41 protein-coding genes and 2 pseudogenes (1 of these 43 running past the window's edge) are annotated in these 57,671 nt (G+C 62.7%); 21 read left to right on the forward strand and 22 right to left on the reverse strand.

Features of this window, described 5'->3' with window-relative positions; all coding sequences use genetic code 11:
• Positions 1 to 637: 637 nt before the first annotated feature.
• Together AWB78_RS24810 and AWB78_RS24815 are read right to left on the reverse strand one after the other, a co-directional pair.
• Positions 638 to 2,050 (reverse strand): MFS transporter, encoded by a 1,413-nt coding sequence (locus AWB78_RS24810; RefSeq protein WP_062608643.1) that lies wholly within the window; start codon positions 2,048 to 2,050, stop codon positions 638 to 640.
• A 241-nt stretch (positions 2,051 to 2,291) separates the two neighbouring features.
• Positions 2,292 to 2,546 (reverse strand): DUF6723 family protein, encoded by a 255-nt coding sequence (locus AWB78_RS24815; protein ID WP_062608644.1) that lies wholly within the window; start codon positions 2,544 to 2,546, stop codon positions 2,292 to 2,294.
• A gap of 387 nt (positions 2,547 to 2,933) precedes the next feature.
• Between AWB78_RS24815 and AWB78_RS24820 the strand changes: the two genes are divergently transcribed.
• Entirely contained in the window at positions 2,934 to 7,775 is a 4,842-nt protein-coding gene (locus AWB78_RS24820; RefSeq protein ID WP_062608645.1) for a response regulator, read from the forward strand.
• A gap of 2 nt (positions 7,776 to 7,777) precedes the next feature.
• On the opposite strand, the gene AWB78_RS24825 is transcribed toward AWB78_RS24820, so the two are convergent.
• Together AWB78_RS24825 and AWB78_RS24830 are read right to left on the reverse strand one after the other, a co-directional pair.
• Positions 7,778 to 9,586 carry a GGDEF domain-containing protein gene (locus AWB78_RS24825; protein ID WP_062608646.1) on the reverse strand — a complete coding sequence of 603 codons (1,809 nt, stop codon included), beginning with the start codon at positions 9,584 to 9,586 and terminating at the stop codon, positions 7,778 to 7,780.
• 139 nt (positions 9,587 to 9,725) lie between these two features.
• Positions 9,726 to 10,844 carry a 3-deoxy-7-phosphoheptulonate synthase gene (locus AWB78_RS24830; RefSeq protein WP_062608703.1) on the reverse strand — a complete coding sequence of 373 codons (1,119 nt, stop codon included), beginning with the start codon at positions 10,842 to 10,844 and terminating at the stop codon, positions 9,726 to 9,728.
• A 176-nt stretch (positions 10,845 to 11,020) separates the two neighbouring features.
• Here AWB78_RS24830 and AWB78_RS24835 point away from each other — a divergent pair, with 176 nt between their 5' ends.
• Together AWB78_RS24835 and AWB78_RS24840 are read left to right on the forward strand one after the other, a co-directional pair.
• On the forward strand, positions 11,021 to 11,695 hold the full coding sequence (locus AWB78_RS24835) for an HAD family hydrolase (RefSeq protein WP_062608647.1): 675 nt from the start codon (positions 11,021 to 11,023) through the stop codon (positions 11,693 to 11,695).
• Position 11,696: 1 nt separating this feature from the next.
• Positions 11,697 to 12,716: an aldose epimerase family protein gene (locus AWB78_RS24840; protein ID WP_232477860.1), complete on the forward strand. Its 1,020-nt coding sequence runs from the start codon at positions 11,697 to 11,699 to the stop codon at positions 12,714 to 12,716.
• Positions 12,717 to 12,723: 7 nt separating this feature from the next.
• On the opposite strand, the gene AWB78_RS24845 is transcribed toward AWB78_RS24840, so the two are convergent.
• From AWB78_RS24845 to AWB78_RS24870, 6 genes are all read right to left on the reverse strand, one after another.
• A complete protein-coding gene (locus AWB78_RS24845; RefSeq protein ID WP_062608648.1) occupies positions 12,724 to 13,860 on the reverse strand; it encodes a porin in 1,137 nt (378 codons plus the stop codon).
• 245 nt (positions 13,861 to 14,105) lie between these two features.
• Positions 14,106 to 15,620, reverse strand: a complete 1,515-nt coding sequence (locus AWB78_RS24850) for an ATP-binding cassette domain-containing protein (protein ID WP_062608649.1) — start codon at positions 15,618 to 15,620, stop codon at positions 14,106 to 14,108.
• Positions 15,617 to 16,543, reverse strand: coding sequence for a branched-chain amino acid ABC transporter permease (locus tag AWB78_RS24855; RefSeq protein ID WP_062608650.1), 927 nt, complete (start codon positions 16,541 to 16,543; stop codon positions 15,617 to 15,619). Before AWB78_RS24855 ends, AWB78_RS24850 begins: the two co-directional genes overlap by 4 nt.
• A 2-nt stretch (positions 16,544 to 16,545) precedes the next feature.
• The gene (locus AWB78_RS24860; protein ID WP_062608651.1) at positions 16,546 to 17,421 is read right to left on the reverse strand and encodes a branched-chain amino acid ABC transporter permease; all 876 of its coding nucleotides are present in this window, start codon (positions 17,419 to 17,421) and stop codon (positions 16,546 to 16,548) included.
• Between the two features lie 103 nt (positions 17,422 to 17,524).
• A complete protein-coding gene (locus AWB78_RS24865) occupies positions 17,525 to 18,790 on the reverse strand; it encodes an ABC transporter substrate-binding protein (protein ID WP_062608652.1) in 1,266 nt (421 codons plus the stop codon).
• 312 nt (positions 18,791 to 19,102) lie between these two features.
• A complete protein-coding gene (locus AWB78_RS24870) occupies positions 19,103 to 19,489 on the reverse strand; it encodes a TadE family protein (RefSeq protein ID WP_062608705.1) in 387 nt (128 codons plus the stop codon).
• 369 nt (positions 19,490 to 19,858) lie between these two features.
• Between AWB78_RS24870 and AWB78_RS48485 the strand changes: the two are divergent.
• Positions 19,859 to 20,126, forward strand: a pseudogene (locus AWB78_RS48485) (DUF4382 domain-containing protein); the annotation flags it as partial.
• Positions 20,127 to 20,411: 285 nt separating this feature from the next.
• On the opposite strand, the gene AWB78_RS24880 reads toward AWB78_RS48485, so the two are convergent.
• Positions 20,412 to 21,386, reverse strand: coding sequence for a TadG family pilus assembly protein (locus tag AWB78_RS24880; protein ID WP_062608654.1), 975 nt, complete (start codon positions 21,384 to 21,386; stop codon positions 20,412 to 20,414).
• 371 nt (positions 21,387 to 21,757) lie between these two features.
• Positions 21,758 to 21,994: a hypothetical protein gene (locus AWB78_RS24885; protein ID WP_062608655.1), complete on the reverse strand. Its 237-nt coding sequence runs from the start codon at positions 21,992 to 21,994 to the stop codon at positions 21,758 to 21,760.
• A gap of 712 nt (positions 21,995 to 22,706) precedes the next feature.
• Here AWB78_RS24885 and AWB78_RS24890 point away from each other — a divergent pair.
• Positions 22,707 to 23,147 carry a PRC-barrel domain-containing protein gene (locus tag AWB78_RS24890; protein WP_062608656.1) on the forward strand — a complete coding sequence of 147 codons (441 nt, stop codon included), beginning with the start codon at positions 22,707 to 22,709 and terminating at the stop codon, positions 23,145 to 23,147.
• Between the two features lie 91 nt (positions 23,148 to 23,238).
• On the opposite strand, the gene AWB78_RS24895 is transcribed toward AWB78_RS24890, so the two are convergent.
• The 4 genes from AWB78_RS24895 to AWB78_RS24910 all read right to left on the reverse strand — a co-directional run bounded on the left by AWB78_RS24895 (position 23,239) and on the right by AWB78_RS24910 (position 34,013).
• Positions 23,239 to 25,401, reverse strand: coding sequence for a response regulator (locus AWB78_RS24895; RefSeq protein ID WP_074173532.1), 2,163 nt, complete (start codon positions 25,399 to 25,401; stop codon positions 23,239 to 23,241).
• A gap of 9 nt (positions 25,402 to 25,410) precedes the next feature.
• Positions 25,411 to 31,443, reverse strand: coding sequence for a hybrid sensor histidine kinase/response regulator (locus AWB78_RS24900; protein ID WP_082883418.1), 6,033 nt, complete (start codon positions 31,441 to 31,443; stop codon positions 25,411 to 25,413).
• Positions 31,444 to 31,758: 315 nt separating this feature from the next.
• The gene (locus AWB78_RS24905; protein WP_062608658.1) at positions 31,759 to 32,916 is read right to left on the reverse strand and encodes a YncE family protein; all 1,158 of its coding nucleotides are present in this window, start codon (positions 32,914 to 32,916) and stop codon (positions 31,759 to 31,761) included.
• 620 nt (positions 32,917 to 33,536) lie between these two features.
• Positions 33,537 to 34,013, reverse strand: coding sequence for a hypothetical protein (locus AWB78_RS24910; protein WP_062608659.1), 477 nt, complete (start codon positions 34,011 to 34,013; stop codon positions 33,537 to 33,539).
• Between the two features lie 269 nt (positions 34,014 to 34,282).
• On the opposite strand from AWB78_RS24910, the gene AWB78_RS24915 reads away from it, so the two are divergent.
• The 4 genes from AWB78_RS24915 (at position 34,283) to AWB78_RS24930 (ending at position 38,138) form a co-directional block, all read left to right on the forward strand.
• The gene (locus AWB78_RS24915) at positions 34,283 to 34,909 is read left to right on the forward strand and encodes a glutathione S-transferase family protein (protein ID WP_062608660.1); all 627 of its coding nucleotides are present in this window, start codon (positions 34,283 to 34,285) and stop codon (positions 34,907 to 34,909) included.
• A gap of 15 nt (positions 34,910 to 34,924) precedes the next feature.
• Positions 34,925 to 35,560, forward strand: coding sequence for a glutathione S-transferase family protein (locus tag AWB78_RS24920; protein ID WP_062608661.1), 636 nt, complete (start codon positions 34,925 to 34,927; stop codon positions 35,558 to 35,560).
• A 140-nt stretch (positions 35,561 to 35,700) separates the two neighbouring features.
• Positions 35,701 to 37,344 carry an acyl-CoA synthetase gene (locus AWB78_RS24925; RefSeq protein ID WP_062608662.1) on the forward strand — a complete coding sequence of 548 codons (1,644 nt, stop codon included), beginning with the start codon at positions 35,701 to 35,703 and terminating at the stop codon, positions 37,342 to 37,344.
• Positions 37,345 to 37,358: 14 nt separating this feature from the next.
• On the forward strand, positions 37,359 to 38,138 hold the full coding sequence (locus AWB78_RS24930) for an enoyl-CoA hydratase (protein ID WP_062608663.1): 780 nt from the start codon (positions 37,359 to 37,361) through the stop codon (positions 38,136 to 38,138).
• A gap of 4 nt (positions 38,139 to 38,142) precedes the next feature.
• Here the strand turns inward: AWB78_RS24930 and AWB78_RS24935 are convergent, their stop codons facing one another.
• Entirely contained in the window at positions 38,143 to 38,532 is a 390-nt protein-coding gene (locus AWB78_RS24935; RefSeq protein ID WP_062608664.1) for a DUF779 domain-containing protein, read from the reverse strand.
• Positions 38,533 to 38,588: 56 nt separating this feature from the next.
• The gene (gene adh / locus AWB78_RS24940; protein WP_062608707.1) at positions 38,589 to 40,109 is read right to left on the reverse strand and encodes an aldehyde dehydrogenase; all 1,521 of its coding nucleotides are present in this window, start codon (positions 40,107 to 40,109) and stop codon (positions 38,589 to 38,591) included.
• A gap of 551 nt (positions 40,110 to 40,660) precedes the next feature.
• Here adh and AWB78_RS24945 point away from each other — a divergent pair.
• The 3 genes from AWB78_RS24945 to AWB78_RS24955 all read left to right on the forward strand — a co-directional run bounded on the left by AWB78_RS24945 (position 40,661) and on the right by AWB78_RS24955 (position 43,010).
• Positions 40,661 to 42,058 carry an L-lactate MFS transporter gene (locus AWB78_RS24945; protein ID WP_062608665.1) on the forward strand — a complete coding sequence of 466 codons (1,398 nt, stop codon included), beginning with the start codon at positions 40,661 to 40,663 and terminating at the stop codon, positions 42,056 to 42,058.
• A gap of 21 nt (positions 42,059 to 42,079) precedes the next feature.
• Positions 42,080 to 42,217 carry an MFS transporter small subunit gene (locus tag AWB78_RS24950; protein ID WP_062608666.1) on the forward strand — a complete coding sequence of 46 codons (138 nt, stop codon included), beginning with the start codon at positions 42,080 to 42,082 and terminating at the stop codon, positions 42,215 to 42,217.
• A gap of 487 nt (positions 42,218 to 42,704) precedes the next feature.
• Positions 42,705 to 43,010 (forward strand): high-potential iron-sulfur protein, encoded by a 306-nt coding sequence (locus AWB78_RS24955; protein WP_062608667.1) that lies wholly within the window; start codon positions 42,705 to 42,707, stop codon positions 43,008 to 43,010.
• Positions 43,011 to 43,017: 7 nt separating this feature from the next.
• Here AWB78_RS24955 and AWB78_RS24960 read toward each other — a convergent pair whose 3' ends face one another.
• Positions 43,018 to 43,524, reverse strand: coding sequence for a DUF4019 domain-containing protein (locus AWB78_RS24960; RefSeq protein WP_062608668.1), 507 nt, complete (start codon positions 43,522 to 43,524; stop codon positions 43,018 to 43,020).
• Positions 43,525 to 43,795: 271 nt separating this feature from the next.
• Here AWB78_RS24960 and AWB78_RS24965 point away from each other — a divergent pair, with 271 nt between their 5' ends.
• Entirely contained in the window at positions 43,796 to 44,668 is an 873-nt protein-coding gene (locus tag AWB78_RS24965; protein WP_062608669.1) for an endonuclease/exonuclease/phosphatase family protein, read from the forward strand.
• On the opposite strand, the gene AWB78_RS24970 is transcribed toward AWB78_RS24965, so the two are convergent.
• From AWB78_RS24970 to AWB78_RS24980, 3 genes are all read right to left on the reverse strand, one after another.
• Positions 44,641 to 45,732, reverse strand: a complete 1,092-nt coding sequence (locus tag AWB78_RS24970; RefSeq protein ID WP_062608670.1) for a M14 family metallopeptidase — start codon at positions 45,730 to 45,732, stop codon at positions 44,641 to 44,643. The two genes, AWB78_RS24965 and AWB78_RS24970, sit on opposite strands and share 28 nt — an antisense overlap.
• A 10-nt stretch (positions 45,733 to 45,742) precedes the next feature.
• The gene (locus AWB78_RS24975) at positions 45,743 to 46,936 is read right to left on the reverse strand and encodes a M20 aminoacylase family protein (RefSeq protein WP_062608671.1); all 1,194 of its coding nucleotides are present in this window, start codon (positions 46,934 to 46,936) and stop codon (positions 45,743 to 45,745) included.
• Between the two features lie 112 nt (positions 46,937 to 47,048).
• Positions 47,049 to 47,945 carry a LysR substrate-binding domain-containing protein gene (locus AWB78_RS24980; RefSeq protein WP_062608672.1) on the reverse strand — a complete coding sequence of 299 codons (897 nt, stop codon included), beginning with the start codon at positions 47,943 to 47,945 and terminating at the stop codon, positions 47,049 to 47,051.
• Positions 47,946 to 48,135: 190 nt separating this feature from the next.
• Between AWB78_RS24980 and AWB78_RS24985 the strand changes: the two genes are divergently transcribed.
• The 8 genes and pseudogenes from AWB78_RS24985 to AWB78_RS25020 all read left to right on the forward strand — a co-directional run.
• The gene (locus AWB78_RS24985; RefSeq protein WP_062608673.1) at positions 48,136 to 49,452 is read left to right on the forward strand and encodes an MFS transporter; all 1,317 of its coding nucleotides are present in this window, start codon (positions 48,136 to 48,138) and stop codon (positions 49,450 to 49,452) included.
• A gap of 568 nt (positions 49,453 to 50,020) precedes the next feature.
• The gene (locus AWB78_RS24990) at positions 50,021 to 50,587 is read left to right on the forward strand and encodes a (2Fe-2S)-binding protein (protein WP_062608674.1); all 567 of its coding nucleotides are present in this window, start codon (positions 50,021 to 50,023) and stop codon (positions 50,585 to 50,587) included.
• Between the two features lie 11 nt (positions 50,588 to 50,598).
• A complete protein-coding gene (locus AWB78_RS24995; RefSeq protein ID WP_062608675.1) occupies positions 50,599 to 51,603 on the forward strand; it encodes an FAD binding domain-containing protein in 1,005 nt (334 codons plus the stop codon).
• 20 nt (positions 51,604 to 51,623) lie between these two features.
• Positions 51,624 to 53,846 (forward strand): xanthine dehydrogenase family protein molybdopterin-binding subunit, encoded by a 2,223-nt coding sequence (locus AWB78_RS25000; protein ID WP_062608676.1) that lies wholly within the window; start codon positions 51,624 to 51,626, stop codon positions 53,844 to 53,846.
• Positions 53,847 to 53,980: 134 nt separating this feature from the next.
• Entirely contained in the window at positions 53,981 to 54,694 is a 714-nt protein-coding gene (locus tag AWB78_RS25005; RefSeq protein ID WP_062608677.1) for a UPF0149 family protein, read from the forward strand.
• 151 nt (positions 54,695 to 54,845) lie between these two features.
• Entirely contained in the window at positions 54,846 to 55,088 is a 243-nt protein-coding gene (locus AWB78_RS25010; protein WP_332460114.1) for a nucleotidyltransferase family protein, read from the forward strand.
• A 140-nt stretch (positions 55,089 to 55,228) separates the two neighbouring features.
• Positions 55,229 to 55,390, forward strand: a pseudogene (locus AWB78_RS48490) (HepT-like ribonuclease domain-containing protein); the annotation flags it as partial.
• 199 nt (positions 55,391 to 55,589) lie between these two features.
• Positions 55,590 to 57,671, forward strand: partial view of a malate synthase G gene (locus tag AWB78_RS25020; RefSeq protein WP_062608678.1) — the 5' portion only. Its footprint extends 96 nt past the window's final position; only the first 2,082 of its 2,178 coding nucleotides appear in the window; it begins with the start codon at positions 55,590 to 55,592; its stop codon lies beyond the right edge, outside the window.

The raw sequence follows: 57,671 nt of genomic DNA on the forward strand, positions 1-57,671 counted from the left end.
CAGCTATCCCCAGCCTAAGCACTTCAGGCCGGCCGCGGCACAGAAGATAGCAAGTGGTCCGGCAGTAGCGAGTGCCCTCACAAAACTCACCGGGCTTGGACCGCGCACGGTCTGACAAGCTAGACCATTAAGGGCACTGGTTCAGCACCAAATAGCTCCGACACAGCGCTACGCGCTGCCGTTGGGTTTGCAAGGGAAACCGACGACCCACAAATGCAGTGAGATGGATGCGTTAGTAAAGAAGCACACGCATCCCCGATTGACCCGTCGGCCGCGGAGCGGGACGGAGCTATTTCGCGCCTTACCAGTCAGTTACGCGGCGCGAGGTGACAGACCGTGCGCGATCCAAGCCCGGTGAGACCTACGAGGGCACTCGCTACTGCCGAACCACGAGAGTTCTTCTGTGCCGGGGCCGGCATGAAGTACTTTGGATGGGGATAGCTGTTTCTTTGGTTACTTTCTTTGCAGCAGCAAAGAAAGTGACTGCCGCCCCGCACAGGGGCAACGCTAATAGACCGACACGAACACGGGATCCGGCGAAAAATCAAAAAAACCAAAATCAAAAACGGCCCGAACACAAAAAAACCAGTCCAGGCCGCAGGCCACTATTCAAAACCCAAAAGAACCAAAAGCAGAATCAAGCGTGCCGATGCTCCGGCATCCCCTCCCCCAGGGACTCCTCCCGCCGCGCATCAGCGGCTTCCTTCCCAGGAATCTCACGCCCGCGCAACGAGCACCCCACCGTCTCCGTGACGAACAACAACGCAACCGCCCCCACCGCGCACGCGGCCATCATGTAATAAGCCGGCACCAGCGTACTGCCCGTGCGCCCGATCAGCCAGTCGGTGACCATCGGCGCGGTGCCGCCAAAGATCGACGTCGACAGGTTATAGGCAATCGCCATCCCGGCATAACGCGCCTGCGTCGGGAACATCGCGGGGAACATCGCTGAAATGCTCGCGAGTTGCGGCACATAGAGCAAGCCCAGCACGGCAAGTCCGATCAGCGCACCCGCGATACCATGCGACATCAGCGAGAACATCGGCACAGCGGCGACGAAGATCCCGACGAGCGACAGCCACCACACCTTCTTGCGGCCGATGCGATCCGACAACGCGCCCGCGAACGGCAGCAGCACCATCATCGACAACATGCCGATCAAAGGCAGCAGCAGCGAAAGGTTGTCGCTCATGCCGAGCTCCTTCTTCATGAAGGTCGGCATATAGGCGAGCAGCACGTAGTTCACGACGTTCAGCGCGACAACCAGCCCGCCGAGCTGCAGCAACGGCTTCCAGTAGTTCGCGAACAGCTGGCGCAGCGGCACGCCCGTATGATGCTCGCGCTCCGCCGCTTCGGCGCATTCGCGGAACACCGGCGTGTCCTCCATCTTCGAGCGCAGATACAGACCGATGAGACCGAGCGGCGCCGCGACGAGGAACGGCAGACGCCAGCCCCATGCATGCATCGCGTCGTTGCCGAGCAGGACCGAGCAGCCGAGCATCAGGAACGCGCCGAGCGAGAAGCCCGCGAGCGTGCCGAATTCGAGGAAGCTGCCGCAAAAGCCGCGCTTGTGATCGGGCGCGTACTCCGCCATGAAGGTCGCCGCGCCGCCGTACTCGCCGCCCGTCGAGAAGCCCTGAATCATGCGCAGCACGACGAGCGCCACGGGCGCCCATATGCCGATGCTCGCATACGAAGGCAGCAGCCCGACGAGCAGCGTCGCCACCGACATGATGATGATGGTCAGCGCGAGCACATGCTTGCGGCCCAGGCGGTCGCCGAGCGGTCCCCAGAAGAGCCCGCCGAGCGGCCGCACCAGAAACGAGATGGCGAAGGTCGCGAGCGCGAAGAGCGTCGCCTGTGCGGTGCTGCCGGGAAAGAGCGCGGCTGAAATGTAGGTGAGGCCGTAGCTGTAGATGCCGTAGTCGAACCACTCGGTCGCATTGCCGATGGCCGAGGCGGCCATCGCGCGTTTGAGCGGCCCGCCCGACGGCTCCTGATGAGACGCCGACTGGCTGGCTTGCTTCGTGGATGGTTGCACGTAACTCATAGTCGTCTTCCGGATGCGTCATTGACCCGGTGCTGCGCTCGAGTTCGCGCGCCACGCACCGCCTTGAGTTCAAGATACAGACGCATCACGCATGACTCGCATGTCCTAGGACGATCGGCACGCTGGGGTTTTCCCCAAAGCACGGGCCATTTCTGCCGATCGCCGTGCGTCATCGCTGCACGTCTTGCCGCAACGGCCCGGCGCGCGCAGCGTCATAGGACAATCCGAAAGACGAAGAGGCTCAGGGTTCGGGATGGGCGATGTCCGCCGCGACGATCTTCTCGCCGAGCGCTTCGGCGGCCCGGCGGGCATCGTCGCTGGATTCGAACGGGCCGATGGTCTCGCAGCCGTCGAACGGATAAAGCACGCGCCTGTCGCGCTTTCTCACGACCTTCAGGGTGCCGATGTGCATGCCCGTCGCGTTGACCACGTATGAAGCGTAGATATCGAAGCCTTCGTATGTCCCTGCTTCGGATGTTGGCGTGGTTTTCGGCATGGGTCTGGACATGGTTTCGATCGTCGGGGCAGCTTAAGTATGAGATGTGCCGTGCTGGCATCGGGAGTCAGCAATAAGCGTTCCGAACACCGTGGTCGTGTTTCGTCCATGCGCAACGTCCAGCATGAGGCCCGCGCGTTGCTACGCTAACTCGCGTCGCCGTTCGCGCGCCCCCACGGAGCGCCCGGATCGCTCCCGAGCGCCTTTGGCAACGGGCCTGCAGCCCATGCGGCCACCGCAAACGGAAGCGTTTTCCGTGCGAAAATCCGGGATCGTCAGTGCACGATCCGAATGGGCCGCGCGGTGCGTTCCTAACCTCAAGACGGGCGTTGTCCCGGACAAATTGCGTCGCCACACCGAGAGACAGGGCGAGGAGACCAGGCGTCGATGAAAGCTGACAATCTGATTGCGGACACGAGGACGCACGGGCTCGACCCGAGCTTCCTTCTGGGCGGCGGCGAAATGGGCGCGCTCATCCGCGGTTTCGACTGGACGCAGACCGCGCTCGGCTCGCCGGAGCACTGGCCGCAAAGCCTCAAGACCGCCATCCGCATCATGCTGACCTCGCGCCAGCCAATCTGGATCGGCTGGAGTCCCGACCTGCTCTTCTTCTACAACGACGCCTACAAATCGATCATCGGCGGCAAGCATCCGCACGCGCTCGGCCAGCCGGCGTCCGTCGTATGGCGCGAAGTCTGGGGCGACATCGGGCCGCTGCTCGAGACCGCGCTCGCGGGCACCGAAGGGACCTTCGTCGAGCAGAAGCTGCTCATCATGGAGCGCAACGGCTTTGCCGAGGAAACGTACTACACGTTCTCCTACAGCCCGATTCCCGATGACCGCGGCGGCACCGGCGGCATCATCTGCGCGAACAGCGACGACACCCGCCGCGTGCTCGGCGAACGCCAGCTGAACGTGCTGCGCGAGCTCGCGGCATCGGCGGCGGACGCGCGCACGTGGCGCGAGGCGTGCGAGCTGTCGATGAACGCGCTCGCAAGCGCATCGCGCGACATGCCCTTTGCGCTGCTATATGCCGCCGAGCCGGGCGGCGACACGGCGACGCTCGTCGGCGCGTGCGGCATCGAGCCGGAGCATCCGGCCGCGCGCGCGAATCCGTGGCCCATTCAGGACGTGCTGCGCGCCAACGAAGCGCGCGTCGTGACGGATCTCGATCGTCTCTTCGACGCGCCGCTGCCCACCGGCGCGTGGAGCATCGCGCCGCGCAGCGCCGTGCTCGTGCCCATCGCGCCATCGGGCGAGAACGGCCGCGCGGGCCTGCTGATCGCCGCGCTCAATCCGTATCGCCTGTTCGACGAAAGCTATCGCGCGTTCGCGAATCTGGTCGCGAACCAGATCGGCGCCGCGATCGGCTACGCGCACGCCTACGACGAAGAGCGCCGCCGCGCCGAAGCGCTCGCGGAAATCGACCGCGCGAAGACCATGTTCTTCTCCAACATCAGCCATGAGTTCAGGACGCCGCTCACGCTGATGCTCGGCCCGCTCGAAGAACTGCTGGCGAGTCCCGAAAGAATCGGCCGCGAGGACATGCGGCTCGTCGAGATCATGCATCGCAACGGCTTGCGGCTGCTCAAGCTCGTGAACGCGCTGCTCGACTTCTCGCGCATCGAGGCCGGACGCATCGAGATGCATCGCCAGCCGACGGACATCGCCGCATTCACCGCCGAGCTGGCGTCGCTGTTTCGCTCGGCGATCGAAACGGCCGGCCTGCGCCTCGAGATCGATATCGCCGCGACGCCCGTCATCGCGGATATCGACCGCGACATGTGGGAAAAGATCGTGATGAACCTGCTGTCGAACGCGTTCAAGTTCACGTTCGACGGCGTCATCCGCGTCTCGCTCCATACCGGCGCGGATCACGACATCGCGCTGAGCGTGCGCGATACGGGCATCGGCATTCCCGAAAACGAACTGGCGCGCGTGTTCGAGCGCTTTCATCGCGTCGCGGGCGCGGCGGGCCGTTCGGTGGAAGGCAGCGGCATCGGGCTCGCGATGGTGCAGGAGCTCGTCAAGCTGCACGGCGGCACGATCCGCGTCGACAGCACGCCCGGCGACGGCGCGTGCTTCACGGTCACCCTGCCCGCGCCGCGCCAGCTCGCGCATGCGGAGCATGTCGAGGCGAGCGTCCGCGCGCGCTCGTACGTCGATGCGGCCATGCGCTGGATGCCGGACGCGGCCGCTTCCCCCGTCGTCGCTAGCGACGAAGACACGTCGCTTGCCGCGACGCCGGCCGATGAACCGACACCCGCCGACGCGATGCCGGGCCGCGTGCTCGTCGTCGACGACAACGCCGATCTGCGCGACTACATGCGCCGGATGCTGATCGCGGCGGGCCACGACGTGAGCCTCGCCGCCGATGGCGAAGCCGCGCTCGCGATGGCCCGCGAGTCGCGTCCGGAAGTGATCGTCTCGGACGTGATGATGCCGCGCCTCGACGGCTTCGCGCTCCTGCGCGCGCTGCGCGACGACGAGTCGCTGCGCGATACGCCGGTCGTGCTGCTGTCTGCGCGTGCGGGCGAGGAAGCGCGCGTCGGCGGCCTCGAAGCGGGCGCGGACGATTATCTGACGAAGCCGTTCTCCGCGCGCGAACTGCTCGCGCGCGTGGCGAGCAATCTGCGGCTCGCGCGGCTGCGTCATGCGACGGAACAGAAGCTGCGCGACGAATCGCGCACGCTCGAGATTCTCAACCGCGTCGGCACGACGGTCGCGGGCGAGCTCGAACTGAGCCGCGCGGTGCAGGTCGTCGTCGATGCCGCGACGGAGCTGACGGGCGCCGCCTTCGGCTCGTTCTTCTACAACGTGCTCGACGAAAAGGGCGGCAGCTACACGCTCTATACGCTGTCGGGCGTGCCGAAGGACACGTTCTCGCAGTTCCCGATGCCGCGCAACACCGCCGTTTTCGGGCCGACGTTCGCGGGCGAAGGCATCGTGCGCTCGGACGACATCACGAAAGATCCGCGCTACGGTCACAACGCCCCGCATCACGGCATGCCGAAGGGCCACCTCGCCGTGTGCAGCTATCTCGCGGCGCCGGTCATGTCGCGCACCGGCGAAGTGCTCGGCGGACTCTTCTTCGGCCATCCGGAGCCGGGCGTCTTCACGGCGCGCTCCGAGCGCATCGTCACGGGCATCGCATCGCAGGCGGCCATCGCCATCGACAATGCGCGTCTCTTTCAGGCGGCGCAGGCCGAGATCGCCGAACGCACGAAGGCGCAGGACGCGCTGCACGATCTGAACGAGACGCTGGAACGCCGCGTGGCCGATGCCGTCGCGGACCGCGATCGTCTGTGGGAACTGAGCGAAGACCTCTTCTATGTCGCGAGCTTCGAGGGCGCGCTGCTGCGCGTGAGTCCTTCATGGACCACTGTGCTCGGCTTCGACTCGCAGCGCCTGCATTCGCAAACGGTGATGGACCTCGTGCATCCCGACGATGCGCTCGCCGTGGCCGCCGAGCTCGACAGGCTGCGCGCGAGCGGCCAGCCCGTGCGTTACGAGTGCAGATTGAGGCGCTCGGACGGCGGCTGGCGCTGGATCGCCTGGACGGTCTCGCTCGATCCGCGCACGCGCCGCATTCACGGCGTGGGCCGCGATGTCACCGCGGACCGCGAAACCGCCGATGCGCTGCGTCATGCCGAGGAAGCGCTGCGCGTCGCGCAGAAGATGGAGGCGATCGGCCAGTTGACGGGCGGCGTTGCGCATGACTTCAACAACCTGCTTCAGGTGATCGGCGGCAATCTGCAGTTGCTCGCCAAGGACGTCGCGGGACAGGACAAGCCCGAGCAGCGCGTGCGAAGCGCGCTCGCGGGCGTCGCGCGCGGGGCGAATCTCGCGTCGCAATTGCTCGCATTCGGCAGACGTCAGCCGCTCGCGCCGAAGGTGGTCAACCTGGGCCGCTTCGTGCGCGGCCTCGACGACATGTTCCGCCGCGCGCTCGGCGACGGCATCGAGATCGAGACCGTCGTCACGGGCGGCTTGTGGAATACGCTCGTCGATCCGTTTCAGGTCGAGAATGCGCTGCTCAATCTCGCGATCAACGCGCGCGATGCGATGAACGGTCACGGCAAGCTCACCATCGAAGCGGGCAATGCATCGCTCGATGAAACCTACGCGATCCGCAATGTCGATGTCACGCCCGGCCAGTATGTGATGGTCGCGGTGACGGACACGGGCGCGGGCATGTCGCCCGAAGTGCAGGAGCGCGCGTTCGAGCCGTTCTTCACGACCAAGCGCGAAGGGCAAGGCACGGGCCTCGGCCTCTCGATGGTCTACGGCTTCGTCAAGCAGTCCGGCGGGCACGTGAAGGTGTACAGCGAAGAAGGACACGGCACGACGGTGCGCATCTATCTGCCGCGCGCGCGCGAGGAAGAGGACCGGGAGACGGCCATCGATGCGGGGCCGGCGAAGGGCGGCAGCGAGACCATACTCGTCGTCGAGGACGATGAAGAAGTGCGCGCGACCGTCGTCGAACTGCTCGCGGATCTCGGCTATCGCGTGCTGCGCGCGAAGGATGCGCAGAGCGCGCTCGCCATCGTCGAGAGCGGCGTGCCGATCGATCTGCTCTTCACCGATGTCGTGATGCCCGGCCCACTGCGGAGCACTGAACTCGCGCGCAAGGCGCGCGAGCGTGTGCCGGGCATCGCGGTGCTGTTCACGTCCGGCTATACGGATAACGCGATCGTGCATGCGGGACGGCTCGACGAGGGCATCGATCTGTTGAGCAAGCCCTATACGCACGAGGCGCTGGCGCGCAAGGTCCGGCATGTGCTGGGTCAGCCCGCGCAGCCATCGGCGCCGGCCGCGGTTGACATCGACACGAGCGTGCCGGGCGTCGCGCAGGACGATGCGCTTTCGCGCATGCGCGTGCTGTTCGTGGAAGACAACGAACTCGTGCGCGCGAGCACCGCTGAATTGCTGCGCACGTTCGGCCTCGATCTGATCGAGGCGGGCAGCGTCGATGAAGCGCTTGCGTTGTTGCGCGCGCACCGGTTCGAGTTGCTGCTGACGGATGTGGATCTCGCGGGGCAATCGGGCGTGGAGCTTGCCGTCGCCGCTTGCAGGGAAACGCCGGCGCTCGGCGTCGTATTCGTGACGGGCTATGATCTCGCGCTCAGCGATGACGAACGGCGCGCCTTGCCCAAGGCCATTCAACTGCGCAAGCCGTTCGATCCTCTGGCATTGATCGATGCATTGAATGCGGCGGTCGTGAGGTAGGTCTACATCACGCCCGGATCGAACTCGGCGAGATCGAGCACCGCGAACCCGCTCGCATGTTCCTTGGCCCATCGCTTCGCCACGGCCGCGGCGTTACTCACATGCGCGCTGCCGCGCGCCGCGCCCGCATCGACAAGCACCGCGCCCGCCGACAAGTGAACGAAGCCGAAGAACGTCGGCCGCGCCAGCCGGTCTTCACCGTGAATGCCGCCCGCGAGCCGCTCCTCTATCGAATAGAAGCGCTGGACGAGCTCATTGAACGTTTCCATCGCGCGCCGGGCACGCTCGCGCCAGTCATCGCTCTGGAAAAGCAGCAGAAAATCATCCCCGCCGACGTGCCCGAGAAAATCGCGCGTGGGCTCGCAGACCGACGCGAGCGTATTCGCCGTCGCCTTCAGCACTTCATCGCCTTGCCAGTAACCGTAGCGATCGTTGAAAGGCTTGAAGTGATCGAGATCGAAATAACACGCGACGAACGCCGAGCCGTTCGCGATCAGCCTGTCGATATGCGAATTCAACGGCACGTTGCCCGGCAGGAACGTCAGCGGATTCGCATAGCGCGCCGCCTCCACACGCACTTCAGTGACCGCGCGAACCATGCTCGCGCCCGTCGCCAGCCCCGCATAGCGCCCGTTCTCCGTGACGATGAAGCCATCCGACAAATCACGCTGATCGTCGTTTGCAAACAGACGCGCGATCTGCTCCAGCGTCGAGCCGCGTTCGACGACGAGCGGCGCGAGATTCGCGAACTGCATGCAAGGCCGCTTGCCGAACACCTCGCGATGATAGGGCAGCGCATATTGATCCATGAACGAGCGGCGATTGATGAGCGCGACCGGCCTGCCATCGTCGATGATCGCCACCGCGTGCAACGAAGGCATCGCGTTGAACAGGCGCACGACGTCGTCGTTGCGCGACTTCACCGTGAGCGTGGGTGCCTCGACGAGCATGCGTTCGAGCAGCACCGCGTTCATGTCGGCGGTTGCGTTCGTTCGCGTGCGCGCCGGATACACCGATATCTGCCCCGAGCGCAGCGCGTTCGCGACCGGTTCGGGCAGATGCACATCGGGCATCGCGGCAGGCCGGCCGAGCAGATAACCCTGCGCGCAGGCTATGCCGAGATCGCGCACGATCTCGAGATCCGCCTCCGTCTCGATGCCCTCCGCGATCAACGACGCGCCGCTCGCCTTGGCGAACGCCACCATCGACTTCACAGCTTCGAACTTGAGCGGATCGCGCGCGATATCCGCGACGAAGAAGCGGTCGATCTTCACGTAGTGCGGCGCGAAGCGCACCCACAGGTTCATCGACGCATTCGCGCTGCCGTAATCATCGAGCGCGAATTGCGAGCCGGACGCACGCAGCGCGCGCACGCTCTCGCCAAACCGATCGGCATCGGCGATCACGCTCTGCTCCGTCAGTTCGACGACGAGACGTTGCGCATCGAGCCCGCTTTCGCGCGCGAGATCGCCCGGCGTCTCGCATTCGGTGATGCCCGATTCGATCGCCGCCGCGCTGAAGTTGATGAACAGGAGCCCCGCGCGCGCGAGCCGCGCAAATGCCGCGATGCACGCGCGCGCTGCCGCCTGCTCGAGCGCGATGCTCTGCTTCTCCCGTGCCGCCTGTTCGAAGAGCGCGGCGGGCGATTCCAGCCCGCTGCCCGCGGGACCGCGAATCAGGCCTTCATAGCCGATGATTTCGCCGTCCGCGAAACGCACGATAGGTTGAAACACGGCCGTCAACGCATTGGATGCGATGAGCCGCCGGATGCTGGAAGGTTGCGTCTCGGGTGCACAGAGGCTGAGGGACATGGGCCTTTTCGATCGAACGTGCTATCGACAACCTAACGACCCGTCACGCGCGAACTTGAATGAAGCTTTCGTGAAGCGTTGCACTCCGTTGGTGCTTCGCTCATGTCCCTCTTGTCACATCTGTCACATCGCGGGCGCTTTATCCCGCGCGGCGCTTCCTCACGGCGTCCGCGAGCAGTTCGAGCACCGGCTCGCTTTGCGTCCAGCCGAGGCATGCATCGGTGATCGATACGCCGTGCTTGAGCGGCACGCCCGGCTTGAGGTCCTGACGGCCCTCTTCCAGATGACTCTCGATCATCACGCCGGTGATGCGCTTCTCGCCCGCTTCCAGTTGCCGCGCGATATCCTGCGCGACATCCACCTGACGCAGATGCGACTTGTTCGAATTGGCGTGCGAGCAGTCGATCATCACCTGCTCGCGCTGGCCGAGCGCAGCCAGCGCCGCGCAGCTCGCCGCGACGCTTTCCTTGTCATAGTTCGGCCCCGTCTTGCCGCCGCGCAGAATGACGTGGCAGTCGTCGTTGCCGCGCGTTTCGAAAATCGCGGCCATGCCCATCTTCGTCATGCCCATGAACGCATGGCTCGCGCGCGCCGCGACGATCGCGTCCGCCGCGACCTGCACGCCGCCATCGGTGCCGTTCTTGAAGCCGATCGGGCAGCTCAGACCCGATGCAAGCTGACGATGACTCTGGCTCTCGGTCGTGCGCGCGCCGATCGCGCCCCACGCGATCAGATCGGCGATGTATTGCGGGCTCAACAGATCGAGGAACTCCGTCGCGGTCGGCAATCCGAGGCCGCTGATGTCGAGCAGAAGCTCGCGCGCGCGGCGCAGGCCTTCGTTGATGCGGAAGCTTCCATCGAGACGCGGATCGTTGATGTAGCCCTTCCAGCCCACCGTGGTGCGCGGCTTCTCGAAGTACACGCGCATCACGATGAAGAGATCGTCGCGCAGGCGGTCCGCGACCGCTTTGAGGTGTTGCGCGTATTCCATCGCCTGATCGTGATCGTGGATGGAGCACGGTCCGACCACGACGACGAGCCGGTCATCGCGGCCGTGCAGGATATTGGCGATGGCCGCGCGGCTCTCCTCGACGAGCGTCTGCACGCCTTGCGTGACCGGCAACTCGTCGAGCAGCAGCGCCGGAGAGATGAGCGGACGCACGGCGCCGATGCGCGTATCGTCGATGCGGGTCGTGTCTTGCGTGGAATCGGCCACGCCTGCCTCCTGATCTCGGGAGGGATTGTCGATGCGGGTCAAGATGGGCTCCGTCATGCGTAATTGATGCAAAATTCAGGGACTCTATGCGTGCTTTCCGCGCGCTTATGGCCTTGCGGCGCAAACATTCATTATCGCATTTGCGGCAGCCCGCGCGCTCGATCATGCGTATGATGAAGCCGGCACGACACACTCGAACATACCCAAGGGAGCGCATCATGCGAATCGAAACGTCATTTCTTTTCGACCTCGACGGCACGCTCGTCGATAGCGTCTATCAACATGTGCTCGCGTGGAAGGAAGCGCTCGACGCCGAGGGCATCGAGTTGTCCGTGTGGCGCATCCATCGCAAGATCGGCATGAGCGGCGGGCTCTTCACCAATCAACTGCTGCGCGAGACGCATGGCGAGATCAGCGCCGATCGCGTCGAGCGGCTGCGACAGTTGCATGCGGAAGCGTATAAGCGCCTGCGCGCGCAGGTGTGCCCGCTGCCGGGCGCGCGCGAACTGCTCGAAGCGCTGACGCAAGCCGGCACGCGCTGGGCCATCGCGACGAGCGGACGCATGGAAACGGCGCAGGTCAATCTCGAAGCGCTGGGCGTCGATCCCGCGAAGCAGGTGGTCATCACGCGCGACATGGTGAAGTACGCGAAGCCCGATCCCGATCTCTTCCTCGCCGCCGCCGCGCGTTTGAACGTGCCGATCGAGCATACGGTCGTCGTCGGCGACAGCATCTGGGACATGCTGGCTGCGCGGCGTTGCCGTTCGCTCGGCGTCGGCTTGCTGTCGGGCGGTTATGGCAGCGATGAGCTGGAACGCTCGGGCGCGTTGCGCGTGTATGAAGATCCCGCCGATCTTCTGCTGCATCTCGATGAAGTCGCGGCGCGGCCCTGACATGGCGACATCCATCGACGTTCGCCGCTGGGGCGACGCGCACCTGTACACGTTGCGCAATGCATCGGACATGCGTATAGAGATCAGCGATCTCGGCGCGACGCTCGTCTCATGGCTCGCGCCCGATCGCAACGGCCATTTCGCCGATGTATTGCTCGGCCACGACACGCCCGACGATTATCGCCACGGCAGCGCGTTCATGGGCGCGATCATCGGGCGCTGGGCCAATCGCATCCGCGATGCGCGCTTCATGCTCGATGGCGTCGCGCACGAAGTCGAGCGCAACGAAGGCGCGAACCATCTGCATGGCGGCTCGGCGGGGTTTCATCGGCAGATGTGGCGCGCGGATCATTCGAATGGCGCGCTCGCGATGACGCTGGATTCGCCCGCGGGCGCAGCGGGCTTTCCCGGCAATCTGGCTGTGACCGTGCGCTATGCGCTCGATGACAGCGGCACCTTGTCGATCGATTACGAAGCGCACACCGACGCACCTACGCCCGTCAGCCTCACGAATCATGCGTACTTCAACCTGAGCGGCGACGCGAGCATTCGCGATCATGAGATATCGATCGCATCGGATAGCTATTTCGGGATCGATGAAACGTCGATTCCCGTCGCGCTCGCAAATGTGGCGAACACGGTGTTCGATTTGCGCGCGAGCGCGTCGATCGGCGCGCGTCTCGATGCATCTCACGCGCAACTGGCACTAGCCGGCGGCTTCGACCATTGCTATGCATTCGATGACGAAGCACGCGAGCCGCGCCGCGTAGCCGTGCTGTTCGATCCGTCGAGCGGACGCGAACTGAGCGTCGCCACCGATGCGCGCGGCTTGCAGTTCTATTCGGGGAATTATCTGGAGGGCGTGAAGGCGCGCAATGGAACGCGCTATCGCAAACATGCGGGCTTGTGTCTCGAAGCGGGAGGCTTTCCGAACGAGATCAACACGGACGGCGGGCGCGCCGTCCTGCGCCCTGGCGAGGTCTATCGTCAACGCACGCGCTATACGTTGCGCGTGCGCTGACGCACGATCAGAAGATGTTGCGCAAGCCGATCGACACGCCGGTCTGGTTCGAGCGGCCCGGCAATTCGACATCGGCCGCGCCCGTCACCTTGTTGAAGTCCACCGTGCCGTAGACTTCGGTGCGCTTCGACAGCGCGTACTCCGCCAGCGCCACGCCCGTATAACGATTGCCGCTGCCCGTCGCGCCGCCGCCGATGGCCGCGTTCTTCATGTGGTCGTAATAGAACGCGCCCGTCAGCAACAGCGCAGGCGTGACCTGATACGTGATGCCCGCGAACGGACCGTCGTCGCGGCGGCCCGAGCCCTTCAGGATATCCGTGCCCGCCACGAGGCCGCGCTGCTGCAGAATGCTGTCGACGAAACCGGTGTCGTCGGTCGAATGCAGATAGCCGACATAGAGCTTCGCCGCTCCGATCGCATAGACCGCGTTGGCGTTCCAGATCTTCTGCTTGTTCGCGGAGTTGTCGCTGTTCTGCTGATAGCCGCCACCGATGGAAAGCGGGCCCATCGCATAGGAAGCCGTGAAGCCGTACATGTTGCCCGCGCCCATATGGCCCGGCACCTGACCGGAGAATCCGCCCGCGCCGGTCGACGTGTAGTTCGTGCCGAACGAGTACATCGCGCCGATAGTCAGGCCCGCGAACGTGCCGTTGTACTTCACCGCGTTATCCGCATAGAGACCCGCGCCGAGTGCAACGGGCAGCCATGCATTTTCGAAATAATTGCCGACGGTGAGCGGGTCATACGTGTCGCCGAGCATATCGAAGAGCGGCGTCTTCTGCCGGCCGAGGGTCAGTGTGCCGTACTGGTTCGAGAGCCCGACGAAGGCCGCGCGGTTGAATGCGCGCGCGCTGTCGGAGTACTGACCGTTCTGCAAATCCACGCCGCTTTCCAGCCGGAAGATCGCCTTCAGGCCGCCGCCGAGATCTTCGGTGCCCTTGAAGCCGATTCGGCTGTTGGTAATCGCGCCGTTGGTCATGAACACCTGGCCGTCGTTGTTGGCGTTGGCGTTCGTCAGATAGCGCACGCTGACGTCGGCGACGCCGTACAGCGTGACCGAGCTTTGCGCGAATGCGGACTGACAGGCGAGCGCGATGACCGAAGCGCCGATGCCGGCAACGGCGCGCGATGCGAATGTATTCATGATGTGTTGTACGCGTTAATTTATTAGCGATTTTCTAACACGCCTTCGATGCGCAGTCTTTCAGGTCCGCTGACCCGGCGAACCCTGCTTGACGCTGCGCGAAGAAGGCACGCGGCTTTTTAACACATCAAATATCGCAACGCGTGGTTTGCTGCAAGACGTGTGGTGTTTTCCGCAACAGCGGCTTTTTGTTTAGTACTGCCCGATCCGTCGCTGCTGCGGCTTTCAAACTGCCTGGAAATGATTCACGCCCTCGCCTGCACCGCCTGCGCGGGCTCCGACGGCACCGCTTCGAGAAACCCGCGCCCCATCTCCTTTTCGAAGCGCGAAGGACTGCCCTCCCATACGATGCGCGCATGCTCGAGCACATAGACGCGATCCGCATGAGGCAGCGCGAACGTGACGTTCTGCTCGCCGAGCAGCACCGTGATCGGCGTGGTCTTTTGCATCAACTCCATCGCCTTCGACAGTTGCTCGAGAATCACCGGCGCAAGACCCAGCGTCGGCTCATCGAGAATGAGCAGCTTCGGCTGCATCATCAATGCACGCGCGATGGCGAGCATCTGCTGCTCGCCGCCCGAGAGCGTGCGCGCGGTCTGCGCCTGACGCGATTCGAGTATCGGGAAGAGCTCGAAGAGCCACTTGAGCTGATCCGCGCGCATCTTGTCCGGGAGATGGTAGCCGCCGAGATCGAGGTTCTCGCGCACCGTCATGTCGCCGAACAGCTCGCGCGTCTCGGGACATTGCACGATGCCCGCCCGCGCGATCGCCGCGCCGCTCATGCCCTTCAGGTCCCGCGAGCCGTATCGGATGCTTCCCTGATGAGGCACGAGCCCCGAGATCGCATTGAAGAGCGTCGTCTTGCCCGCGCCGTTCAATCCCACGACCGACACGAACTCGCCTTCGCGCACATGCATGCTCACGCTGTCGAGCGCGCGCGCCTTGCCGTACAGCACGCCGACATTGTTGACCTGAAGAATCGAAGGCTTGTTGCTGACCACTTCCGCGCCGCGCTCGCGCGCCTCGATCTTGCCGCCGAGATACACGCGCCGCACGGTCTCGTTCCGCATCACCTCTTCGGCCGTGCCTTCCGCGACATACTCGCCGAGATACATGGCGAGCACGCGATCCGCGAGCGCCGCGAGACTCTTCACGTTGTGATCGACGAGCAGCACCGCGCGCCCTTCCGCACGAAAGCCGCGAATCAGTTCCGAGAACGCTTCCGACTCGGCAGCGGTAAGACCGGCGAAGGGTTCGTCGACGAGCACGACACGCGGGTCGCGCGCAATCGCCTTCGCCATCTCCATGCGGCGCAGATCGGCGAAAGGCAGCGTCGCCGGATGACGATGCATCACCTTGCTCAGGCCCACGCGCTCCGCGATCTCTCGCGCACGCCGGTTCACGTGCGGATCGGCGGCGAGCTTCACGAGCGAATCGGGCAACAGCGCGAGCTTGATATGTTCCAGCACGGTCTGACGATGCAGCGGCCGCGAATGCTGAAACACGATGCCCACGCCCGCGCGCGCGATGCGATGCGGCAGCCAGCCCGCCATCTCGACGCCATCGACCTTGATCGATCCCGCGTTGGGCCGCTCGATGCCCATGATGAGCTTCATCACCGTCGACTTGCCCGATCCGTTCGGACCGATGAGGCCGAGTATCTCGCCCGGCCTGATATCGAAACCGATGTCCTTCACGGCGACCAGGCCGCCGAAGCGTTTCGTCAAACCGCGCACGGAGAGCAGAGGAGTATCGTTCATTCGCGCTCCCTCACGCGCAGGATGTTGCCGAGCAATCCGTCCGGAAAGAACAGGATGACCGCGAGCGCGACGGCCGCGACCACGAAGGTATTGATCTGCCCGAGCGGACGCAGGAACTCGCCCGCGACGATGAGAAAGATCGAGCCGAGCACCGCGCCGAGTATCGTGCGCCTGCCGCCGAGCACCGCCGCGATGATGATCTGCACGCCGATGCCGATATCCACCACCGTGCTCACCGATGCGGTGCCCTGATAAAACACCAGCATCGCGCCCGCGACGCCCGAGAACACCGCACTGATGCAGAACGCCGCGAGCTTGTGCTTCACGACATTGAAGCCGAGCGCCTGCGCGCCGACCGTATCCTGTCCGCTCGCCTGAAGGATCAGGCCGATCGCCGAGCGCGACAGCCCGAACAGAAGGATCGCGCACACGATCAGGAACCCGAGCGCGATCCAGTAGTTGTGGTCGGCATCGACGGACATCACATCGGGCACCATCATGCCGATCTCGCCGCCCGTGATGCCCGCGAAGATCACGATCGCGTTCTGCAGAAGCAGCACCGCGACGAGCGTGACGAGGCCGAAGTACGGCCCGCGCAATCGCAGCGCGGGCACCGCGAGCAGCAAGCCGCCGACGAGCGCGACGAGGCCGCCCGCGATCACGCATACCGGTATCGGCGCGGCGGCGTGCGCGTTGAGTATCGCGGCCGAATACGCGCCGAGACCGATGAGGAACGTGGGACCGAAGTTGACTTCACCCGCGAACCCGAACAACAGGTCCCACGACATCGCGAAGACGCCGAAGTAGTACGCGACGGTGAGCACGCCGAGGATGTATCCGGTGAGCCACCACGGCAGTGTCGCGGCGACGATCGCGAGCAGCACCGCGGACCATACGAGACGTGAACGAACGATGTCTTTCATGATCAGCGCCGTCCGAGAAAGCCTTGCGGCCGCACATAGACGACGAGCACGAGCAGCAGCAGCGCGGGCAGCGGCCGCAGCGTCGGCGCGATGAGATACGCGGTGATCGTCTCCAGATAACCCACCACATACGCGGCCATCAGCGAGCCCGACACGCTTCCGAGACCGCCCAGCACGACGATGGAAAACGCGCTCGCCGTCAGTTGTCCGGTGTTGTTCGTGCTCACGCCGAGGAACGACGCGAGCAGCACGCCCGCGATGCCCGCAAGCACGCCGTAGATGGTCCACGCGAGCAGATAGATCTGCGAGAGTTCGAAGCCGAGCAGCGTGAGACCGCGCGGATTCATCGATGCCGCGAGCAGTGCCTTGCCCGCTTTCGTGCGATTCACGAACAGCCACAGCAAGCCGATCACGATCCAGCACACCGCGGCGATCATGATCTCGTTGTAGGGCACGCGCACGCCCGCGATGCTTGCGACGCCGGGAATGAGCGGACGCATCGTGATGGGGTTATCGGAGAAGAGATAAGCCATGCCTTGCTGGATCATGATGCCCCACAGCAGCGTGCCGGTCAGCACGAAGATCTCTTTCTCTTCGCGGGGAATCGCGGTGGAACGTTGAATGGGCCGCACCACCATGAAATACGTGATGTACGCCGCGATCATTCCGCAGATCACGCCGAGCGGCGTGCCGAGATAAGTGCCCAGGCCCGCTTCGCCCGCGAGCGCCCAGCCGAGCAGCGCGGCGATCAACATGACGCCGCCGTGCGCGAGGTTGAGCACGCCCGATACCCCGAAGATCAAGGTGAAGCCGATCGCGCCGAGTCCGTAGAGCGAACTGATCGCGAAGCCATCGATGAGAATTTGCAGTGGCAACATAGCGGCCCTTTATGTCGATGCCAACGTGGAACCGGTCCCCGCAACATGCACCGCAAGGCGCGCGCGCCACTTGGAGCGCGCGCGCCTCACGATGCCAAGGCTTTTAGTTCGAGGCCGACTGCACCTTCACGAAGGCGGGGAACTTGACCTTCGCGTTCGCCACCGACTTCGGCCAGATCGCTACTTGCTTGCCGTTCTGCCACTGGAGGTTGATGCCGGTGATATAGCCTTCACCGTACTTCAACGCATGCGTGAACTGATCGTTCTTGCCGTAGAACTGCCAGCGTCCGATCGTGCCGACATAGTCGGTCTTTTCGAGTGCATCGACCATCTTGTCGGGATCGGTCGAGCCTTGATTGCGATGAATCGCATCCGCGATGATGTACACGAGGTCATAGCTCGTGAAGCCGTCATACGCGGGCGAAACGCCGGCAAAGTGCTTCTGATACGACTCGACGAAGGGCACCGTCTTCGGCGTCATCGCGACGCCGGGGGCCGCTGCCGATGCGGTGATGACGCCTTCGGTCGCGCCGTTGGTGTCTTTCCAGAAGCTCGTCGTCGTGGCCTGCGAGCTTTGGCCCGTCATCGGAATCGGCACTTGCTGATCGTGCCATTGCACGGTCGGCTGCACGCCGACGTGACTGATGCCGGTCGTGATCGTGTCCGGATGCTTCGCTTCGATCTGGTTGAAGATCGGCGTGAAGTCGGATGTGTCCGGATTGAAGCGGATGTGGTCCAGCACCTTGAGGCCCGCTTTCGGCAGGCATTCGAGGAAGCGCTCGTCGAGCGGCTTGGTCCACGCGGCGTCCTCGCTCATCACGACGGTCGTCTTCATCTTGAACTCGCCGACGAGCACGTCATGCGAGAAATCGCAGATGGACTGGGCGATGAACGCCGACGTCATCCAGCCGTGGAACGTGTACTTGTAGTGCTCGTAGTCGTCGTGAACGCGCTTCGAGATTTCATTGCTCGCCGCGCCCGGCGTGATGAACGGCATCTTCAGGCGCGCGGACCACGGCTCCATCGCAAGCGCCACTTCACTGATATAGCTGCCGATGATCGCGACCACCTTGTCCTGGCTCGCCGCGCGCTGGAATGCGCGCACGCCGTCGGAGGCCGATGAATGATCGTCATACGCGATGATCTGGATTTGCCTGCCGTCGACGCCGCCCTTCGCGTTGATCTCTTCCGCCGCGAGTTGCGCGGCCTTGCTGATCGAAGCGCCCGCGACCGCGGACTCTTCGCTGATGACGCCGATCTTGATCGGCTCCCCTGCTGCGTGCGCCGTGGCCGAAAGGCCCAGCCCTGCCATCACCGTGCTCGTTGCGATGACGGTGCTCATTCCCCGCCACGTCTTGCGCTTTGACATCTTCGGTCTCCTCTTTGTAATCGGTAATCGATATTGGAGCGACGACAGCCAGACACAGACACATGCAGCAATTAAGGATTTGCCGACAAACAGTAGCACTCACATTTCAAGCGCTGAATCAGTAATAACGATAAAGACGACCATGCGAAAACGTCATGAATGGCGCGCGATTCTTTCAAGCTGCTTTCGCGAAACGAATGCTTGGCGCGCGTCGAGTCGCAGCGACGGTCGCTGAAGATGTCGGGAATTGAAGTGCGGAAGAGCCGGATGCGGTTAGCGTCGGCTGCGAATGGTTAGCGTCGGGTCACGCGGTCATTCGTAGTTCATCACCGCTGTCGCATTCAGCGAGACGGGACCGGTCAATGCGCTGAGCGCCGATCCCAGAAGCAAACCGCGGTAGACATAGGAGATCTGAACCGTCAGCGGGTTTCCGGTGCTTGTGCCGTTCGCATGAGTGACGGTAATGACTGGCGCGCTGCTCGCGCCGCTATTGATCACGGAAGCATTGACGCTGGAGGCCGCAACAGCCGCGATCTGGTCCGTGGTCAGGGCCGGCACGCTTACGACGGTTCCGGCTCTGGCTGCCGTACGAGCGGCCGCCACGAGTGCAGACTTGTCGTACATCATCAGGCTCAGGTCCATGACACCCACAAAGACCAGGATCAGGATCGGAAGGAGGATGACGAATTCCAATGACACGCTGCCCTCGTCCGAGGCGAACGGATTCCGGCTACGACGAGACCGCGCTTCATTGAGATGGCTTGCGGAGCTACGCATCATTATTTTTTATCGCTCGGCGGAAGAGTCGGTTCGAATTCAACCTCGCAGGGTAAGTCCGCGAACCTTAAGAAACGCTTAAGTGGCCGCGCTGCGCGAATGTTGGCAACGGCACTAGCCTGACGTCATTTACGTTTCGATCGGGATGTTACAGATTCCATCCGCCGTAGTTACAATGGTCATACGATAACGCCGCTAAGCTTCTGTCACTCCAAACAAGACAGTAACGGTGCGGCGATGACTGGAAGTACCTGAGAAGCCTTTGCGCTCGCGGCAGCGGGAGCCACGAATTCGAGCGTCGTGCGCTCGGTGGCGGTCGTCGTGAACGCGAACACGCCGGTCTCGACGCCCGACGCGCCCATTACCCTGCCCTCTTCTTCGATGAACACCGTGCGCGGAACGGTGAGTCCGGCGCCGATGCTCTCGTGCGTGCATTGCAGACGATCGCACAAGCGCGTATGAAATCGCATCCGTGACCGCGAATCTCGATACGGGCGCTACGCAGTCAACGTCCGTCAATGCGACGACGAACCAGAGCAACGTCGATTTGAGCTTCTGACGGGTAACGAACCGGATCGCGAAGCGTCGAAACGCTTCCGTTCCAAATGGAGATCATGATGAAAAGAGCTGTTGTACTCGTAACACTGCTGGTTATGGCCGGCATGATCAATGGATGCGCTGTCTACGTTCCCGACGCGCCGCCGGTCGCAGCCAAACCGCAAGGCGGTCCTGGCAATGGATTTTGCCCACCTGGGCAAGCAAAGAAAGGAAACTGCTGAAGTCGATCCACACAGTCCGATCGGCTCTCGCCGATCGGACTGTAGCGAACCTCGGAACGCACTATTCACCGAGCCAGACGAGGTGGCACATACGCGCCGTAATAAGGTCCGACCTGGCCCACAGACGTGGGTATCTTATAGCCGGCGATGAAGTGGCCCGAAATATATTTGCCGCTTCCGCCCTGTCCGTTATCGATGTGAAACGCCGCGAAGGCAATGATCGGCTGAGACGAGCTGGTCGCCTGTTCTACCACGGGCACGACCACATCCACGTTCGACGGGACATCGGAGTAGATAGTGGTTTTCACGCCGGACTCGACCCAGATCCGATCTCCGATGTTCAGGCCCGTCGGGTTGCCGTTTTTTATCAGGCCGCGCACAGTCGGAACATCGTTGTTATCGGTCAGAAAGGACGTCCACTGACCCGCCTCGCAGCCGTTGTACGTCGCGCCGTTGCCGATCTGAACCGTATAGGGCTTGCCGGAAGCGTCGGTCTTCGGGGTTCCGGTTTGCGCGTTCCAATACTGGCTATAGATGCACTTGCCGATAGCCACTGGAAAGAGCCCTCCGGCGGCCACGTGCCCGGGCGCCGCCACGATAGCCACCGAAGTTGCACTCACCGGACCGCCGTTCACGCCAAAGAGCTTGGCAAAAAAGAAACCGACAGGACCCCCATTGAGTCCTGTCGCTCTCGAAACGGTGACCTGTATGGCCGGTGCATCGTAAGTACCGGGATAGATGCTGGTCGATTGCATGCCCGACGGGGAGCCGGCGAGATTCCAGTATCCCCCTCTAACCGACGCATTCTGCAAAACCTGGCCATCCGACGAATTGAGTTTCACGGCATCCCCGGCCGCCACCGCTGCAGAGTTCCAGTTCGGCGCAGAACCGCCCGTCAGCAACACGCCCGCCCCGGAGAGGGCTGACGCGTCGGCTGCTGTTTGAAGTTCGGCCTGTGTCATATAGGCGTGACCGAGGTCGACGGCGAACGCGCCAAAGGCGAGCGCGGCGATCAACGCGAAAGACATCGTGATTGCCATCGAGCCGCGCTGGCGCTCGAGTGAGTGTGTCGTCGATGTGATGCGCCTTCGCGATCGGCTCATCGTTCGGTGCTTTCGGCAATTGACCAAATTGCTATCCCCTTTCATCGGTTCGCCCTTTCGCTCCGCCGGTTTCAGCCCACGAGCGCCACCCCGACTCTGCAAAGTCGCAGGTTTTACGATGGATTACGGCCTGCACGAGAAAAACTTTAGCCGTCTATCTGCGGCGGCGCGCGGCGGAGCGTCGGCGCCGATAACTTGATTCGAATACTCCAACGCGCCCGCTTTTCTGCGCTGAAGCAGGTCCCTGGCGTGGCGGTCTCGTTCCTAGTTTCCGTAGCTCAGTGTTGCGGGGTTGCTGTTCCTGAAGATCAGATAGAACGGCGCTTCGAGTGGCCCGCTGTCGATAGAGGCTTGAGCATCATCCAGTAGCCATCGCTGACCGAATAGCCCGCGCCGCCCTTCGGCGCTTTGAGAATATTGTTCGAAGGAAGCGTGAAAGGAAAGAACGAAGGCGATTGGAAACGGAAGTTCTGCAGTCCGCTAAGCGTGGCACCAGCTACGGCCACAACGAGCGGGAGAAGCCGATTCTTCGCCTTGCGGTTCATCTCTATTCCTTTCGGTGAATTCAAGCCCCGCCGACGGATACATCCTGCAAGAAGGAGCGGCCGGCCGGTCCGGCCAGCCGCTCAGATTCCGGTGCGATCGAGGGCACGTAAAAAAAGTGGCGGAAAGTGAAGATGGAACCGCAGACAAAACTTGTCGCATGTTCGTTAACCTAATATAGCTAAGCTAAGCAAACCACAACACATGACACGGAATTGGCGCGCGCCGCCGCCGAATTCAGTCCAGATCTGAAGGCGTTATCTAATCGACGAAAGTTTTTTGCGGTCAGCACATTTCTTGTGTGCTTCTCGAACGAAGTCAAACCCGGATTGATATCCGCTCCGGGTCTTATTCCATGCCGATCGCCAATTCTTCCTGCACCTCGCGAGGTTTTGGCCCTTCATCACGAATACCGATGTCCCGCGCAGGAACGTACCTAATGCTCAACCATCTTAGTTCGGATGCCTGACGCTTTATCGGTCAAATTAAAGTTTCAGCTTTTATGCTTCTAGTTGGATGCGCATCGGCGAGCAAAAGCTTTCGCCTTGCCGGAAGGTAACCTTGACTGCATCTTCCGCTTCAGAGATGAAACATATCATCGGTTGATTGAAGCGCGCCGGTGTCCACCGCAAGCTTCCGAGGAACGATCGTTGCTGACCTTATTGGCGTTGATATCAACCAGGGAGATCAACCGTGTCAACCGAAAACAGCAGGATGGATATCACCGGCAAGGGCGCACAGACGGCGGAAGGCCCGGGACCGGACGTGATGGCGGCAAGCACACTGGACGGTAACAACGTCCTGAGCAGCGACGGCGATGATGTCGGCAAGATCAAGGAGATCATGCTGGATGTGGCTTCGGGGCGCGTAGCCTACGCCGTCCTGTCCAGCGGCGGTTTCCTCGGGATCGGGGACAAGCTGCTGGCCATACCGTGGGGCGCGCTCACGCTCGACACCAACAACAAGTGCTTCAGACTGGCCGCGACATCGGAACAGATACGCAATGCGCCGGGCTTCGACAAGGACTCGTGGCCGGCCATGGCCGACGCGGCCTGGGCAAGAAGTGTCCATCAACACTATGGCCGGACACCGTATTGGGAAGACACCTGGGCCAGCGACGCAACGGTTGGCGGCTCACCTCGCGATGTCCTGTGAGGCGGGGCACCGGAGAAGAATCGAAGCGAAACATGAAGTCTTTTGTGCAGCGCCGCGGCATCGGTAAAAGCTGCGGCGCACCAGCGCGACGCTAAGCTGGCCGTCCTTCCCCTTCCGCGCCCACGCCACCGCGCGGCACGTGTGCCGCAATCAGTTCGATGAGCAGCGTCAAATCGGCGGGCTTGATCAGATGATGATCGATGCCCGCCGATCTCGACTTGCGGCGATCTTCGTCCTGCCCATAACCACTCAATGCAATCAGCATGCAGTTTTTCAGGGCGGCATCCGCGCGAATGACCTTGGCGACGTCATAGCCGTTCATGCCGGGCAGGCCGATATCGAGAACGGCAACCTGCGGTACGAATTTCTTTGCAAGCGCTAGCGCGGAGACGCCATCGTGCGCGCACTGCACCTCGTGCCCGTGCAATTCGAGAAAGATCTTCAGGCTTTCCGTGGACGCAATTGAGTCGTCAACGACGAGCACCCGCACGTCACGCTTGCGGCGCAACGGAAGCACATCGGCGACGGCGGCTGGCTTGTCCGCCGCGATGGACGCCGGCAGTTCCACCGTGAACTTCGCACCCCGTCCACGGCCGCCGCTCCAGCAACGAATCGAGCCGCCATGCAGCTCGGTCAGATGGCGCGCGAGCGTCAGTCCGATTCCCAACCCACCCTGTGCGCGATCGAGGGCGCTGTCCCCTTGTGCGAAGAGATCGAAGACGCGCGGAAGGAGCTTGGGCTCGATGCCCTCGCCGTCGTCGGTGACCGTGATGATGGCGGTCCCGTCGGAATAGCTGGTCGACAGATCGATACGGCCGCCGGGCGGCGTGAACTTCGACGCGTTGTTCAACAGGTTCGCAACCACCTGCGTGAGACGGACGACGTCGCCCTCGACGATCAAATCGTTCGGACACGCTTCGCATGAAAAGGTCTGCGAACGTGCCGCGAAATGAGGCCGGCTGGTTTCGACCGCGCGATCGAGCACGACCCGCAAGGAAAGCGGCTTGCGTTGCAGCGCCACCGCGCCGCGCGCGATGCGCGATACGTCGAGCAGATCGTCGACGATGCGTACCATATGATCGAGCTGGGTTCCGATGATCCCGGTCGCCCACGTCATCACTTTGGCATCGCCCGGCTCGGTGCTTTTCATCACACTCACGGCGTTCGAAATCGGTGCGAGCGGATTTCGAAGCTCATGAGCGAGCATCGCGAGAAACTCATTCTTGCGGCGGTCCTCGTCACGAAGGGCAGAAAACAGAAACGCGTTCTCGAGCGCGATGGACGCGCGACTCACGAACTCGGTGACGACGGGCGCCGGCTGATGGTTTTCGTCGCGGCGAACCACGCCGAAGGCGATGACCGCCTTGCGCTCCGCTCCGCTCAGCAACGGGTGAAACCCGACCTCCTCGAACTCGACTGCGTCCGTCCTGTGTGCGTTGCCGGTTGTCCACCCGAATATGCTGTTCGAGCCACCCCGGCACACGAGACTTTCGCCTGCATCCACGGTCTGTTTCGCGAGCACGAAAAACTGCTCGAGCGGAGCGATGATCTCGCGCATCTGCACGCTGCGCGGATCGATCAGTGCGTGGACGGCCGGACCACAGTGCAGCAATGTGCGCGGAGACGGCTCGCCGTCCAGTTCCAAATAGACACACGCGGCATCCGCAAGTGCGGGCACCGACGTATCGAGGATACGCGAGAGTGTTGTCTCTACATCGAGCGAACGCGTGAGCAAATGGCTCACGTGCGCCAGAAAATCGGCGCGCTGACGGGCCTGATCGGCGGACGCGCGCTGAGCTTCCGCCCGCGCGAGTTCTTCTCGCTGCGCAGCGCGGGCGAGCAACTCGCGGTTCATCCGATACATTTGCACGAACACACGCACCTTGGCGCTGAGTATCTCCGGCACGACCGGCGACGAAATGTAGTCCACCGCGCCGAGCGAATAGCCTCGCGCCATCTCGGCATCGTCGACATAAGCCGTGACGAAGATGATCGGCGTCGATGCGGTCCGCCGATAAGAGCGCAGCATGCTGGCCGTTTCGAAGCCGTCCATCTCGGGCATATTCACGTCGAGCAGTATGACGGCGAACTCCTGTTGCAGCACCGCCTTCAGCGCCTGCCGCCCGGACGACACCGTGACCACTTCCTGATCCGGTCCTTCGAGCACCGTGCGCAGAACGACGTGCTGGCTCGCGAGATCGTCCACCACTAGGATGCTGACCTTATCTTGCGCGGATACATCGAGCATAGCCATGCCGCGCTCCTAGCGATGCAGCCACGCGCGCAGCACGGCAAGCAGGTCATCGCGATTGACGGGCTTCGATAGATAATCCCACGCTCCCGCCTCGATGCACTTCTCGCGATCGCCCTTCATCGCCTTGGCCGTGACCGCGATGATCGGCAGTGCCTTTCCGACGGGTCTCCTGCGAATCTCCCGCATCGTGGCGAGGCCGTCCATCTCGGGCATCATGATATCCATCAGGACGATCTCGATCTCGGGATCGGACTCCACCTGCCGAATCGCATCGCGCCCGTTGTCGGCCCATACATGCCGCATGCCGAGGTCTTCCATGATCGTCGCGAGGGCAAAGATGTTGCGCATGTCGTCATCGACGATCAGCGCCTTGACGTCCTTCAACGCGCTCTGCGACGCCCGCAACGCATGCAGAATCGCGCCATGCTCCAGCGCGAGCCGCTTTGCATCGATGTGAAGCGCGGCGACGCTCAAGTCCAGCAATTGGTCGCGGCTCGCCGCGTGCTGCACGATAAAGCCTTCGCGGGCGTGTTTCCAGCGCGCGGGCGGGACATCGCCCGCCGCGCTCACGATGACCGGCAGCGGCGCAAAGCTCTCGCGCGAAGCGAGTGCCGATTCGATATCCTCGGGTGCGATGCCGAGGATTCCGTCAGCGAGCACCAGCGCGTCAACGGGCTGAGACGATAACTGCGGCAGCAGTGCATCGCGTGAATTGGCAAAAACCACCGCGGCCTGCGTGCCCTGCAATGCACTGGAGAGCAACTCCCGCTCAATCACCGATGAGAGCGCCACAAGCACGACGCGTCGTTTCGCCTCGATATACCGGGCCATCGATGCGAGCGCATCATCGAGAATGGCCTGCGATTCGACGGGCTTGGGCAGAAAGGCGAACGCGCCGGAGCGGAGCGCGCGGTCGCGCGATTCATCGGTCGAGATGACGCACACGGGAATGTGCCGCGTGGCCATGTCGTTTTTGATTCGTGCGAGCACTTGCCACCCTTCCATATCGGGCAGAAACAGGTCGAGTGTTATAAGGTCCGGCTTGAACTGATTGACCAGCATCAAGGCATACGCGCCGAATGCCGTGGTGAGCGCCTTGAATCCTCGCTGTCGCGCCGCATCGACCATGACGCGGGCGAAAGCCACATCGTTCTCGACGATCAGCACGACCCGGTCGCCCTGAACGATATTGTTCCGATCGTCGGCGATGTGCGCGCCCGCGACTTCATGCGGGACCTCGACGGCCAGTTCGGGCTGCGTCGCGAAGTCCGCGCGTGCGTGACTCGTGCTCGACGATACATCCAGAACCGTCAGGCCCGTTCCATCCCGGCGCGCGTGCTTTCTACGCCCCGTTCTCACGAGTTCGTTCGCACGCGGCAAGAAGAGCGTGAACGTGCTGCCCTCTTCCGGCACGCTGGTCAGGCGGATTTCGCCACCCAGCAGTTTGGACAGCTCGCGGCTGATCGCAAGCCCCAGTCCGGTGCCGCCATATTTGCGGCTCGTGCTGCCATCGGCCTGTTGAAATGCCTCGAAGACGATCTGCTGCTTATCGGGCGGAATACCGATGCCGGTGTCCTGAACCGAAAAGGCAATCGCGGACCCCGCGCTATTCAGCGCTTCGTTGTCCTCGCCCCATCCTCCGAGCGCGAGCTCGATGGACAACGATACCTGTCCCTGATGCGTGAACTTGAAGGCATTGGAAAGGAGGTTCTTCAGGATCTGCTGCAGCCGCTTGAGGTCCGTCACGATCGACACGGGCACATCGCTATCCAGATGAATGACGAAATCGACGTTTCGCGCTTCGGCCACGTGGCGGAAGGTACGCTCGACGTACGTGGTCATATCGGCGAGACGATGCTCGGCAACGTCGAGGACGACCGTGCCGGACTCGATCTTCGAAAGATCCAGAATGTCGTTGATGAGCATCAGCAGATCATTCCCCGAGGAATGAATGGTCCGCGAGTACTCAATCTGCTTGCCGGACAGATTGCCTTCGGGGTTTTTGCAAAGCTGATCGGACAGGATGAGCAGGCTATTGAGCGGCGTGCGCAATTCGTGCGACATGTTGGCGAGAAACTCCGACTTGTACTTCGAGGTCAGGGCAAGCTGCTTCGCCTTATCTTCCAGCGCCTGACGCGCCTGTTCGACCTCCGAGTTCTTGCGCTCGACTTCCTGATTCTGATGCGCGAGCAGACGCGCTTTCTCCTGCAATTCCTGATTCGTCTGCTGCAGTTCTTCCTGCCGGCTCTGCAACTCCTGCGCGAGCGATTGCGATTGCGTGAGCAGATCTTCGGTGCGTGTGTTCGCTTCGATGGTATTGATGACGATGCCGATACTCTCGGTCAACTGATCGAGGAACGCGAGGTGCGTCGAGTTGAAGCGCTCGATGGACGCCAGCTCGATCACGCCCTTCACCTGCCCTTCGAAAACGATCGGCAGGACCAGCACGTTCTGCGGCACGACGCTGAGCAGACCCGATTCCACGCGATAGTCGACGGACGCCGATGGCGCCAGCAGGATCTTGCGCTTTTCGAAGGCACACTGACCGACGAGTCCTTCGCCCAGCTCGACCTGCTTGCCGTGCGAACGATGACCGTCCGATGCATAGCTCGCGACGAGCCTCAGCGAGGCGGCCTGATCGACCACGCCGAATACATAGAACTCCGCCTGCTGCACACCGACGACCGGAGCGAGCTCCGAGAGAATGAGCTGACCCACCGCGACCAGATCCTTCTGCCCCTGCAACATGCGGCTGAACTTGGCCAGATTCGTCTTGAGCCAGTCCTGTTCCGTGTTGAGCGCGGTCGTGTCCTTCAGGTTGCGAATCATCTCGTTGATCGTGTCTTTCAGCGCCGCGACTTCACCGAGCGCCTCGACGGTAATCGATCGTGTGAGGTCGCCTTGCGTCACGGCGGTCGCCACTTCCGCGATCGCGCGGACCTGCGTCGTCAGATTCGCCGCGAGCTGATTCACGTTTTCCGTGAGCCCTTTCCATGTGCCGGCCGCGCCCGGCACCTTGGCCTGTCCGCCGAGTTTCCCTTCGACGCCGACTTCGCGCGCGACGGTCGTGACCTGATCCGCGAACGTCGCGAGGGTGTCCGTCATGCTGTTGATCGTATCGGCGAGCGCCGCGATTTCACCTTTTGCTTCGACGGTGAGCTTGCGCTCCAGGTCGCCGTTTGCGACTGCCGTCACCACGCGTGCGATACCGCGAACCTGGCTCGTCAGATTGCCCGCCATGAAGTTGACGTTATCGGTGAGATCCTTCCACGTGCCCGCAACGCCCTGCACATCCGCCTGACCGCCGAGCTTGCCTTCGGTGCCGACCTCGCGCGCCACGCGCGTCACTTCGGAGGCGAACGAGCGCAACTGATCGACCATCGTGTTGATCGTGTTCTTGAGTTCGAGAATCTCGCCCTTCACGTCCACGGTGATTTTCTTCGACAGGTCGCCCGCCGCCACCGCCTTCGTGACGTCCGCGATGTTGCGAACCTGACTCGTGAGATTGCCGGCCATGAAATTCACCGAGTCCGTCAGATCCTTCCAGGTGCCGGCCACGCCCTGAACATCCGCCTGTCCGCCGAGCTTGCCGAGCGTGCCCACTTCACGCGCGACCCGCGTCACTTCGGAGGCGAAGGAGCTCAACTGATCGACCATCGTGTTGATGGTGTTCTTGAGCTCGAGAATCTCGCCCTTCACGTCCACCGTGATTTTCTTCGACAGGTCGCCCGCCGCCACCGCCTTCGTCACGTCCGCGATATTGCGCACCTGACTCGTGAGATTGCCGGCCATGAAATTGACGTTGTCGGTGAGGTCCTTCCACGTGCCCGCAACGCCCTGCACATCCGCCTGACCGCCGAGCTTGCCTTCGGTGCCGACCTCGCGTGCCACCCGCGTCACTTCCGACGCGAACGAGCGCAACTGATCGACCATCGTGTTGATCGTGTTCTTGAGCTCGAGAATCTCGCCTTTCACGTCGACGGTGATCTTCTTCGACAGGTCGCCGGCGGCCACCGCTGTCGTCACCTCGGCGATATTGCGCACCTGAGCGGTCAAGTTGCTGCCCATCGAGTTGACCGAGTCGGTCAGATCCTTCCACGTTCCCGCTACGCCTTGCACATCGGCCTGACCGCCCAGCTTGCCTTCGGTGCCGACCTCGCGTGCGACGCGCGTCACCTCGGACGCGAACGAGCGCAATTGATCGACCATCGTGTTGATGGTGTTCTTGAGCTCGAGGATCTCGCCCTTCACGTCGACGGTGATCTTCTTCGAAAGATCGCCCGCCGCGACGGCTGTCGTCACATCGGCGATATTGCGCACCTGTGCGGTCAGGTTGCCGCCCATCGAATTCACGGAATCGGTCAGGTCCTTCCACGTCCCCGCGACGCCTTGCACGTCGGCCTGTCCGCCCAGCTTGCCCTCGGTGCCGACTTCGCGCGCCACGCGCGTCACTTCCGAGGCGAATGAACTCAACTGATCGACCATCGTATTGATGGTGTTCTTGAGTTCGAGGATTTCGCCCTTGACGTCCACCGTGATCTTCTTCGAAAGGTCACCGGCAGCGACGGCCGTCGTCACATCGGCGATATTGCGCACCTGTGCGGTCAGATTGCTGCCCATCGAGTTGACCGAGTCGGTCAGATCCTTCCACGTCCCGGCGACACCCTTCACGTCGGCCTGACCGCCCAGCTTGCCTTCAGTGCCCACTTCGCGCGCCACGCGCGTCACTTCGGAGGCGAACGAGCGCAACTGATCGACCATCGTGTTGATGGTGTTCTTGAGTTCGAGAATCTCGCCCTTCACATCGACCGTGATCTTCTTCGACAAGTCGCCTGCCGCCACGGCCGTTGTGACTTCGGCGATATTGCGCACCTGACTCGTGAGATTGCCCGCCATGAAGTTGACGTTGTCGGTGAGGTCCTTCCATGTTCCCGCGACGCCTTTGACATCCGCCTGACCGCCGAGCTTGCCTTCCGTGCCGACCTCGCGCGCCACGCGCGTCACTTCGGAAGCGAAGGAGCGCAACTGATCGACCATCGTGTTGATCGTGTTCTTGAGTTCGAGAATCTCGCCCTTCACGTCGACGGTGATTTTCTTCGACAAGTCACCCGCGGCGACCGCCTTCGTCACCTCCGCGATGTTTCTGACCTGGCTCGTCAGATTGCCCGCCATGAAGTTGACGTTGTCGGTGAGGTCCTTCCATGTTCCCGCGACGCCTTTGACATCCGCCTGACCGCCGAGCTTGCCCTCGGTGCCGACCTCTCGCGCCACGCGCGTGACCTCCGCGGCAAAGGTGCCCAGCTGCTCGACCATGCGATTGATGATCTTCGCCGTGCGCAGGAATTCGCCTTCGAGCGCGCGCCCGTCCGCTTCGAGCGCCATGCTCTTGCTGAGATCGCCTTGCGCCACCGCGCCGATGACGCGCGCCACTTCGCTCGTGGGATGAACGAGATCCACGATGAGCGAATTCACCGAGTCGATCGAGCGGCGCCAGAAGCCCCTGGGATCGGGCAGGGTGGCGCGCTCGTAGATGCGACCTTCCTTTCCGACTGCCTGGCTCAGGCGCGCGAGTTCATCCGACATGCGGATGTTCTGGTCCACCACATCATTGAAAACGTCCGCGAGCTTGCCGTGCAGACCCGGCCAGTCGGCGGCGAGCGACGCGCCCTCTCCTTTTCTGAGCGCGATGAGCGCGGCATAGATATCGCGGGTACACGCGTGCGCCGTATCGGACGCCCGGAGAAGTTCATTGGAGTCGCGCGCCTGTTGCAGCCAGAAGCCGCTCAGCCCTTCCTCGTCGACGCCGCGGCTGGTGCGCACGCCCGTTGCTGCATCTCCCGCTGCGCGCCCGAGCGCCGACGACTGACGCACGCATTGATCGGCCAGCATCTTCAGCTCAGCGGCTAGCTGTCCTTTTACGCCGGTCCAATCGACGGGCAATTTCTGAACGCTCTCCCCTTCCCGCAAGGCAGCGACCGTCCGTACCATCATCTGGAATTCGCTGTCGATCAGCGTGTTTTCTTCTTCCGATATGGTGTTCATTCGTGTCCCCGGTGAGGAAGTGTCTGTAAGCGTATCAAGTCGCGTCGTGAGAGGAGCACATTCCGGATCAAGGAATATGCCTCTTTACATTCGCGCGCGATGCTATGCCGATACACATTAAGCGACGCTTAACCCAGGCGACAAGGAATTCGTAGTCAAAACTCCTTAAATCCAGTAACTATTGCTTGTTGGTTTTGCTGCTTGCAGGAAAAAGCGGTAGAAATTTTAGTTCGGGACCGGGCGTGCATCGCGGTCTTCCAAGCCCATCGACGAGAACGACACGTTCTCGTCGAAGGGTTCTCCGCCGTCACTCGATCACTTCGTCGCAAACACCGATATGCCTCCGTTAGCGAATTGAGTCGACGTGCCAGGCTGGAACGGCACATAGACTTGACCGAGACCACTGTCCACGGCTACGGAATGCGCGCCCGCTCCGACGGGCACTTTGTAGAGCAGTTGCCGCGTCGCGCCATCGATCACGCCCATCTGCGGACTGAATCCCGACGATGCCGCCGTACCGCTCGCAACATAGTGCCGCGCGGGCAGGAAGTATCGATTCGAGCCGGGATCGTATGTCAGCTGGTCGGTGCCGCCGAAAGGCACGGAGGCCAGTTGCGCTCCGGTAGTCCGGTCGAGAATCAACGTGATGAGCGGATTGCCCGCGGAAGGATCGCATCCCACCAGCACGTCGTTATTCGGTCCCAGCGCTATGCCTGTAGGCGAGCACTTGTCGAGCGGAAAAGCCTTGCTGACGACGGGTGCGCCGGCCGTGACCGACTTCGCCGTGATGACGTCGAGTTCACCATCGGGATGGGCGGACGTGCCGTCGTTATTGATGTAGAAGTTCTTCGTGGTCGAATCATAGGCGCAGGCCTCGAGCCCCGATGATCCATTGAACACCAGCTTCGACACCACGCTTTGCGTCGTCGTCGAGATGAACGTGACGAAGGGCGGCGTTTCGCCAGGGCTCGCGTACATCACCAGATGGTCGTCCGGGTCATAACAGCCCTCGTCGACACGTGAACCCGAATTGCTGACAGCAATCGTCTTGATTGTTTTGAGCGCCGCGGTATCGACGATCTTGACCGAGTTCACGTCGCCCACGTACAACGTATTCGTACCGGTGATGCCAACGATGCCGTCCGGCCCGGATGCGTCCGTCGAAGCGCCGACGCCCGCGAACGAGCCGGTAATCTGGGCGATGAGCGTATTCGACTTCGTATCGACCACATCGACGGACTTGTTATTCCGATCGGTCAGATAATATCGCCCCGCTTCCACATAGCCGATATCGAAGCTGAATGGCGGACTCGACGCATTCGGCACGGCAATGTTGGTCAGCAGCTTCGAGGTCGCTGGCGTCGATGTCGACGGTGTCGAGCTGGACGTCGACGAATCGGAGTTGTCGCTGCCGCCGCATCCGGCTAACGCGGCAACTGCAGCGAGGAGTAGCACGATCAAAGGCTTTTTCATCAATTGGCTCCTTCGTTGGGACACAGCCGAAGCATGCTCAAGCATCCATAACAATGCACAGCAAATAATTTGATGGTTTCCATATGGAACCATTGATGAACGTACGACTGCTGTAATCTGTTTAGAACAGAACGCTCACGGTCTTAGTAATGTTCAAGGCAGACCAAAGCACCGCGGCGTTGCAAGCTTGCCTACGCTAACCGTTGCGGGGCCGCGCTTCGTCGGCGCCTTCCAAGGGCGCATTTCGCCTTCCGCTGTAAAGCGGCGCGAGGAGATTTGAAAGTTATCTTCGCGACAAAGAAACGCCCGCCAAACAGGCGTTAAGTGAAAACACCGATGCGGTCTGTCATCTTATCGACCGCTAAGTCAGCGCTAAGATTGGCGTATTCGATACACGTTATTTTTCTTAAGCTCGCGATAAGGTTTTGCCGAATACAATCCTATCGGCGCAACGATTCATCTACATCGACGAACGTATTTTATTTATTTAGGTTACCGACTTTTTGCGTTAGCCGCAGCCACTATCGAGCCAATGAAAAGGGCGAACGCAATGCTCGCCCTTTTGCTGACGCTAACAGTATTGTGTCGCCCAAACGCGGGCGATCGAACGAACTCGCTTACTACTTTTTGGCAGCGTCGACCTTCTCATCGACTGCCTTCTTGTTCGCATCGTTTTGCGCCTCGACCTTGTCCTTATCGGCTTTCGCCTGAGCCACGTTCGCATCCTTGCTGGCTTCGTGCTTCTTCTTGTCGGCCTTGGCCTGCGCATCACGTTTCTTCTGGTCGGCCTTGGCTTGCGCCTTCGCCGCGTCTGCGCGCGCATTGGACGCTTCCCTTGCGGTCGTTGCCTTCTCCGTCTTTGCGGCCTTCTTGTCAGCGTCGGCCTGAGCGGAAGCCTTGTCTTCGTTAGCCGAGGCCTGAGCCTTGTCGGCGTCGCTTTGGGCTTCAGCCTTCTTCTTGTTGGCGGTAGCCTGCGCTTCACTCTTCTCGCTGTTTGCCTTTAGCTGTGCCTTAGTGGTATCCGAAGTCCCCGATGTTTGCGCGAACGCCGTCGAGGCAAGCAGTAAAGACGCGAGAACTGTGGCAACTTTCTTCATGTTCTTCCTCCCTGGAGAGACGCCGATTTGAGCCAGCGCTCATGTTAGTAATAGCGATCGGAGACGCGACGAGCGCAGCCGATCACACATCCCTCAGCAAACCGCGCGCCAGCCGCGGCGAATGGTCGAGATTGAAATCGATCGCATTCAGCAGGGCGGCGAGGCCGACGTCGAAAGTCATTCTTCTATCGCTGCGTAAGGCAAACCGGCAAACACGGCTAAGATTGATCCTTCGACGCGCAAGCGAAACCAACGGAGGAAGACATCGAATGCTGACGATCTGGGGCAGAGCCAACTCGGTCAATGTGCAGAAAGTGCTGTGGTGCTGCGAGGAGCTGGGCCTCGCATATGACCGCATCGACGCGGGCCTGCAATTCGGGCGCAACAACGAGCCCGACTATCTCGCGATGAACCCGACGGGCCGCATACCCACGCTCGTCGATGGCGATTTCGTGCTGTGGGAGTCGAACTCGATCATCCGCTATCTGGCGATGCAATACGCGCCTGACAGCGCGCTCTACCCCGCCGGGCCGAAGGTGCGCGCGAGTGCGGACCGCTGGCTCGACTGGTCGCTCTCCACGCTGCAGCCTGCCGAGCGTCCCGTCTTCTGGGGCTATATCCGCACGAGCGCGGCGGATCGCGACGCCGCGCAACTCGCCGCCGCCGCGAGCGAAGTGGAGAAGCTCTGGCGCGTCGTCGATGCGCATCTCAAGGGCCGAGACTATCTCGAAGGCGATACCTTCACCCTCGCCGATCTCGTCATCGCGGCCTATGCGCGCCGCTGGTTCGGCATCGCCGAACTCGTGCGGCCCGCGCTGCCCGAGCTCGAACGCTGGTATGTGGGCATCACGCAGCGCGCCGGCTTCCAGCGTTATGTGTCGCACGCACTGACCTGAACCGGACGCCACGCCATGACCATCGAACTGCATACCTGGAACACGCCCAACGGACGCAAGATCAGCGTCGCGCTGGAGGAAATGCAACTGCCCTACACCGTGAAGACGGTGAACATCACGAAGGGCGAGCAGCACGCGCCCGACTTCCTGCGCATCAGCCCGAACAACCGCATTCCGGCGATCGTCGATCCGGACGGCCCCGACGGCCAGCCGATCAGCGTGTTCGAATCCGGCGCGATTCTGCTCTATCTCGGCGAGAAGACCGGCAAGTTTCTTCCCGCGAGTCTGCGTGACCGCGTGCCGGTGCTCGAATGGCTGATGTGGCAGATGGGCGGCTTCGGCCCGATGCCGGGACAGGTGCATCATTTCCGCATGGTCGAAGCGGAAAGCGATCGGCGCTATGGATTGAAGCGCTATTCCGATGAAACCCGCCGCCTGTACGCCGTGCTCGACAAGCGGCTCGCGCAGGTGGAATACGTCGCGGGCGAGTTGTCCGTCGCCGATTTCGCGATCCTCGGCTGGGCGTGGCGGCACGAGCGTCATCAGGTTTCGCTCGATGATTACCCCAGCGTCAAGCGCTGGTATGAAGCGCTCTTCGCGCGCCCCGGCGTCGGACGCGGCTTCGACGTAAAGCTCGACGATCTCGCCTGACGCCTGCTGCGCGGCCCGGCATCAGGGCAAACCATGAGGCCGTGCGTCAGCCTAACGTAAGTCGCGCGCGTGATAACGATAAACTTGAGAACATCGGTGGCGCGGGCACCCTCGCTCGATCCGCGCTCGAGGAGACAACCATGACAGCCGGCATGTACGACGATGGCCTTCCCAAAACGGCCGCCAACTTCGCGGCGCTGACGCCGCTCACGTTCATCGAGCGCGCGGCGTCCGTGTATCCGACGCGCCCCGCCATCGTCCACGGCAACGTGCGGCGCAACTGGGCCGAGACCTATGCGCGCACGCGGCGGCTCGCGTCGGCGCTCGCTGCTCGCGGCATCGGCCCTGGCGATACGGTCGCCGCCATGCTGCCGAACACGCCCGAAATGGTCGAGGCGCACTTCGGCGTGCCGATGACGGGCGCCGTGCTCAACACGCTCAACACGCGGCTCGACGCAGCCACGCTCGCGTTCATGCTCACGCATGGCGAAGCGAAGGCCGTGCTCGTCGATCGCGAGTTCTCGGAGGTCGTGAAGAAAGCGCTGGCCAGCGTGCCGCAGCCGGTGCTCGTGATCGATGTCGACGATTCGCAGTACACGGGCGCGGGTGAACGCATCGGCGAAATCGACTATGAAGCGTTGCTCGCGAGCGGCGATCCCGCATACGAATGGTCGCCGCCATTGGATGAATGGAACGCCATCTGCCTGAACTACACCTCAGGGACGACGGGCAATCCGAAGGGCGTCGTCTATCACCATCGCGGCGCATACACGAATGCCATCAGCAACGTGCTCGAATGGGACATGCCGAGGCACGCCGTGTACTTGTGGACGCTGCCCATGTTTCATTGCAACGGCTGGTGCTTTCCGTGGACCGTCGCGGCGCGCGCGGGCGTGAACGTGTGTTTGCGCCGCGTTGATGCGAAGACCATCTTCGATCTGATCAGAAGCGAAGGCGTCACGCATTATTGCGGCGCGCCGATCGTGCAGAACCTGCTCGTCAATGCGCCCGACGAGATGAAGGCCGGCATCGAACAGAAAGTCCACGCGATGGTCGCGGGCGCCGCGCCGCCCGCCGCGATGATCGAAGGCATGGAGCGCATGGGCTTTCAGTTGACGCACGTGTACGGGCTCACGGAAGTCTATGGCCCCGCCGCCGTCTGCGCGCAGCAGGACGCATGGAGCACGCTCGATATCGGCGAGCGCGCGCGGCTCAACGCGCGGCAAGGCGTGCGCTATCACTTGCAGGATGCGGTGAGCGTGCGCGATCCGATATCGATGGAACTCATGCCCATGGATGGCGAAACCATCGGCGAGATCATGTTCCGCGGCAACATCACGATGAAGGGCTATCTGAAGAACGCAGCCGCGACGGAAGAAGCGTTTCGCGGCGGCTGGTTCCATACGGGCGATCTGGCCGTCGCGTATCCGGATGGTTACGTGCGCATCAAGGATCGCAGCAAGGACATCATCATCTCGGGCGGCGAGAACATATCGAGCATCGAGGTGGAGGACGTGCTGTACCGGCATCCGGCCGTGCTTGCGGTAGCTGTCGTCGCGAAGCCGGATACGCGCTGGGGCGAGACGCCTTGCGCGTTCGTCGAATTGAAGGCAGGCGCGGAAGTCACCGCCGAAGAGCTGATCGCGCATTGCAAGAAGCATCTCGCGGGCTTCAAGGTGCCGCGCGCGATCGAGTTCTGCGAGCTGCCGAAAACATCGACCGGCAAGATCCAGAAGTTCGAGCTGCGCAAGCGCGCGGGTTCGGTCGCGGCGATCGACGTTTGATGGAGAGCATCTCAATGAGCGAACTGGTTCTGATCGAACGCGACGCTTACCAGATCAAAGGCGTCGTCAAGCTGACGTTGAATCGTCCCGACGCGTTCAATGCGCTATCGGAAGCGATGCTCGAAGCGCTCGAACGCGCGTTGAAGGATGTCGCCGAATCGGATGCGCGTGTGGTCGTGCTTGCCGGCGAAGGCCGCGCGTTCTGCGCGGGACACGATCTGAAAGAGATGCGCGCCGAGCCCGCGCTCGACTACTATCGCGCGCTTTTCGCGCGCTGCTCGCGCATGATGCTCACGATTCAACGCATGCCGCAGCCGGTGATCGCGCGCGTGCATGGCGTCGCGGCGGCGGCGGGTTGCCAGATCGTCGCGATGTGCGATCTCGCGGTGGCATCGAGCGAGGCGCGCTTCGCGGTATCGGGCGTGAATCTCGGGCTTTTCTGCGCGACGCCGAGCGTGCCGCTGACGCGCAACGTATCGCGCAAGGCCGCGTTCGAAATGCTCGTCACCGGTGAGTTCATCGATGCCGCCACGGCGCGCGAGCGCGGCCTCGTGAATCGCGTCGTATCGCCCGATGCACTCGACGATGCCGTGCACACGCTCGCCGCCACCATTGCCGCCAAGCCGCGCGAAGCGGTCGCGGCCGGCAAGGGCCTGTTCTATCGGCAGCTCGAAACGGGCATCGAAGCGGCGTACGCGCTCGCATCGGAAACGATGGCCTGCAACATGATGGACGACGCCACGCTCGAAGGCACGCAGGCGTTCATCGAGAAGCGGCCGCCGCGCTGGACCTGAGCGCTCAGCTTACGTGCTCGACCGGATGCCTTTCGAGCCACGCGTTCTCTTCATCGCTGTATAAACGCGAGCGCGTGAGAAAGCGCAGTCCGGTCGGGCGCTCGAGCGAGAACATGCCGCCGTTGCCCGGCACCGCATCGATGATGAGTTGCGTGTGCTGCCAATACTCGTACTGCGATTCGGTCATGTAGAAGGGCACGCCGCCGATCGCGCCGAGCCTGACGTCCGATCTGCCGACCATGAACTCGTTCACTGGAAAGCACATCGGCGCGCTGCCGTCGCAGCATCCGCCGGATTGATGGAACAGCACGTCGCCATGCTCGGCCCTGAGTTTTTCGATCAAGTCGATCGCCGCGGGCGTCGCGGTCACGCGCAGCACTTCCTGTTCGCTCATGATGTCCCCGTTGTTCGAATCGGCCGCCGCCAGTAACAGCGGCGGCCTCACAGGCTTTAGAAGAAGCCGAGCGGCTTGTCGCTATAGCTGACGAGCATGTTCTTCGTCTGCTGATAGTGGTCGAGCATCATCTTGTGATTCTCGCGTCCGATGCCTGATTGCTTGTAGCCGCCGAACGCCGCGTGCGCCGGATACGCGTGATAGCAGTTGGTCCACACGCGACCCGCCTGAATCGCGCGGCCGAAGCGATAAGCCCGCGTGCCATCGCGCGTCCACACGCCCGCGCCGAGGCCGTACAGCGTATCGTTCGCGATCTCGAGCGCCTCTTCCTCGGTCTTGAAGGTCGTCACCGACAGCACCGGCCCGAAGATTTCCTCCTGGAAAATGCGCATCTTGTTGTGGCCTTTGAAGACGGTCGGCTTGATGTAGTAGCCGTTCTTCAATTCGCCATCGAAGCTATTGCGCTCGCCGCCGGAAAGACATTCCGCGCCTTCCTGCTTGCCGAGATCGATATACGACAGGATCTTCTCCAGTTGCTCCTGCGAAGCCTGCGCGCCGATCATCGTCCTCGTGTCGAGCGGATGACCCTGCGCGATCGCCGCGACGCGCTTCAACGCGCGTTCCATGAAGCGCTCGTAAATCGACTCCTGCACCAGCGCGCGCGACGGGCACGTGCATACTTCGCCCTGATTCAGCGCGAACATCGTGAAGCCTTCGAGCGCCTTGTCGAAGAAGCTGTCGTCGGCGTTCAGCACATCCTCGAAAAAGATATTCGGGCTCTTGCCGCCCAGCTCCAGCGTGACGGGAATCAGATTCTGGCTCGCGTACTGCATGATGAGGCGGCCCGTCGTGGTCTCGCCGGTGAACGCGATCTTCGCGATGCGCTTGTTCGACGCGAGCGGCTTGCCCGCTTCCAGCCCGAAGCCGTTCACGACATTGAGCACGCCCGGCGGCAGCAGGTCTTCGATCACTTCGAGCAGCACGAGGATCGATGCAGGCGTCTGTTCAGCCGGCTTCAGCACGACGCAGTTGCCGGCAGCGAGCGCGGGCGCGAGCTTCCATACGGCCATCAGGATCGGGAAATTCCACGGGATGATCTGACCGACGACGCCGAGCGGCTCATGGAAGTGATACGCGACCGTATCGTGATCGATCTCCGAGATGCCGCCTTCCTGCGAACGCGCAGCGCTCGCGAAATAACGGAAGTGATCGATCGCGAGCGGAATGTCGGCGGCCATCGTCTCGCGCAGCGGCTTGCCGTTGTCGATGGATTCGGCCAGCGCGAGACGTGACAGGTTCTGCTCCATGCGATCGGCGAGCTTCAGCAGCACATTCGCGCGATCGGTGACGGAGGTCCTGCCCCACGATGCCTTCGCTGCATGCGCCGCATCGAGCGCGGCTTCGATATCGGCTTCGCGCGAACGCGGAATCGACGTGAAGGGTTCGCCGGTGATCGGCGAGATGTTGTCGAAATACTCGCCGCCCGCGGGCGGCACCCACTTGCCGCCGATGAAGTTGCCGTACTGCTTTTTGTAGGGGTATTCGGTGCTCAGGAACTGCATCTCTGCGTGATTCATTTCTAGGTGCTCCTCGCATGTCGACGTGAACGGGCCGGCGCTGCCGATGTCCGGCGCCGGTCGCCCTGGATTGCGAGTTCCATGCCATTCGCCCGCGCGATGACGCGATGCACGCGAAAGCCGCATCGTCACGCGGTTTCGCATCGCATTTCAGGGTTTATACGAGGGCCCTGTGCTCTGTTCACATTCAGAACACCTGCCCCGCCTTGTAGCGATGCGATACAGCGTCATGCGAGTGTCATGTTTGTCCGGGGTGAACGTGCACTACCGCATCGGGCGCATCGTGTCTGCGGGCAAACGCTTATGGCACGAGTGTTCATATTGCAAAGCTTTTCACAGTTGTCTATGGTCATGCCCAGCCGTAGCAAAGCGTCGCATGTATATGTCGTTCCATCGCATGTTTGGGCGACGCGAAATGGCCTTGCGAGCGCGCGATGCAAACCGCGTGGGCGCTCGCATGACCACGGCGGGCTGCTGTCCGGCGACCCCGCACGGCACCTCAAGCAAACGATGAGCGCGCATGTGCATGCATGACGCGCCACAGAGACCACATGAACAGCACAATCGATCAAGGGGCCGCGCACGGCCCGACAGGCTTCTTCTCCAAGGAGGCGACCATCGCCCGGCCCGGTTTCTCGCGCTGGATGGTGCCGCCCGCCGCGCTGGCTGTTCACTTGTGCATCGGGCAGGCGTATGCGTTCTCGGTGTTCAATGCGCCGCTCACGAAGGTTATCGGCATCACGAAGTCCGCGCCCGATGACTGGTCGCTCACCACGCTCGGCTGGATCTTCTCGCTCGCGATCGTGTTTCTCGGTCTGTCGGCGGCATTCGCCGGCAAGTGGCTGGAGAAGGTCGGCCCGCGCCGCACGATGTTCACCGCCGCATGCTGCTTCGGCGGCGGCTTTCTCGTGTCCGCGCTCGGCGTCCATCTGCATCAGATCTGGCTGCTGTATCTCGGCTATGGCGTGATCGGCGGCATCGGGCTGGGGCTCGGCTATGTGTCGCCGGTCTCGACGCTGATCCGCTGGTTCCCGGACCGCCGCGGCATGGCGACCGGCATGGCGATCATGGGCTTCGGCGGCGGCGCGATGATCGCCGCGCCCGGCTCCGTCGCGCTGATGAACCACTTCAAGAGCGCGACGAGCGCCGGCGTGGCCGAAACGTTCCTCGTGCTCGGCGTGCTGTACTTCATCTCGATGACGATCGGCGCGCTCGCGATCCGCATCCCGCCGGCGGACTGGAAGCCGGCCGGCTGGACGCCGCCCGCGACCGCCAGCAAGATGATCACGAAGAACCACGTGCACATCGATCAGGCGTTGAAGACGCCGCAGTTCTATCTGCTGTGGCTCGTGCTGTTCCTGAACGTGACGGCGGGCATCGGCGTGCTCGGCCAGGCATCGGTGATGATTCAGGAAAGCTTCAAGGCATCGATCACGGCGGGCGCGGCGGCGGGCTTCGTCGGGCTGCTCTCGCTCTTCAACATGGGCGGGCGCTTCGTGTGGGCGTCGGCGTCGGACTGGATCGGCCGCAAGAATACGTACTTCGTGTTCTTCATCCTGGGCGCGGTGCTGTATTTCCTCGTGCCGCAATTCGCCGGCGCGGGCAACATCGCCCTCTTCGTGCTGGCGTATGGCGTGATTCTGTCGATGTACGGCGGCGGTTTCTCGACCGTGCCCGCGTATCTCGCGGACATGTTCGGCACGGCGTTCGTCGGCGGCATTCACGGACGGCTGCTGACCGCCTGGGCGGCCGCGGGCGTCGCGGGTCCTGTGCTCGTCAACTATGTGCGCGCGTATCAGGTGTCGCATGGCGTCGTCGGCGCCGAAGCTTACACGATGACGCTGCATATCATGGCGGCGCTGCTCGTCATCGGCTTCCTGTGCAACCTGCTCGTCACGCGGGTGCATGAGAAGCATCACATGAACATGCCGGCGCAGGCCGCCAACTGAGATTCAGGAGAGAGATCCGCGATGAATACCCGCATCGATACTCACGAGGGCAGCTCGTCCAATAAAGGGCTGTTGCTGTTGTTCTGGGCGTATGTGCTGATTCCGCTCGCATGGGGCGTGACGAACACGCTCACGCAGGCGACCAAGCTGTTCCAGTAAGTCGGCAGGAAAGTTATCGCGCGCCGGAGGGCCGATTCGATGTCGGCTCACGGCGCGCGTTTTATTTGCGGCTCGCCGCCCGCGATGCGAGCCGCGTGCGAGTCTCAATGCCCGCGCTTCTCCACCCGGTTCAGGCTGCGGCGCGCGAGCACGCTCATCAGGAGCGTGCCGCACACCAGCGCCGCGAGATACACGCCAGCCATCATCCATTCAACTTCAGTCACGCCTGTTCTCCTTCGAATTGAGCCGCGGCCGGGCGCCGCGGGAGTGATTCACGCGATTGCAACTGCGTTCTGGCCTGATTTACGGCACGCGCGCGCAAAGGTTTAGCGGCGCGTCGAATCAAAGTGCGCAAACGGTGCGACAGAGAAACCGACCGGTCGTTCGATTCCAAAACGCGCACGACCGCGCGCGCTGGCGTATCGTTCGATTAGCGCCGAAGAGCGCGCGACGACATTCCCCACAAACGACAAAATGGTCCACGACGATGAACACGTCCCGTCGCAGCTTCATGATTTTCAGCATCGGCATGGGCCCGGCGCTGTGGCTCACGCAAGCCCGGGCCGACGCGCCGCATCTGAGCGAATCCGATCCGGCTGCCGCCGCCGTCGGCTACAAGGAGGACGCCGCGAAAGTGGACAAGGCGAAGTATCCAAACTTCGCGGCGGGACAGACGTGCGCGAACTGCTCGCTGTTCCAGGGCAAATCGAGCGATGCCTGGGGCGGCTGCACGCTGTTCAACGACAAGCTCGTGGCCGGGAAAGGATGGTGCGCGTCCTACACGAACATGTGATGCCGCTTCAGCGCACGGAATAGCCGACGAAACGCCAGACCTTGTCCGAATCGAGGATGAACGTCACCATTTCGCGCGCTGAACGATTGGCCTGGCTGAACTGGGTATCGAAGAGAATGTTGATGTACGCACCGGCCGGCATGTTGCCGGAGCCGTCGTAGTGATAGTGTTTGACGCCCATCGGCATGCGCATGCCCGGCGTGCCGAGCGGCGCGCGGTCGTGTGTGATCTTCTTCGTGAAGTCATCGCGTGAAATGATCTGTTTCGCGATGGGCGACGCCTGATCCCATACCTCGCCTGTCTTACTCTGATCGATCAGCCTGACGATGGCCAACGCTACCTGAGCGATGTCCTGGTCTTGCTTGTCGAGCGCGTCCTGCTGCTCCTTCGTGAGCGAGCGAGCGGCGGCGGATTGAATCGGCTGCTGCGGAGCGGGAGCCTGTTGCGCCTGACATGCGACGCTGGTCGATATCAGCAGAAGTGCGCCGAGCGAAGGTTTGATGCGTGCGTTCATGTTTCAGACGATGTTCGTGATCTGCTAGTGGATTGTATCGCCGTCACTGCGATGGATTGTAAGAAATACTGAGTTTCATGATCTTGATTGAATTTCGGATCGTTCAGGCTCTCGTGCGGCTGTGGTTGATAGCCCGGATTCTAGTGACGTGCAGCGCGTGCAACCCCCACATATCTCAATAAGCCAACCCCACGACTTCCGCATCCGACCGCGCACATTCCTTGCTGCCCATGAGAGAAGGTCAACTCAGTACTGACGCCGAGGTTTGAAAATGCGACTCGTCGACTGGAACATCCAATGGGGACGCGGCGTGGACGGCCGCGTCGATCTCGCGCGCATCGTCACGGAAGCCAAGGCGCTGCACGACTTCGATGTGCTGTGCCTGCAGGAAGTCACGCGCGGCTTTAACGAAAGCGAACAGGCGGGCGGTCTCGCGGGCCGCCCGAGCGCCGATCAGTTCGCCGAGCTCGAAGCGCTGATCCCCGGCGCGACTGTCATGGACGGAATCGGCTCCGACTTGCCGCCGGTGGGCGCGGGCCTTGCGCGCCGCCAGTTCGGCAACGCGATCGTGAGCCGTCTGCCGGTGCGTCAGGTCTTGCGCCATTCGCTGCCCTGGCCCGCCGATCCCGCGAAGCCATCGATGCTGCGCGTCGCGCTCGAAGCCGTCATCGAGACGGACGTCGGCCCGTTGCGCATCGTCAGCACGCATCTGGAGTTTTATTCGGAGAAGCAGCGCCTCGCGCAAGTGGCGCGTCTGCGCGAGCTGCACGCCGAAGCCTGCGCGCACGAGCGCCAGCCGGCGAAGGCCGAAAGTCAGGCAAGCCCGTTCGCCGATACCGCGCGGCCCGTTTCCGCGATTCTCTGCGGCGATTTCAACAGCGCGTTCGACGCATCGGCCTATCGCGCGATGCTCGATCCGATCGCCGATGCGCCCTCATTCGTCGATGCCTGGACCTGCGCGCATCCGAACGAGCCACGCGCGGCGACCGTGGGCCTCTACGATCACGATCAATGGCCCGATGGACCGTTCGCGTGCGACTTCATCTTCGTGACGGAAGACCTGAAGCCGCGCATCGTCGGATGCGAAGCGGATCAGCAGAGCCGGTCATCGGATCATCAGCCGATGTGGCTCGAGTTGCGTTGAGCGCTGTCTTCGCGCGCCAGGCCGTATAGCGCCTGCAACACCGCCGCCCGCGCCTGGCCAACGATCATTCCGCGCCAGATATCTTCGTCGATATAGAAGGCCGCGCGAATCTGCCTGCGGATATCGGCCTTCAACGCGTCGGGCGCATCGGGATGATGGCGAACCCACACATCCGCGCGCAACATGTCGAGCATGTCGGTGAGCGGCACGGTGCCGTACTCGATCGCGATCGATGCAGTCGCCGCATACGGACACGTCTGCCGCAAGGTATCGAGCAAGGGCCCTGCAACATCCGCCGCGATCGACGTGCCGTCCGCAGGACTCGTCACGTCCGCGCCCCACCAGCGCCGCGCGCGCTGCACGTCGCCGACGCAGATCTTCGCGCCGAAGCCGCTCGGTCCCAGACCCGTATGAAAATCGATCCAGCCGATCGCCGCGCACGTCTCGCCGTATTCCGCGAGCAGCGCGCGCATCGTGCGCGTGCTCCATGCGGGCGCGTCGCCGCCGTAGAACATGCCTTGCGCGTGCGTGTACTGCCCGGTCGTCACGGCTTGCTGATACGTCCATTGGCCGCGCGTTTCGATATAGCCGCGAATCGCCGCGACGTTCGCTTCGTCAGGCGGCCAGCTCGCGGGAATCAGCAGATCATGCAGTTCCGCATAACCCGGATTGCGCGGCAACGGCTCGCTGAAATCCACACTGTTGCGATTCAGATCGACGTTGCCTTCGGTCGTGCGGCTCAGATACGAAAAACCGTACGGGTTGATCGCGTGCACGAGCAGCATCGCGACACCGAGCTTGTCCATCAGCGCGGGCAACACGTCGTCACGCATCAACGCGATCTGCGCGCCCGAGCCGCAGAAGCCTTCGACGCCATGCGTGCCGGACGTGAGCACGAGCAGGCGCGCGGCATCGCGCGGACCGATGCGCACGACATCGGTGGCGAGCGTCTCGCCTTCCAGGCCGTCGATGCCTTCGAGCACGCGCGTATCGACCGTGAGCTTGCGCTGTGACGCCGTATCGAGAAAGCGTCGACGTGCCTCGCGGTATGTCGATGAAAACATGTGCGCCTCCTCAGCTGCGCGCGAGAAACTTCTCGACGAGGCGCACCCAATATGTCGAGCCGAGCGTAAGCACGTCGTCGTTGAAATCGTAGCTGCTGTTGTGCAGCATGCACGGTCCGATTCCATGACCGTGATCGCGATGCCCGCCCAGTCCGTTGCCGATATACGCGTAGCAGCCGGGCCGCTCCAGCAGCATGTACGAGAAGTCCTCGGCGCCCATCGTCGGATCGACGTTCGTATTCACCTTCTCCGCGCCCACGACATCGCGCATCACGCCCAGCGCGAAATGCGTTTCCGCTTCGGTATTCACGGTCGGCGGATAGTTGCGTACGAAACTAACCTCGGCCTTGCATCGATACGCCGCCGCCGTCGCCGCGACGATCTCCTTCATGCGCGTCTCGATCAGGTCGAGCACGTCGACGGAAAACGTGCGCACGGTGCCCGCGAGCGTCGCGGTCGTGGGAATCGCGTTGACAGCGTGGCCCGCCTGCATACGCGTGATCGACAGCACGGCGGCATCGATGGGCCGCTTGTTGCGCGTCACGATGCTCTGCAAGCCCGTGCCGATCTGCAATGCGGTGAACACGGGATCGACGCCATCGTGCGGAATCGCGGCATGCGCGCCGACGCCTTCGATGCGAATCTCGAACTCGTTGCTCGATGCCTGCGTCGCGCCGACGCGCGCGCCGAATTCGCCCGCCGCCATGCCGGGCCAGTTATGCAATGCGAACACGGCATCGACGGGAAAGCGCTCGAACAGGCCATCGTCGATCATCGCTTTCGCGCCGCCGCCGCCCTCTTCGGCCGGCTGAAAGATGAACACGATGGTGCCGTCGAAATCGCGATGCTTCGCGAGATATTGCGCGGCGCCGAGCAGCATCGCGGTGTGGCCGTCGTGGCCGCACGCGTGCATCTTGTTCTCATGACGCGATGCGTGCGCGAACGTGTTGAGCTCGGGAATGGGTAGCGCATCCATATCGGCGCGCAAGCCGATTGCGCGCGTGCCCGAACCTTTCTTCAACACCCCGACGACGCCCGTCTTGCCGAGCCCGCACGTCACTTCGATATCCCAGCTTTCGAGCTTCCGCGCGACGAGCTCGGCGGTGCGCGCCTCTTCGTAGCACAGCTCGGGATGCGCGTGGATATCGCGGCGAATGGCCTGAATCTCGTCGCGCGACTGAGCGATCTCCGGAATGATCGGCATGCTTTCCTCTTGTGTTTGAGTGAACGGGCTGCGTTGCTATGCCCGAAGCATTGTCGATGCTCGGAAATCGCAGCGAAAGCTGATATTTCTTGTTCGTGACTTAAGGAAAGCTTTAGCTTTCGCGCGGCGACAGCGCGCCGTGCGAACGCATGCGGATACGTTCCTGCACGACGCTCATCACCGCATGGCGGTCGTGGATCCTGCGCTCCAGCATGCCGACGACGCGACGCGGCGTGTTCTTCGCGAGCGGCAATACGCGCAACGCCGGATCGCTCTCCCACGATCCATATTCGAGCAGCGGCACGACGGAGACGCCCGCATCCTGCCGCACCAGTTCGACGATCACTTCCAGAGAATTCAGTTCGAGAAACTCGTTCACCGCGAGCCGGTTGTGCTTGAGCGCGCGCTCGATCATCGCGCCGGTGCGCTGCGCGCGATCGAAGCGCAGGAACGGGCGCCTCGCGAGCATCTCGGCGGCGCTCGCGGGCGCGCTGTCCGGCGAACCGATCGCGACGAGCGGCTCCGAATAGAGCGGCGTCCAGTTGAGGCTCGCGGGCGTCTTGCCCGCCATCTCGACGATCACCGCGGCATCGATTTCGCCCGCCTCCACTTGCGGCGCGAGCGCGAGCGCCTTGCCGGTGAAGAGCCGCACATCGAGCCTCGGATACTGGCCTTTCAATTCGGTGACGACGGATGCGAGCGCGCCCATCGCCGAATCGACCGCGCCGATGGAGACCGATCCGGCGAATTCATCGTCGAGGCCGGTGAGCCGCATGCTGTCGTACAGTGCGACGATGCGCTCCGCCTGCGGCAACACCTGCTTGCCGATGCTCGTCAAGCGATTCGTGCGGCCCACGCGATCGAAGAGCGGCCGTTTCAGATCGTCTTCGAGCGATTGCATCTGCATGCTCACGGCGGCTTGCGTGAGCGCGACTTTCTCGGCGGCTGCCGCGAAAGAGCCATAGCGCGCGACCGCGATGAAGGTGCGCAGGAAGCGAATGTTGCTCATGGGCCTAGGGGACAACCCGGATCTTTCGATCAGGTTTCCTTGAGTGTCAGTTTAGAAATTCTATATTTTCTTATTTCAACTCGGGGTAATGTTGGCGTGTTGCAGCGGCTCGCGCCTGCCCGGAGCGAGCCCGCAAAAAAGCGGATGTCGTCGCACCAGATCAATCGCACCACGCCACGGAGTGCATTCGATGAGCACCGTATTACCTGCATCCCACGCGGCCGACGAGAACGCCGCACTCAACCTTTCCGGCCGACGAGCCATCGTCGTATCGACCATCGGCAATGCGCTCGAATGGTTCGACTTCATGGTGTACGGCTTCTTCGCCGTCATCATTGCCAAGCTGTACTTTCCCGCGACGAACCCCACCATCTCGCTGCTCGCGACCTGGGCGACATTCGGCGTCGGCTTTCTGACGCGGCCGCTCGGGGGCATCGTGCTCGGCGCGGTCGCGGATCGCGTCGGGCGCAAGTCGGCGCTCACGCTCACCATCTCGCTGATGGCAGTCGGCATCGCGATCATCGCGTTCGCGCCGACGTATGCCGCGATTGGCATCGCCGCGCCCTTGCTGATGTTGCTCGGCCGCCTGATTCAAGGATTCTCCGCGGGCGGCGAAGTGGGCTGCGCGACGGCGTTTCTCGTCGAATACGCGCCCGCCAACAAGCGCGGCTATTTCGGCAGCTTCCAGATGGTCGCGCAGGCCGCGGCGAGTCTCGCGGGCTCGTTCTTCGGCGCGGTGCTCACGCGCACGCTGAGCCCCGAGCATCTGAATAGCTGGGGCTGGCGCATTCCGTTCGTCATCGGTCTGTTGATCGTGCCGGTCGGTTTGTATCTGCGCTCGAAGCTCGACGAATCGCCCGTGTTCGTCGAGAAGGCACAGAAGAACGAGCTGACCACGCGCCCGATCCGCGATACCGCCACGAAGCATTGGATGCCCGTGCTCGCAGGCTTCGGTCTTACGGTGTTCGGCACCATCGGCACGTACATCTTCCTCCTGTATCTGCCGACGCACGCAACGCGCGTGCTGCACATGGCGCTCACCGACGGCCTCATCAGCTCGACGATCGGCGCGCTCGTGTATCTCGTCTGCTGCCCGGTGTTCGGGCGTCTGTCGGACCGCATCGGACGCAAGAAGCTGATGGCCACCGCGCTCGCGCTGTCGCTCGTCACCGCGTATCCGATCTTCGCGGTGCTGACCGCGCATCCGAGCCTGCCGATGTTGGTCGTCTGTCAGGCGCTTCTGATGAGCTACCTCGGCATCTTCCAGGGCTGCTATCCGGCGTTCATCTCCGAGCTGCTGCCTTCGAGCGTGCGCTCGACCGGCATCTCGGTGAGCTACAACGTCGCGGTGATGATCTTCGGCGGCTTCGCACCGGCCATCGTGCAATGGCTCACGATGACCACCGGCGATCCGCTGTCGATCTGCTATTACGTGATCTTCGGCAGCGCGGTCGCGCTCCTGACGATCGTCCCGCTGCGCGACCGTTATAGCGAAGCGCTGCGCTAAGGCGCTGCATCGAGCCGGAAAGGAAGGAAAATGGGCGGCCTGCACGGAAGAACGGCGCGCTTAAGTCTGATTTAAGAATGCGTGCTTAATCTGAAGCCTGACCGACCCACCCTCCTTCCGGCCGCGCAAGCGGCCATTTTTTTTGGAGCGACGCCATGCAGCTGATCCTTCGTCTGGTCATGATCCTCGTGGCGCTCGTCGTCTTCACGACGGTCGGCGTGTTCCTTCTTTCACTCTTCGCGCGCGCCCTGCTCACGCACTGAAAGCGCTGCGCCCGTAGCGGGCATGCTTCGTGCGAAAGCAGCACCTCATGCCGCGCCGGCTTCCGATCGGGAAAGTTTCGCGGCGGATGCCTATACTGGCTGAGTGTCGTCTTTCGCCGCGTCGTCGGCGCCCGAAGGTCCTGCGCCCGGCGCGCAGACCCTTTTTCCGCCGCCCTTCCTCCGCGCCATCGGCGCGCGACACGCTTCGCCGCATCTTCGCCTCTCTCGGGCTCTGCCGCTCATTCGCCGCTGCTCTCGCCGCTTCCAGTGCAGCAGCTTGCTGCACTATTTCAGGAGAATGCTCGATGCCACAACGTCCCGTCCCCCAATCGAAAACCACACATACCGATACGCCGAACAAAGCACTCGCGTCCGCGCCCGCTCAAGCCGATGGCGCGTCCGTCACTTTCACGATGACCGTCAACGGCCGCAGCGAAACGCTTTCGCTCGATCCGCGCACGACGCTTTTAGATGCATTGCGCGAGCATCTTCATCTGACAGGCACGAAGAAAGGCTGCGATCACGGCCAATGCGGCGCATGCACCGTTCATGTGAACGGCCGCCGCGTGAACTCGTGTCTTTGCTTCGCGGCCGCATGCGATGGCGACACGATCACGACGATCGAAGGCATCGGCGAAGTGGAAGCGCTGCATCCGCTGCAAGCCGCGTTTGTCGAATGCGACGGCTATCAGTGCGGCTACTGCACCGCCGGCCAGTTGATGTCGGCGGTCGCGCTGCTCGATGAACCCATCGGTCCGAGCGACGACGACGTCCGCGAAGCGATGAGCGGCAACCTGTGCCGCTGCGGCGCGTACCAGAACATCGTCAGCGCGATCCAGTCGGTGCGCGCGAACAAGTCATCGGCGAAATAAGGGAGAGCGACATGGACACGTTTCAGCTCTCCCGCGCGCGCGACATGCGCGACGCGATCAACGCGGGCGCGCTCGCGCACACCGCGCAGCAAGGCGCGGAAGTGCGCTTTCTCGCGGGCGGCACGACGCTGCTCGACCTGATGAAGCTCAACGTCGAGCGGCCGATGCGCGTCGTCGATATCAGCCGTCTTCCGCTCGACAAGATCGAGGCGACACCGGATGGCGGCGTGCGCATCGGCGCGACCTCGCGCAATTCGGATCTCGCGCATCACGCGCTGATTCGCGATCGTTACGCGGTGCTCTCGCAAGCGCTGCTCGCGGGCGCGTCGGTGCAGTTGCGCAATATGGCGACCACCGGCGGCAATCTCCTGCAGCGCACACGTTGCGTCTATTTCCGCGATACGACATCGCCATGCAACAAGCGCGAGCCCGGCACCGGCTGCTCCGCGATTCAAGGCTTCAATCGCATGATGGCGATCATGGGCACGAGCGAAGCGTGCATCGCGAGCAATCCGTCGGATATGTGCGTCGCGTTGCAGGCGCTCGAAGCGACGATTCATGTCGAAGGCACGGGCGGCAAGCGCGCGATTCCCATCGACGAATTCTTTCTGCTGCCGGGCACGACGCCCGATCGCGAGAACGTGCTCGATGCGGGCGATCTCGTCACGCACGTGACCTTGCCGCCGCCGGTCGAAGGCGCGCGCTCGTGCTATCTGAAGCTGCGCGATCGCGCGTCGTATGAGTTCGCGCTGGCGTCGGCGGGCGTCGTGATCGGCGTGAAGGACGGGCGCATTTCTCATGCGCGCGTGGCGCTCGGCGGCGTCGGCACGAAGCCGTGGCGATCGCGCGAAGCGGAGAAGGAACTGCAGGATGCATCGCCCGATGAAGCGACGTTCAAGCGCGCCGCCGATGCCGCACTCGCCGGTGCGAAGCCGCAAAGCGAGAACGGCTTCAAGGTGGAGCTTTCGAAGCGCTGCATCGTGCATGCGCTGAAGACCGCCACGCAAACTTCCTGACCACGACCGAGGAACCGAACATGTCCACCGCGCCCGACATCACGCAGTCCTTCATCGGACGGCCCCAGTCGCGCATCGACGGACCGCTGAAGGTTTGCGGCCGCGCGACTTACACCTCAGACGTCGACTTGCCCGGCATGCTGTATGCCGTGCCGGTCGGCAGCACTATCGCGAGCGGCAAGATCACGTCGCTCGAATTCGCCGCCGCGCAATCGATGCCCGGCGTGAAGCTGATTCTTCATCGCGGCAATATCAGCCGCTTCTATCGCATTTCCGGCAACTCGATCGATACCGGTTTCGTCGACGAAAATCGCCCGCCCTTCGAGGACGACACCATTCGCTACTACGGGCAATACGTCGCGCTCGTCGTGGCCGATACGTTCGAAGCGGCGAGCGCGGCGGCTGCCGCGATCAAGGTCGGCTATGACAGGACGCCGCACGATGTCAGCACGACGCTCGATCCCGGCAGGAAGCTCGATGTGCACAGCGAGCGCGGCGATCCGGACAAGGCGTTCGACGATGCGCCCGTGAAGATCGACCAAACCTATGTGACGCCCGTCGAGACGCATAACCCGATCGAGCTGCACGCGACCATCGCGCACTGGAACGGCGAGAGTTATACGTTCTATGAAACGAGTCAGGCTGTCGCCAATCATCAGGGCACGCTGATGCAGATGATGGGCCTGCCCAAAGAGAAAGTGCGCGTGATCTCGCGCTATCTCGGCTCGGGCTTCGGCGGCAAGCTGTGGATGTGGCCGCACTCGCTGCTCGCCGCCGCCGCGACGCGGCAACTCGAGCGGCCCGTCAAGCTCGTGCTGTCGCGCAAGATGATGTTCCAGAACGTCGGGCATCGGCCAACCACGCAGCAACGCGTGCGGCTCGCGGCGACGCAGGACGGCAAGCTCGTGTCGCTGCAGCATGACTTCGTGAATCACGAAGCCATCGGCGACGATTACACGGAGGACTGCGGCGAAGCGACGCCATCGATGTACAGCACGCCCAATCTGCGCGTGACGGGCGGCACCGTGAAGCGCAATGTCGGCTCGCCCACGTCGATGCGCGGCCCCGGCGCCGTGCCCGGTTTATACGCGCTCGAATCGGCGATGGACGAGCTCGCCATCGCGCTGAAGATCGATCCGGTCGACCTGAGGCTGCGCAACGAACCGGGCGTCGATGAGAGCAGCGGCCTGCCGTTCTCGTCGCGGCATTTCGTCGAATGCCTGAAGACGGGCGCGGAGAAATTCGGCTGGTCGAAGCGCACGCCCGAAGTCGGATCGATGAAACGCGACGGGCTCACGCTCGGCTGGGGCATCGGCGCGTGCAGTTGGCCGGGGCTGCGCTTCTCGGCCGACGCGACCGTCGATCTGCGCGCGGACGGCACCGCGCGCGTCGTGTGCGGCACGCAGGATATCGGCACGGGCACGTACACGATCCTCGCGCAGATCGTCGCGGAGCATACGGGCATTCCGCTCGACAAGATCGAAGTCGGCCTCGGCGATACAGCGCTGCCGCTCGGCCCGGTCTCGGGTGGATCGGCGGCGACGGCTTCGGTGATTCCGGCGGTATCGGATGCGGTGCGCGCGGCCATCAAGACGTTGCTTGCGCGTGCGTCGAAAGCGGAAGGCTTGCCGTTCGCGGGCGCGAAGGCCGGCGAGCTTGCGATGAGTGGCGGTCATGTGCATCGCAAGAACGAGCGGCCCGAAAGCGGCGTGCCGTATGCACGCATTCTCGAGGCGGCGAGGCTGCATGCCGCATCGGGCAGCGGCAGCGCGAAAGGCGGCTTCGACGATCCATTGAAGAAGAAATGGTCGATCCACTCATACGGCGTGCATTTCGCCGAAGTGACGTGGGAACCCGCGACTGCGCGCCTGCGCGTGAGCCGCGTCGTGACCGTGATCGATGGCGGCAAGATCCTCAACCCGCGCGCGGCCCGTAATCAGATCGAGGGCGCGGTGGTGATGGGCGTCGGCATGGCGCTCTTCGAGCACACTGTCTACGACGAACGGACTGGCGCGCCGGTCAACAGCAGCCTCGCCGATTACGTGGTTGCGACCAACGCGGATACGCCGAAGATGGACGTCACGTTCCTCGATTATCCGGACACGGTCTTCAACGAGCTGGGCGCGCGCGGAATCGCGGAGATCGGGCTGGCGGGGATTGCGGCGGCGATCACGGGTGCGGTGTATCACGCGACTGGCGTGCGCGTGAGGAAGCTGCCGGTGATGATCGAGGATTTGCTTTAAACACTCCTGGTGGCACGCCCCGGCTTTCCGTATCGTTCGACGGTTCGGAAGCCGGGCTCAATCGCCGATACCGGTTCGTATAATGAGGTCCGCGGCGAATCGGTCTTCGAATCGCGTATCCATCAGGCAAACCAATGAAAAATCCCACCGACAAACCGCTGACCGAACGTGAACTCGATCGCCTGGAAGCCTTGCTCGATTCCTTCGGCGATGAGGCAATGACCCTCGAGATGGTCGATGGCTTTTTCGCGGCGCTGATTTGCGGCCCCGACGAAGTCCCGCCGCACGAGTGGCTTCTCGCGGTGCTGGGCAAGGATGTCGCGCAAGCAAAGGAAAAGGACGCAGAGAACACGCTGCAACTGCTGATTCGTCACTGGAACACCATCGCGGACGATCTCGACGTCACGCTGCACAAAGATGCTGTCTATCTGCCCGTGCTGTCACTTGACGAAAAAGACGGCATCGCTCACGCCAACGAATGGGCGGAGGGCTTCATGGCGGGCATAGAGATGCGCCGCGAAAGCTGGGGCGAGTTGTTCGATGACGATGAGCACGCGGAATCGTTGCTTCCGGTACTGATGCTCTATCACGAGGACGACCCCGATCCCGAGCTTCGGACCGACCCGGAAGCATTTGAAGACCGTGACACGTTAATCCAGGAAATGATCGCGGGGCTGACTTATATCTACCGCTACTTCGACGCGCGCCGGAAGGAGAATGCGCTGCGCGATGCGCCCGCGCCGATGCAGCGGAAGAGCGAAAAGATCGGCAGAAACGAGCCGTGCCCATGCGGCAGCGGGCGCAAGTACAAGCAATGCTGCGGCGCGAGTGCTGCCACGATCCATTGAGCCGCGGACAGCGGACGGATGCATGCAAATCGCTATGCTAGACTGCATTCGCAGCCTTGTTACCGGTTGTGCATTACATCGAAACGCTAACTTGCGCCAAACCATGAAGCCATCCGTTGCCCTGCAAGGTCACCGATAGGAAATTCGCCGCGTGGTCGAAGCGCACCGCGCGAAAAATGCGCGCATCTTCGGCTCAGTCGCGCGCGGCGAAGATACGGAAGACAGTGACCTCGATCTGCTCATCGATCCTACGCCGAAAACTTCGCTACTCGACATCGGTGCGATTCGCCACGAGCTGCGTCAACTGCCCGGTGTGAAGGTGGATGTGTTGACGCCCGGCGCGCTGCCCGACCGTACGCGCGATACGATCATCGCAGGCGCGATTCCCGTATGAGCCGGGACGCATCGACGTTGGCCGAGTGCGTTGACCACGTCCTCGCCGCAATAGGACGTGTCACGCGAAGCGACTTTCGAAGTGATCGGCGAAGCATGCAGCACCATCCGGCGATACTTTCCTGACTTCGCCGCCGGCATCCCGAGGTGCCGTTCCAGTCCGCGTACGAAATGCCCGACGCGCTGTCGCACGGCTACCATAAGATCGATTTCGGCATCGTCCGGGTGACGGTCCGCGAGGACCTTCCGGCTCTTGGTCAACAGTTCCAGTTGCTCGCCGAAGAATTGCAGCGCACCAGCTAGCAGCAGTCAGGAAACGCTACTTGTGCCGCAAGAGCCTTTTTAGCCTCTGCGTCTCCAGCCCCTCTCCGGCTCTCGAACACTCGTACAGGCACACCGCTTGCCTGCCCCTTGGGGTTCGATCCTCCCCCAAGACGCGCTAACATAAGCACCAGCCCATCCCCAAACCCCTGTGTAAGCAGCAATTTCAGCCGGAGTGCCCATGAACGACATGATCAAACAACACGGCCTGCAGGTCGACGCGAGCCTCGCGAAGTTCGTTGATGAAGAAGCCATCCCCGGCACGGGCGTCGACAGCGCGTCGTTCTGGAAGGGATTCGATGCCATCGTGCACGATCTCGCGCCGAAGAATCGCGCGCTGCTCGCCGAGCGCGACCGTCTCCAGACCGAACTCGACAACTGGCATCGCAGCAATCCGGGCCCGGTGCGCGATCCGCGCGCCTATCGCAAGTTTCTCGAAGACATCGGCTATATCGTGCCCGCGCCCGCGCATGTGCAGGCGAACACCGCCAATGTCGATCGCGAAATCGCCGAGCAGGCCGGCCCGCAGCTCGTCGTGCCGCTCTCGAATCTGCGCTATGCGCTCAACGCCGCCAACGCGCGCTGGGGCAGCCTGTACGACGCGCTCTACGGCACCGACGCCATCGACGAAAGCGACGGCGCCGAGCGCACCGCGCAGTTCAATCCGAAGCGCGGCGCGAAGGTCATCGCTTATGCGCGCGCTTTCCTCGACGACAACGCGCCCCTCGCCGACGGCTCGCACGCCGACGCGACGAAGTACGGCGTCGAGCAGGGCAAGCTCGTCGTCACGCTGAAGGACGGCGGCAAGAGCGGGCTCGCGAACGCCGAACAGTTCGCGGGCTATCAGGGCGATGCGAAAGAGCCGTCCGCCATTCTCTTGAAGCACAACGATCTGCACTTCGAGATTCAGATCGACGCGAACCATTCCATCGGCAAGACGGATGCGGCGCACGTGAAGGACGTGCTGATCGAAGCGGCGGTGAGCACGATCATCGACTGTGAGGATTCGGTCGCGGCCGTCGATGCCGCCGACAAGACGCAGCTCTATCGCAACTGGCTCGGCCTGATGCAAGGCCATCTCTCCGAGCAGGTCACGAAGAACGGCAAGAGCTTCACGCGCAGCATGAACGCGGATCGCGAGTACACCGCGCCGAATGGCTCGACCCTCAAGCTGCACGGACGTTCGCTCCTGTTCGTCCGCAACGTCGGCCATCTGATGACGAACCCGGCCGTGCTCGATCGCGACGGCAAGGAAATCCCCGAAGGCATCCTCGACGCCGTGATGACCACGCTCGGCTCGATGCACGACCTCAAGAACAAGATGAACTCGCGCACGGGTTCCATCTATATCGTGAAGCCGAAGATGCACGGCCCCGCCGAAGTGGCGTTCGCCGACGAGCTCTTTTCGCGAGTCGAAGACCTGCTCGGCCTGCCGCGTCATACCATCAAAATGGGCATCATGGACGAGGAACGCCGCACGAGCGTGAACCTCAAGGCGTGCATCGCGGCGGCGGGCGCGCGCGTCGCGTTCATCAACACGGGCTTCCTGGATCGCACCGGCGACGAGATGCATTCGTCGATGGAAGCCGGCCCGATGATGCGCAAGGGCGACATGAAGTCGTCGAAGTGGATCGGCTCGTATGAGCGCAACAACGTGCTCGTCGGCCTGAACACGGGCTTGCGCGGACGCGCGCAGATCGGCAAGGGCATGTGGGCGATGCCCGATCTCATGCACGCCATGCTCGAGCAGAAGATCGCGCATCCGAAGGCGGGTGCGAACACGGCATGGGTGCCGTCACCGACCGCCGCCACGCTGCACGCGCTGCATTACCACATGGTCGATGTGCAGCAGGTTCAGCAGGAGCTCGAAAGCATCGACTATGACACCCAGAAGAACGAGCTGCTCGATGGCCTGCTGACCATTCCCGTCGTCGACAATCCGACATGGTCGGAAGAGGACATCAAGAACGAGATCGAGAACAACGCGCAGGGCATTCTCGGTTATGTCGTGCGCTGGGTCGATCAGGGCGTGGGCTGCTCGAAGGTGCCGGACATTCACGATGTCGGCCTGATGGAAGACCGCGCGACGCTGCGTATTTCGAGCCAGCACATCGCGAACTGGCTGCGTCACGGCATCGTGACGGAAGAGCAGGTTCGTGCGACGCTCGAACGCATGGCGGCCGTCGTCGACAAGCAGAACGAGTCCGATCCGTACTATCGCCCGATGGCGCCTTCGTTCGACAGCTCGTTCGCGTTCAAGGCC

Origin of the sequence: Caballeronia calidae, from assembly GCF_900044055.2 — a bacterium.
Taxonomy (GTDB): domain Bacteria; phylum Pseudomonadota; class Gammaproteobacteria; order Burkholderiales; family Burkholderiaceae; genus Caballeronia; species Caballeronia calidae.

What these genes read in the sequence shown, in the direction of transcription:
- AWB78_RS24905 (WP_062608658.1), bottom strand. Translation starts at nt 32,916, where the DNA reads ATGAAAAAGCCTTTGATCGTGCTACTCCTCGCTGCAGTTGCCGCGTTA.
- AWB78_RS24860 (WP_062608651.1), bottom strand. Translation starts at nt 17,421, where the DNA reads ATGTTGCCACTGCAAATTCTCATCGATGGCTTCGCGATCAGTTCGCTC.
- AWB78_RS24975 (WP_062608671.1), bottom strand. Translation starts at nt 46,936, where the DNA reads ATGCCGATCATTCCGGAGATCGCTCAGTCGCGCGACGAGATTCAGGCC.
- AWB78_RS24950 (WP_062608666.1), top strand. Translation starts at nt 42,080, where the DNA reads ATGAATACCCGCATCGATACTCACGAGGGCAGCTCGTCCAATAAAGGG.
- AWB78_RS24960 (WP_062608668.1), bottom strand. Translation starts at nt 43,524, where the DNA reads ATGAACGCACGCATCAAACCTTCGCTCGGCGCACTTCTGCTGATATCG.
- AWB78_RS24885 (WP_062608655.1), bottom strand. Translation starts at nt 21,994, where the DNA reads ATGAACCGCAAGGCGAAGAATCGGCTTCTCCCGCTCGTTGTGGCCGTA.
- AWB78_RS24945 (WP_062608665.1), top strand. Translation starts at nt 40,661, where the DNA reads ATGAACAGCACAATCGATCAAGGGGCCGCGCACGGCCCGACAGGCTTC.
- AWB78_RS24895 (WP_074173532.1), bottom strand. Translation starts at nt 25,401, where the DNA reads ATGGCTATGCTCGATGTATCCGCGCAAGATAAGGTCAGCATCCTAGTG.
- AWB78_RS24855 (WP_062608650.1), bottom strand. Translation starts at nt 16,543, where the DNA reads ATGAAAGACATCGTTCGTTCACGTCTCGTATGGTCCGCGGTGCTGCTC.
- AWB78_RS24845 (WP_062608648.1), bottom strand. Translation starts at nt 13,860, where the DNA reads ATGAATACATTCGCATCGCGCGCCGTTGCCGGCATCGGCGCTTCGGTC.
- AWB78_RS24880 (WP_062608654.1), bottom strand. Translation starts at nt 21,386, where the DNA reads ATGGCAATCACGATGTCTTTCGCGTTGATCGCCGCGCTCGCCTTTGGC.
- AWB78_RS24925 (WP_062608662.1), top strand. Translation starts at nt 35,701, where the DNA reads ATGACAGCCGGCATGTACGACGATGGCCTTCCCAAAACGGCCGCCAAC.
- AWB78_RS24995 (WP_062608675.1), top strand. Translation starts at nt 50,599, where the DNA reads ATGGACACGTTTCAGCTCTCCCGCGCGCGCGACATGCGCGACGCGATC.
- AWB78_RS24840 (WP_232477860.1), top strand. Translation starts at nt 11,697, where the DNA reads ATGGCGACATCCATCGACGTTCGCCGCTGGGGCGACGCGCACCTGTAC.
- AWB78_RS24850 (WP_062608649.1), bottom strand. Translation starts at nt 15,620, where the DNA reads ATGAACGATACTCCTCTGCTCTCCGTGCGCGGTTTGACGAAACGCTTC.
- AWB78_RS24915 (WP_062608660.1), top strand. Translation starts at nt 34,283, where the DNA reads ATGCTGACGATCTGGGGCAGAGCCAACTCGGTCAATGTGCAGAAAGTG.
- AWB78_RS24985 (WP_062608673.1), top strand. Translation starts at nt 48,136, where the DNA reads ATGAGCACCGTATTACCTGCATCCCACGCGGCCGACGAGAACGCCGCA.
- AWB78_RS24970 (WP_062608670.1), bottom strand. Translation starts at nt 45,732, where the DNA reads ATGTTTTCATCGACATACCGCGAGGCACGTCGACGCTTTCTCGATACG.
- AWB78_RS24920 (WP_062608661.1), top strand. Translation starts at nt 34,925, where the DNA reads ATGACCATCGAACTGCATACCTGGAACACGCCCAACGGACGCAAGATC.
- AWB78_RS24935 (WP_062608664.1), bottom strand. Translation starts at nt 38,532, where the DNA reads ATGAGCGAACAGGAAGTGCTGCGCGTGACCGCGACGCCCGCGGCGATC.
- AWB78_RS25005 (WP_062608677.1), top strand. Translation starts at nt 53,981, where the DNA reads ATGAAAAATCCCACCGACAAACCGCTGACCGAACGTGAACTCGATCGC.
- AWB78_RS24890 (WP_062608656.1), top strand. Translation starts at nt 22,707, where the DNA reads ATGGATATCACCGGCAAGGGCGCACAGACGGCGGAAGGCCCGGGACCG.
- AWB78_RS24820 (WP_062608645.1), top strand. Translation starts at nt 2,934, where the DNA reads ATGAAAGCTGACAATCTGATTGCGGACACGAGGACGCACGGGCTCGAC.
- AWB78_RS25000 (WP_062608676.1), top strand. Translation starts at nt 51,624, where the DNA reads ATGTCCACCGCGCCCGACATCACGCAGTCCTTCATCGGACGGCCCCAG.
- AWB78_RS24865 (WP_062608652.1), bottom strand. Translation starts at nt 18,790, where the DNA reads ATGTCAAAGCGCAAGACGTGGCGGGGAATGAGCACCGTCATCGCAACG.
- AWB78_RS24980 (WP_062608672.1), bottom strand. Translation starts at nt 47,945, where the DNA reads ATGAGCAACATTCGCTTCCTGCGCACCTTCATCGCGGTCGCGCGCTAT.
- AWB78_RS24815 (WP_062608644.1), bottom strand. Translation starts at nt 2,546, where the DNA reads ATGCCGAAAACCACGCCAACATCCGAAGCAGGGACATACGAAGGCTTC.
- adh (WP_062608707.1), bottom strand. Translation starts at nt 40,109, where the DNA reads ATGAATCACGCAGAGATGCAGTTCCTGAGCACCGAATACCCCTACAAA.
- AWB78_RS24835 (WP_062608647.1), top strand. Translation starts at nt 11,021, where the DNA reads ATGCGAATCGAAACGTCATTTCTTTTCGACCTCGACGGCACGCTCGTC.
- AWB78_RS24910 (WP_062608659.1), bottom strand. Translation starts at nt 34,013, where the DNA reads ATGAAGAAAGTTGCCACAGTTCTCGCGTCTTTACTGCTTGCCTCGACG.
- AWB78_RS24825 (WP_062608646.1), bottom strand. Translation starts at nt 9,586, where the DNA reads ATGTCCCTCAGCCTCTGTGCACCCGAGACGCAACCTTCCAGCATCCGG.
- AWB78_RS24955 (WP_062608667.1), top strand. Translation starts at nt 42,705, where the DNA reads ATGAACACGTCCCGTCGCAGCTTCATGATTTTCAGCATCGGCATGGGC.
- AWB78_RS24810 (WP_062608643.1), bottom strand. Translation starts at nt 2,050, where the DNA reads ATGAGTTACGTGCAACCATCCACGAAGCAAGCCAGCCAGTCGGCGTCT.
- AWB78_RS24900 (WP_082883418.1), bottom strand. Translation starts at nt 31,443, where the DNA reads ATGAACACCATATCGGAAGAAGAAAACACGCTGATCGACAGCGAATTC.
- AWB78_RS24965 (WP_062608669.1), top strand. Translation starts at nt 43,796, where the DNA reads ATGCGACTCGTCGACTGGAACATCCAATGGGGACGCGGCGTGGACGGC.
- AWB78_RS24990 (WP_062608674.1), top strand. Translation starts at nt 50,021, where the DNA reads ATGCCACAACGTCCCGTCCCCCAATCGAAAACCACACATACCGATACG.
- AWB78_RS24930 (WP_062608663.1), top strand. Translation starts at nt 37,359, where the DNA reads ATGAGCGAACTGGTTCTGATCGAACGCGACGCTTACCAGATCAAAGGC.